Origin of the sequence: Shewanella sp. LC6, assembly GCF_006385735.2 — a bacterium.
Taxonomy (GTDB): domain Bacteria; phylum Pseudomonadota; class Gammaproteobacteria; order Enterobacterales; family Shewanellaceae; genus Shewanella; species Shewanella xiamenensis.
Genome location: NZ_CP043902.1, coordinates 1 through 57671, shown reverse-complemented (window position 1 = coordinate 57671; position 57671 = coordinate 1). Strand labels below are relative to the sequence as shown.

General features: G+C 49.0%; 47 protein-coding genes, 3 tRNA genes and 3 rRNA genes (1 of these 53 running past the window's edge). 28 read left to right on the top strand and 25 right to left on the bottom strand.

Annotated features, from left to right (window positions below):
• The 12 genes from csm6 (FJD32_RS00265) to FJD32_RS00210 all read left to right on the top strand — a co-directional run.
• Positions 1-942 carry the 3' portion of a CRISPR-associated ring nuclease Csm6 gene (csm6, locus tag FJD32_RS00265; RefSeq protein WP_181159884.1) on the top strand. It extends 249 nt beyond the left edge of the window, so the window shows 942 of its 1191 coding nt (coding positions 250-1191); the start codon falls outside the window, past its left edge; the stop codon is at positions 940-942.
• Between the two features lie 194 nt (positions 943-1136).
• Positions 1137-2312: a type III-B CRISPR module RAMP protein Cmr1 gene (cmr1, locus tag FJD32_RS00260; RefSeq protein ID WP_140907675.1), complete on the top strand. Its 1176-nt coding sequence runs from the start codon at positions 1137-1139 to the stop codon at positions 2310-2312.
• The gene (gene cas10 / locus FJD32_RS00255) at positions 2309-4291 is read left to right on the top strand and encodes a type III-B CRISPR-associated protein Cas10/Cmr2 (RefSeq protein WP_140907676.1); all 1983 of its coding nucleotides are present in this window, start codon (positions 2309-2311) and stop codon (positions 4289-4291) included. The genes cmr1 and cas10 overlap by 4 nt, the downstream gene beginning before the upstream one ends.
• Positions 4285-5418, top strand: a complete 1134-nt coding sequence (locus tag FJD32_RS00250) for a type III-B CRISPR module-associated Cmr3 family protein (protein ID WP_122040768.1) — start codon at positions 4285-4287, stop codon at positions 5416-5418. The genes cas10 and FJD32_RS00250 overlap by 7 nt, the downstream gene beginning before the upstream one ends.
• A 3-nt stretch (positions 5419-5421) precedes the next feature.
• Positions 5422-6312, top strand: coding sequence for a type III-B CRISPR module RAMP protein Cmr4 (gene cmr4, locus FJD32_RS00245; protein ID WP_088586291.1), 891 nt, complete (start codon positions 5422-5424; stop codon positions 6310-6312).
• A 2-nt stretch (positions 6313-6314) separates the two neighbouring features.
• Positions 6315-6713 carry a type III-B CRISPR module-associated protein Cmr5 gene (gene cmr5 / locus FJD32_RS00240; protein ID WP_088586292.1) on the top strand — a complete coding sequence of 133 codons (399 nt, stop codon included), beginning with the start codon at positions 6315-6317 and terminating at the stop codon, positions 6711-6713.
• Positions 6714-6716: 3 nt separating this feature from the next.
• Positions 6717-7892, top strand: coding sequence for a type III-B CRISPR module RAMP protein Cmr6 (gene cmr6, locus FJD32_RS00235; RefSeq protein ID WP_088586293.1), 1176 nt, complete (start codon positions 6717-6719; stop codon positions 7890-7892).
• Positions 7893-7960: 68 nt separating this feature from the next.
• The gene (gene cas6, locus FJD32_RS00230) at positions 7961-8812 is read left to right on the top strand and encodes a CRISPR system precrRNA processing endoribonuclease RAMP protein Cas6 (RefSeq protein ID WP_181159885.1); all 852 of its coding nucleotides are present in this window, start codon (positions 7961-7963) and stop codon (positions 8810-8812) included.
• Positions 8813-8888: 76 nt separating this feature from the next.
• Positions 8889-10112: a DUF1887 family CARF protein gene (locus FJD32_RS00225; RefSeq protein WP_181159886.1), complete on the top strand. Its 1224-nt coding sequence runs from the start codon at positions 8889-8891 to the stop codon at positions 10110-10112.
• An 11-nt stretch (positions 10113-10123) separates the two neighbouring features.
• Entirely contained in the window at positions 10124-10414 is a 291-nt protein-coding gene (csx16, locus tag FJD32_RS00220; protein ID WP_140907679.1) for a CRISPR-associated protein Csx16, read from the top strand.
• Between the two features lie 26 nt (positions 10415-10440).
• Entirely contained in the window at positions 10441-11751 is a 1311-nt protein-coding gene (csm6, locus tag FJD32_RS00215) for a CRISPR-associated ring nuclease Csm6 (RefSeq protein ID WP_140907680.1), read from the top strand.
• A 202-nt stretch (positions 11752-11953) separates the two neighbouring features.
• Positions 11954-12448 (top strand): hypothetical protein, encoded by a 495-nt coding sequence (locus FJD32_RS00210; protein WP_088586297.1) that lies wholly within the window; start codon positions 11954-11956, stop codon positions 12446-12448.
• Positions 12449-12816: 368 nt separating this feature from the next.
• Here the strand turns inward: FJD32_RS00210 and FJD32_RS00205 are convergent.
• From FJD32_RS00205 to FJD32_RS00180, 6 genes are all read right to left on the bottom strand, one after another.
• Positions 12817-12893, bottom strand: a tRNA-Asp gene (locus FJD32_RS00205).
• A 30-nt stretch (positions 12894-12923) separates the two neighbouring features.
• Positions 12924-13039: ribosomal RNA gene (gene rrf / locus FJD32_RS00200) — 5S ribosomal RNA — on the bottom strand.
• A 221-nt stretch (positions 13040-13260) separates the two neighbouring features.
• Positions 13261-16153, bottom strand: a 23S ribosomal RNA gene (locus FJD32_RS00195).
• Positions 16154-16435: 282 nt separating this feature from the next.
• Positions 16436-16511: transfer RNA gene (locus tag FJD32_RS00190), tRNA-Ala, on the bottom strand.
• 137 nt (positions 16512-16648) lie between these two features.
• Positions 16649-16725 (bottom strand) — tRNA-Ile (locus tag FJD32_RS00185).
• A gap of 70 nt (positions 16726-16795) precedes the next feature.
• Positions 16796-18338 (bottom strand): 16S ribosomal RNA (locus tag FJD32_RS00180).
• The 16S, 23S and 5S rRNA genes sit together here with 3 tRNA genes alongside, the layout of an rRNA operon.
• A gap of 554 nt (positions 18339-18892) precedes the next feature.
• On the opposite strand from FJD32_RS00180, the gene FJD32_RS00175 reads away from it, so the two are divergent.
• Positions 18893-19441 carry a gamma carbonic anhydrase family protein gene (locus tag FJD32_RS00175; protein WP_055647940.1) on the top strand — a complete coding sequence of 183 codons (549 nt, stop codon included), beginning with the start codon at positions 18893-18895 and terminating at the stop codon, positions 19439-19441.
• Between the two features lie 56 nt (positions 19442-19497).
• Here the strand turns inward: FJD32_RS00175 and FJD32_RS00170 are convergent, their stop codons facing one another.
• A complete protein-coding gene (locus tag FJD32_RS00170; RefSeq protein ID WP_037413524.1) occupies positions 19498-19773 on the bottom strand; it encodes a DUF1488 domain-containing protein in 276 nt (91 codons plus the stop codon).
• A gap of 20 nt (positions 19774-19793) precedes the next feature.
• A complete protein-coding gene (gene aroE, locus FJD32_RS00165) occupies positions 19794-20672 on the bottom strand; it encodes a shikimate dehydrogenase (RefSeq protein WP_055647939.1) in 879 nt (292 codons plus the stop codon).
• A gap of 171 nt (positions 20673-20843) precedes the next feature.
• Between aroE and FJD32_RS00160 the strand changes: the two genes are divergently transcribed.
• Complete coding sequence (locus FJD32_RS00160) at positions 20844-21281, top strand: group II truncated hemoglobin (protein ID WP_037413521.1); 438 nt, start codon at positions 20844-20846, stop codon at positions 21279-21281.
• 31 nt (positions 21282-21312) lie between these two features.
• Here the strand turns inward: FJD32_RS00160 and hemF are convergent, their stop codons facing one another.
• The 6 genes from hemF to FJD32_RS00130 all read right to left on the bottom strand — a co-directional run bounded on the left by hemF (position 21313) and on the right by FJD32_RS00130 (position 26356).
• Positions 21313-22221 carry an oxygen-dependent coproporphyrinogen oxidase gene (hemF, locus tag FJD32_RS00155; RefSeq protein WP_037429386.1) on the bottom strand — a complete coding sequence of 303 codons (909 nt, stop codon included), beginning with the start codon at positions 22219-22221 and terminating at the stop codon, positions 21313-21315.
• Positions 22222-22249: 28 nt separating this feature from the next.
• A complete protein-coding gene (locus tag FJD32_RS00150; RefSeq protein ID WP_037413519.1) occupies positions 22250-22816 on the bottom strand; it encodes an L-threonylcarbamoyladenylate synthase in 567 nt (188 codons plus the stop codon).
• 131 nt (positions 22817-22947) lie between these two features.
• Positions 22948-23511, bottom strand: a complete 564-nt coding sequence (locus FJD32_RS00145) for a topoisomerase DNA-binding C4 zinc finger domain-containing protein (RefSeq protein WP_037429392.1) — start codon at positions 23509-23511, stop codon at positions 22948-22950.
• A gap of 123 nt (positions 23512-23634) precedes the next feature.
• Positions 23635-24111 carry a DUF494 family protein gene (locus FJD32_RS00140; protein ID WP_011070451.1) on the bottom strand — a complete coding sequence of 159 codons (477 nt, stop codon included), beginning with the start codon at positions 24109-24111 and terminating at the stop codon, positions 23635-23637.
• Positions 24112-24113: 2 nt separating this feature from the next.
• On the bottom strand, positions 24114-25130 hold the full coding sequence (dprA, locus tag FJD32_RS00135; protein ID WP_055647938.1) for a DNA-processing protein DprA: 1017 nt from the start codon (positions 25128-25130) through the stop codon (positions 24114-24116).
• Positions 25131-25213: 83 nt separating this feature from the next.
• A complete protein-coding gene (locus FJD32_RS00130; RefSeq protein ID WP_037429380.1) occupies positions 25214-26356 on the bottom strand; it encodes a LysM domain-containing protein in 1143 nt (380 codons plus the stop codon).
• A gap of 125 nt (positions 26357-26481) precedes the next feature.
• On the opposite strand from FJD32_RS00130, the gene def reads away from it, so the two are divergent.
• The 5 genes from def to FJD32_RS00105 are packed head-to-tail and all read left to right on the top strand — an operon-like array spanning position 26482 to position 32128.
• A complete protein-coding gene (def, locus tag FJD32_RS00125) occupies positions 26482-26988 on the top strand; it encodes a peptide deformylase (protein WP_037429378.1) in 507 nt (168 codons plus the stop codon).
• 15 nt (positions 26989-27003) lie between these two features.
• A complete protein-coding gene (gene fmt / locus FJD32_RS00120) occupies positions 27004-27960 on the top strand; it encodes a methionyl-tRNA formyltransferase (protein ID WP_140907437.1) in 957 nt (318 codons plus the stop codon).
• 2 nt (positions 27961-27962) lie between these two features.
• A complete protein-coding gene (rsmB, locus tag FJD32_RS00115; RefSeq protein WP_140907436.1) occupies positions 27963-29249 on the top strand; it encodes a 16S rRNA (cytosine(967)-C(5))-methyltransferase RsmB in 1287 nt (428 codons plus the stop codon).
• A 15-nt stretch (positions 29250-29264) separates the two neighbouring features.
• The gene (trkA, locus tag FJD32_RS00110; protein WP_037429374.1) at positions 29265-30674 is read left to right on the top strand and encodes a Trk system potassium transporter TrkA; all 1410 of its coding nucleotides are present in this window, start codon (positions 29265-29267) and stop codon (positions 30672-30674) included.
• Between the two features lie 11 nt (positions 30675-30685).
• Positions 30686-32128 (top strand): TrkH family potassium uptake protein, encoded by a 1443-nt coding sequence (locus FJD32_RS00105; RefSeq protein WP_037413506.1) that lies wholly within the window; start codon positions 30686-30688, stop codon positions 32126-32128.
• Between the two features lie 46 nt (positions 32129-32174).
• On the opposite strand, the gene hemG (FJD32_RS00100) is transcribed toward FJD32_RS00105, so the two are convergent.
• The gene (gene hemG, locus FJD32_RS00100) at positions 32175-32729 is read right to left on the bottom strand and encodes a menaquinone-dependent protoporphyrinogen IX dehydrogenase (protein ID WP_140907435.1); all 555 of its coding nucleotides are present in this window, start codon (positions 32727-32729) and stop codon (positions 32175-32177) included.
• Between the two features lie 198 nt (positions 32730-32927).
• On the opposite strand from hemG (FJD32_RS00100), the gene FJD32_RS00095 reads away from it, so the two are divergent.
• Positions 32928-33236, top strand: a complete 309-nt coding sequence (locus FJD32_RS00095) for a metalloregulator ArsR/SmtB family transcription factor (protein ID WP_011715321.1) — start codon at positions 32928-32930, stop codon at positions 33234-33236.
• 59 nt (positions 33237-33295) lie between these two features.
• Here FJD32_RS00095 and hemG (FJD32_RS00090) read toward each other — a convergent pair whose 3' ends face one another.
• The 4 genes from hemG (FJD32_RS00090) to pepQ all read right to left on the bottom strand — a co-directional run bounded on the left by hemG (FJD32_RS00090) (position 33296) and on the right by pepQ (position 37306).
• Complete coding sequence (gene hemG, locus FJD32_RS00090; RefSeq protein WP_140907434.1) at positions 33296-33820, bottom strand: menaquinone-dependent protoporphyrinogen IX dehydrogenase; 525 nt, start codon at positions 33818-33820, stop codon at positions 33296-33298.
• 1 nt (position 33821) lies between these two features.
• Complete coding sequence (locus tag FJD32_RS00085; RefSeq protein WP_037429372.1) at positions 33822-35279, bottom strand: TrkH family potassium uptake protein; 1458 nt, start codon at positions 35277-35279, stop codon at positions 33822-33824.
• A 77-nt stretch (positions 35280-35356) separates the two neighbouring features.
• Positions 35357-35971 (bottom strand): YigZ family protein, encoded by a 615-nt coding sequence (locus FJD32_RS00080; RefSeq protein ID WP_037429370.1) that lies wholly within the window; start codon positions 35969-35971, stop codon positions 35357-35359.
• Between the two features lie 15 nt (positions 35972-35986).
• A complete protein-coding gene (gene pepQ / locus FJD32_RS00075; RefSeq protein WP_023266033.1) occupies positions 35987-37306 on the bottom strand; it encodes a Xaa-Pro dipeptidase in 1320 nt (439 codons plus the stop codon).
• Between the two features lie 442 nt (positions 37307-37748).
• Between pepQ and fadB the strand changes: the two genes are divergently transcribed.
• From fadB to FJD32_RS00050, 5 genes are all read left to right on the top strand, one after another.
• The gene (gene fadB / locus FJD32_RS00070; RefSeq protein ID WP_140907433.1) at positions 37749-39899 is read left to right on the top strand and encodes a fatty acid oxidation complex subunit alpha FadB; all 2151 of its coding nucleotides are present in this window, start codon (positions 37749-37751) and stop codon (positions 39897-39899) included.
• Positions 39900-39921: 22 nt separating this feature from the next.
• Positions 39922-41085 carry an acetyl-CoA C-acyltransferase FadA gene (fadA, locus tag FJD32_RS00065; protein WP_037429364.1) on the top strand — a complete coding sequence of 388 codons (1164 nt, stop codon included), beginning with the start codon at positions 39922-39924 and terminating at the stop codon, positions 41083-41085.
• A 391-nt stretch (positions 41086-41476) separates the two neighbouring features.
• Complete coding sequence (tusA, locus tag FJD32_RS00060) at positions 41477-41722, top strand: sulfurtransferase TusA (RefSeq protein WP_140907432.1); 246 nt, start codon at positions 41477-41479, stop codon at positions 41720-41722.
• Between the two features lie 35 nt (positions 41723-41757).
• Entirely contained in the window at positions 41758-42195 is a 438-nt protein-coding gene (locus FJD32_RS00055) for an MOSC domain-containing protein (protein ID WP_047538196.1), read from the top strand.
• A 196-nt stretch (positions 42196-42391) separates the two neighbouring features.
• Positions 42392-45580 (top strand): amidohydrolase family protein, encoded by a 3189-nt coding sequence (locus tag FJD32_RS00050; protein ID WP_140907431.1) that lies wholly within the window; start codon positions 42392-42394, stop codon positions 45578-45580.
• A gap of 85 nt (positions 45581-45665) precedes the next feature.
• Here the strand turns inward: FJD32_RS00050 and FJD32_RS00045 are convergent, their stop codons facing one another.
• A complete protein-coding gene (locus FJD32_RS00045) occupies positions 45666-46241 on the bottom strand; it encodes a DNA-3-methyladenine glycosylase I (protein WP_140907430.1) in 576 nt (191 codons plus the stop codon).
• A gap of 118 nt (positions 46242-46359) precedes the next feature.
• Here FJD32_RS00045 and glyQ point away from each other — a divergent pair, with 118 nt between their 5' ends.
• Together glyQ and glyS are read left to right on the top strand one after the other, a co-directional pair.
• Complete coding sequence (gene glyQ, locus FJD32_RS00040; protein WP_011070431.1) at positions 46360-47265, top strand: glycine--tRNA ligase subunit alpha; 906 nt, start codon at positions 46360-46362, stop codon at positions 47263-47265.
• 9 nt (positions 47266-47274) lie between these two features.
• Positions 47275-49341 carry a glycine--tRNA ligase subunit beta gene (gene glyS / locus FJD32_RS00035; RefSeq protein ID WP_069453877.1) on the top strand — a complete coding sequence of 689 codons (2067 nt, stop codon included), beginning with the start codon at positions 47275-47277 and terminating at the stop codon, positions 49339-49341.
• A 62-nt stretch (positions 49342-49403) separates the two neighbouring features.
• On the opposite strand, the gene FJD32_RS00030 is transcribed toward glyS, so the two are convergent.
• Positions 49404-50447, bottom strand: coding sequence for an HDOD domain-containing protein (locus tag FJD32_RS00030; RefSeq protein WP_069453878.1), 1044 nt, complete (start codon positions 50445-50447; stop codon positions 49404-49406).
• 292 nt (positions 50448-50739) lie between these two features.
• Between FJD32_RS00030 and FJD32_RS00025 the strand changes: the two genes are divergently transcribed.
• Entirely contained in the window at positions 50740-51402 is a 663-nt protein-coding gene (locus FJD32_RS00025; protein WP_069453879.1) for a glutathione S-transferase family protein, read from the top strand.
• Positions 51403-51489: 87 nt separating this feature from the next.
• Here FJD32_RS00025 and gyrB read toward each other — a convergent pair whose 3' ends face one another.
• The 4 genes from gyrB to dnaA all read right to left on the bottom strand — a co-directional run bounded on the left by gyrB (position 51490) and on the right by dnaA (position 57671).
• Complete coding sequence (gene gyrB / locus FJD32_RS00020; protein ID WP_037413473.1) at positions 51490-53907, bottom strand: DNA topoisomerase (ATP-hydrolyzing) subunit B; 2418 nt, start codon at positions 53905-53907, stop codon at positions 51490-51492.
• Positions 53908-53923: 16 nt separating this feature from the next.
• Entirely contained in the window at positions 53924-55006 is a 1083-nt protein-coding gene (recF, locus tag FJD32_RS00015; RefSeq protein WP_140907429.1) for a DNA replication/repair protein RecF, read from the bottom strand.
• Positions 55007-55167: 161 nt separating this feature from the next.
• Positions 55168-56268: a DNA polymerase III subunit beta gene (gene dnaN, locus FJD32_RS00010; RefSeq protein ID WP_140907428.1), complete on the bottom strand. Its 1101-nt coding sequence runs from the start codon at positions 56266-56268 to the stop codon at positions 55168-55170.
• Between the two features lie 20 nt (positions 56269-56288).
• Entirely contained in the window at positions 56289-57671 is a 1383-nt protein-coding gene (dnaA, locus tag FJD32_RS00005; RefSeq protein ID WP_037413464.1) for a chromosomal replication initiator protein DnaA, read from the bottom strand.

Below are 57671 nucleotides of genomic sequence, written 5' to 3'. Positions count from 1 at the left end.
GGCGCAGAGGATAAGCCAGTAGATGATGCTCGCACCGAAGAAGATCAAACTGCTTTAGCGGATTTTATTACTCGCCATGTTGCACAATTTACCTCAGATACCCACACCCGTGTGCATGCCTCAATTGCCGGAGGACGAAAAACCATGACCTTTTTCTTAGGTTATGCCATGACGGTATTTGGGCGAGATTTTGACCGTTTAAGCCATGTACTGGTATCTGAGCAATTTGAAAGCCTAGCGGATTTCTATTACCCCAGCCGCAACAGTCACCTTATAACCAATCGCAATGGTGAGTATTTGGATACCGCCAACGCCGAAATCATGCTGGCTGAAATCCCGTTTGTTAGTCAGCGCAGTATGTTAGGCGAAGCCAACATTCGTCATTTTGCCAGCCTAGGTTACAGTGAACTCGTTAGGCAAATCCGTCTTGCTAATCGTCCAAACGATATCAAACTGCACTTTGAATTTGATGTCACAGCACCTTCAGTCATGGTTAATGATCTCAGACTCGATTTTAGTAAACATCGTTTAGAGTTTGCTTTTTACGCCATGTTCGCGCGTCCGAGGGACGAGTATGAAGATCCAATTGAACGCCCAAGTGATGCAACCAATATTACACTCGTGACTAAAGCACTGTCCTATGAACTGACGCTGTTGATGCGACCGAATGCTGATGCACATAAAGAAGAACCGAAATTTTGGGAAGAGATGGAAGATCTAGCCGTGATTGATAGCCGCACTAGAATTGCCATTTTAGAAAATCCACACACTATTGGTATCACTGAAAAACAATTCGATGCCAGAAAAAACAGCCTATACAAGTTCCTCAAGCAACATGTTCCCCAAGCTTTGGCAGATATTCTAATGCCGAGTAGTTCAGGAAAAAGCAAACAATATCGAATGAACTTACCCCCTGAACAAATTAGTTTTTCAGTGGGTTAAATGGCGACGACTTAATTAGCCTTGCTCTGACATGATTTAAGCCCTGATTTCACCTTGAAGCCAAGATCATTAAGGCAATATACGTTTACCGAAGTAGTTAATCACTGATGATGAGATCTCTATGGAAGAGATGCTGCATCTAGTTTTAGCCCCACATATAGGTGGGATAGTCATTTGCTCGAGGAGGTGAGCTCGTGATCCAGACTCTTGTTGCAGAACTGCAGGTATCTGCCCCACTTATCATGTCGGGGCACACTTCATTGGAGAAGGGCGACTCCATAAGACCCAGCGCCATCAAGGGCGCGCTGCGTTTCTGGTGGCGCGCCTTACAGTGGCCACGGCTTCGCGAGAGCCATACCAGTGACCAGAATGCGCTCAAAGCGCTACATCAAGCTGAAGCTGACCTCTTTGGCGCAGCTGCTGGAGAGAGCGGCAAGCAGTCGAAAGTGCTGCTACGGATCGACGCCAAACAGCGGCTCGATGCACAGGCTTTTTCCAAGGGGCAAGATCTCTCCAAATCCCATCCCGGGGCCGTCTATCTGATGGGCCAGGGGCAACATCAACGCAATAACGGTAGCCTGTGCGCTGGATTGCAGTCCTCAGCGCCCATGTCACTACGTCTTAGCTGGCGCGCCGACACGCTTAAGGATGACGAGCAGGATGGGCTGGTTCGGGCTGTGATGGCATTGGGGCTGCTCGGTAGCGTCGGTGCCCGTGCCCGCAAGGGGTTCGGCTCACTCTCCCTGCAGACACTCACCTTGAACAAACAGCCTTTGCCGGTTCCCGCTAATCTGGCCGAGTTGCGCCACTGGTTAGCTGATTTACCCCGAGGCACCACCGATGAATTGCCCCCCTTTACCGCCTTCGGGCCCACCAGTCGCAGCTGGGTGCTCGGGCTGAAACCTGCCCGCGAGCCGCTAGCGCTGCTCAATGAATACGGGCTGCAGATGATGCGTTACCGTCTCTCCGACAAGAGCGCATTCGCCGGCGGTCAACAGGGACGAGGGCTGTTCAAGGGGGATAGCCGTTCTCTGCGCGCCGTTACCGAAGGTGGACGACCGGATAAAGCGCCGCAGCGCGCCGTGTTTGGCCTCCCCAACAACGTCTTTTTTATCGACAACAAACAGACCGTTGAGGTCAACCCCGGTCAGCACGAACGACGCGCCTCCCCGCTGCTGGCGCATCTTCATCGCTTTCCAAACGGCGACCAAGTCATGCTGGCAACCCTGCTACCTGCACAATTTTTGCCCGAGGGTGAAGAACTTGGCATCAAGCATAAAGGGAAGACCCACTCCCTCCCCTTTTCCCCCGCCTGGTTGGTAGTCGAGGATTTTATTAAACAATGTGGCGGTGAGGAGTTGACTCGATGAACCAGAGCCATTTTCATTTCACACTAGGTCCGGTACAGGCCTTTGTGGCACAAGCCCGCCGCACCCGCGATTTCTGGGCGGGCTCCTTTCTGCTAAGCTGGCTCTCTTCGGTGGCCATCAAGTCCGTTGAGGCACAGCAAGGGGAGATCGCCTTCCCTAAACCACAGCCCGAGTACATGGCCTGGCTGGTCGGTGAGGGTCATGGCGAGGCCCCCAAACAAGGGACCATTCCCAACCGCTTCAAAGCACTCAGTGCCAGAGTTGAACACCACTTTGACCCCATGATTGTCTGCAGCAGCGTGCAACAAGCCTGGCAAGGTCTGGCCGAACGGGTGTGGCAGGGGGACTTCGCCCCGCTCGAAGCACAGCTGGGTGAGGAACGCCTAGCCGCCACCCGCGCTATCTGGGATCGCCAGGTCCAAGGGTTCTGGGAACTCAACTGGGTGCTCAGTCAGGATGCAACTGTCAGTAACTTGCTGGATCGCCGCAAGAACTGGCGCAGCCACCTGCCACCCGCCGAACCTGGGGTTAAATGCATGCTGATGGAGGGATGGCAGGAGCTTTCAGGCCTTGCCACACCAAACCGGCAGGGGCTCACGCTGTTTTGGGAGACGGTGCGTCATGGCCCCGCTGCAGAGCTGATGGTAGATATTCGCGAAGGGGAGGCGCTCTGCGCCCTAGCCTATATCAAGCGCCGTTTTGCCCGCTACTTTGCTGAGCTACAGTTGCAAATGCCCGGTGAGTGGACCTTGCACGGCTGGCCCCTGCCCAGCAGCGTCCCCAGTCTGGCCCATATTGCCGCCAGCCGCTGGCTGGAGAAGATGGTCAAACGGGCCAACAGCTCGGGGCATCGTGATCTTTTGACATCTTTTTTGCAGGATCTGGCGTCAGCTCGGCTCGATATCGCTAACGAACGTGAGTCGGCCCTGCCAGGTATAAGGAATAAGGCAAGTGAAGCAGGATTGGATGATGTAGCCACTCTGGATGGCACCCTCTGGTTTGCCACCCAGTTGGTTCAAGAGAGGGACGAAAGCCTACGTCTGCGCCAACGCCATCAAGCTGATAAGGCGCTGCAGTCACTCAACCATCTACAGAAGTGTCCCTCAATCGGCACTCCACACCCCTTCTATGCCGTATTGCTGATGGATGGCGACAGCCTCGGCAGTCAGATGAGTGATCCTGCCAAGCAGGCAGGTATCAGTGCAGCCCTCAACCGCTTTACCGAACTGGCACCGCACATTGTCGAACGCCATAACGGTTTTCTGGTCTACGCCGGAGGAGATGATGTGCTGGCCCTGCTCGGAGTCAGCGATGCCATGGCCTGTGCAGCCGACCTCAGGCAGTGCTATGGCGACTGCTTTGCCCTGCAGAATCGCCAACGCCAGAGCCACATCGTCAGCACCCTCTCTGGTGCTATCAATATCGGTCATATCAAATGGCCACTGCGGGCCTTGCTGTTTGATGCGCATCACCTGCTCGATGATATCGCCAAAGAGACGACGGGGCGCGATGCCCTGGCCATCCGAGTCTGGAAACATGACAAGCCACACCTTTGCTGGAGCCAGCCTTGGGACGTTTTACTGGGAGAACAGGGAAACCGGCTGGAATGGCTGCTCGGTCACTTCGCCCAAGGAGTCACCAGCAACAGCTTCCTGTTCAAGCTACAGAAACTCATCCAAGAACTGCGTCTCGACCAGCCCCACGGCTTTGGCGAGAAAGCGCTCGCCAACCTGCTCTGGGCCGAGTATCGCCAGAGCCTCGGCACCGCGCCCAAAGAGCAAGCACTCGATCAACACTGGTTTGAAGAGCTGGTGAGCCTGAGCACTCCCCACGTCAGAATGTTGGAAAATCAGCAGGCAATCATGACGCCACGCAAGGTACTCACCCCAGATGCAGCCCTGCTGCTACGCTTCCTGCACGAGGCCTATCTGGCTGCCGATCATACTGCAGTGCAATCTGCTTTGGAGCAAATATGCTGACACTCGCCTTTCACCCAGTAGATACTTGGTTTTTCCGTGAATCACGTCCGATGGATAGCCAAGGCGGCACTACTCTTGGCAACCAGTTCCCCCCTTCGGCGGCCACTCTAATGGGAGCCCTGCGCACCCGTCTTGGCGATATTCTGGAGGCCGACTGGGAAGATCTCACCAGCCTGCCCGTCTGGTGGGGGGATGCTGACCAGTGGGGAACACTCAAACTTGAAGGTCCCTGGCTGAGACTGGATGGGGAGGACTATCTACCCTGCCCCGCCCACCTGTTACGCGGCAAGGAGAATGACGCTAGTTATGTCATGCTGCAGCCTGGTGATGTTGTAAACTGCGATCTGGGCAAAGTCCGCCTGCCGGCTCTACCCGAAGGTGCCCCACCCGGCGTCAAGACGCTGGAAGATCACTGGTTGCCGCAAACTACATTGGCCTGCGTGCTGACAGGACAACTGCCTCCGGCCAATACAAAGGTGGTTTCAACTGCAGAGTTACTGGCCGATGAGTATCGACTTGGGATCGCCATCGATAACAGCAAGCGTGCCGTGGTAGAAGGCCAGCTTTATCAAACTCGCCACCAACGCCCCCGCCGGGAACTGGCCGTGATGGTCACTCTGCATGGCCTCCCCACCGAACAGGAGCAGGCATTGCAACGTGATCTGGCTAGCCAGCCGCTGCTACGCCTCGGCGGTGAAGGCCGCATGGCCGAGGTGCGAGTGGTCGATAGGCCAGCTGTTACGGCGCAGGGAATGCCCCCAAAACAGGCTAAGTTACTGGCCATGACCCTAGCACCGATTCCAGTTACCCCGCAGCAGTGGCCACTGCCTGGGTTTAACAAACACAAGCTGCAAGGGCTGGATTGCTGGCACGGTGAACTGGCAGGTTATCCGCTGTCGCTGATCACTATGGTCTGTGGCAAGGTGAAGCGCCAAGGTGGATGGGATCTGACCCGCCACCAGCCACGCCCGGTACACAATCAGCTTCCGGCAGGCACACTATTTTTCTTTAACGATGCACCCCTGCCCGGCGAGACACACATGCTGACACTCGATATCGCAGGCCAGCGAATTCCGTTGGCTCTGGGCTGGTGGCAAGACAATCAAACCAATTCTCACAAGGAGTGACCGATGAACTCATCTCTTCTGCTCGGGCTGCATGCCCACACATGGATCCATGCCGGTAGCGGCGAAAAAGATGGAGTGGTTGACCTCCCCATCCAGCGTGAGGCCCATACCGGCTGGCCGGTGATCTTTGGCTCATCACTGAAAGGGGCAATGCGCAGCCAGATTAGCCGTACCAAGGGGGCTCAGGCCGAACTGAGCCTGGTAACGCTATTTGGACCCGACTCACTGCACGCCGGCGCGACCAGTGACAAGATCCACGCCGGTGCGCTGCTGGTATCTGATGCCAGGCTACTCTGGCTGCCGGTTCGCTCTCTCACCAGCCACACCCGCTATGTCACCTGTCCAGCCCTGCTGTGCCGCCTGTTGGCTGACTTGAAACGAGCAGGTCAGCCACAATCCCTTGCTGTCCCCAAGGTAGGAGAGTTAGAGGCCCTAATCGCCGGAGATCAGACGGGGCGCATCTATCTGGAGGAGTATGCCTTCACTGCCAGCGCAGAAAGTACGCTCACCCCTTGGGGGGCGCTGCTCGCCCGCTTCTGCGATCTCAATGCCGAGCAAATACTCAACCAGCTAACCCTGATCCACGATGATCAGTTTGCCCATCTCTGCCAGGCAGCCATTCCCGTTCACCCTCACATTGCTATCGACTATGAGACCAAGAGCGTGCGTGATGGTGCGCTCTGGTATGAAGAGGCACTACCACCCGACACTCTCTTCTACTCCCTGTTGCTGCTGACTGATGCACGAGACGGCTCGGGCCTTGGCGCCGCTGCACTGAAAAATCAGGCAACGCAGACCCTGCTGGGCAATGCCCCCTACCTGCAAGTAGGCGGAAACGAAAGCACAGGCATGGGCTGGCTGCAACTAACCCAGTTTGAGCACAGGGAGGCGTAACCATGGCACAACTCATCTCTCAACAACGAGCAGCCTTTGCTCTGCGCCATATGGAGCAAGCGCTGCGCCATACGCCGGAGAAGCAGCGTCAGATCCGTACCGTCGCCAACAGCATACCGGCCCAGATCCAGCGTACTGGTCTCGGCCAGACCCTGGCCTTTGCCCTGAGTAAACAGGGCAAGAGTGATGGTGCAGGCTGGACTTACCTCTATGAGTTGCTGCAAGAGTGGCTCTGCCAGGAGCAGCAGATCTACCGCGGCGGGACCCTGATGGCGAGCCTATGTCAGGGTGACATAAGGCATTATCAACAGGCCCAGGCCGAAGCCCTCGCCCTGCTGGTGTGGGTGCGTAAGTTTGCCCGCGCCATGCTGGAATCCTCAGCCAGCAAAGAGAGGGGATAAGGGATGGCAGAATACCTGCAACGCGTGCCACTCTATCAGAGCGGTTTTCATACCAAAGAGCATATCGATCTCTGGGGTCATGATGCCAACAAGGGGCTGCTCTTCGACCGGTTTTTTGGCGGCTATGAAACGGGTTGGAAAGTAGACAAGCTGCAACGGGACAAGGTCAAACTGACCCACCCCCTCGACTGGCTGACGGGCCGCTGTGGCAATGCCGCAGCGCTTGAGTCCGCCAAAAATCGGCAGCTGGCCCTGATCTCGACGCTCAATGGTAAGGCGATCAGCTGCAAGCTCGACTGGAACATGGTCACTGGTACTGGCGAAGCCCATCCGCTGGAGAACGGCTTTCGTTGGCATCACACCCTAGGGGTGCCCTATCTACCTGCCTCATCCATCAAAGGGATGCTGCGAGCCTGGCTCACCACCTGGGCCAGCGATATTTTCTCGAAGGAAGAGATTACAGACCTCTTTGGCAGTGACCGAGAGCAAAGTGAGGCGCATTACATGGGCACGCTGATTTTTTTCGATGCCCTGCCGCTTGCCCCCACTACCCTGACGCTGGATGTAATGACCCCCCATGCGGGAGACTGGTATGAGAAAGGTGCCAGTCAGCCCGGGAAACCCGATACGGTCCCTGCGGATTGGCAAAGCCCGGTTCCCATCACCTTTCTCGCCGTTAAAGAGGCCACCTTCCTGTTCACGCTGGCCGCGCGAAACGATGCAAGCCAATCGCAACTCGGCAAAGTAATGGAACAACTCGATGACGCCCTGACCACGCTCGGTATCGGCGCCAAAACGGCGCTGGGTTACGGGGTGATGACAAAACTCGAGGCCACACAACCACAAAGTGGCGAACGGTTGTTGGGGGCGTTGCAAGAGCAGCGCCGCCAGCAACAGGCCGATCGCAAACGTCAACTTGAACGGGCTAGCATGAGCCCCAACCAGTTGAACGTGGCCGATCTTGCCGAGCGCCTCAGTGCCAGAGCGGACAAACAGTTCAAAGAGGGGTTTAACAACGAGATTGCAGATCTGGTCAATACCGCCTTGCGTGATAGTTGGTCAATCGATGAGCGACTCGCGCTGGCCACAGTGATCGAACAGAGTAGCGTCTGGACCCAGATCAGCAAAAAAGAGAAGGCCCGTGAACGTAAAGCTCTGCTGGCACAGCTCAAGGAGTGACCATGTCGCTGGAGACCCTATTTTCCCTATGCCGCAAGATAGACCTCATATGTCTGGAATGTCGGGTCATGATGGATGCCGCGGGATCGCTGGATGAGCAGGCTGGCAACCTGCTGCATGGCAGTCTAGGCTGGGCGATGAAAGAGGCTGCCCCACGTTTATGGCAGGATGCCTATGGGCCGCTGGAGCATGGGGCTGTCCGCCCCCTCTCGCTACATCCACCACATACAAGGAACCAATGGCAACAAGGAGAGTCCCTCACCTTTGGTCTCACCCTGTTTAACACTCTGGCCAGGGACGTTGAGGGCATCAAGTCATCACTGCAAAGGATGGGAGAGCGAGGCTGGGGACAACGACGCATAGGCTTTACTCTGCAGGAGCTCACTCAGCGCACACCACTCGGCACAAGGCTGATCTGGAGCCGGCAAGCCCCCGACCACCTGTTAGCTCCGCTAACAACCACCCTTGAGGAAGCCATATTGGCCGCAGCAGCACTGTGCAGCGAGGCCACACCTGCACTAGTACAACTACACGCCCGTACCCGTCTACATATCAAAGAGGCGGGTAATCCGGTGACCACAGCACCATCAGCCTTGTTGCTCGGCCGCACACTCTGCCGTCGCTTGCTGGCTCTAGTCGGTCCCCACAGCGAACATGAGCGTCAAGCGGTACAAAGCTATCTTAACGGGCTGGAGCAGATAACTCTGTGCTGGGATCACACCCAGAGCGCCCCTCTGACACGGTATTCAGCGCGACAGCGACAACACCACAGCATAGAGGGGCTGCGCGGGCGTTGGGCCTATCAAGGCGATATCCAGCGGTTGCTCCCTTGGTTGGCTTTGGGAGAGTGGATCCAGCTTGGCAACAAGACCAGCTTCGGTTATGGCGCCATCGAATGGCAGCTGGCGTGTCGCCCCTGAATCCCACCAATTGGCCAGAGTCAGAGAGAGCATTCTGTGACGCATAATGGCAATCATTCAAACTCAAGGAGTTCGTATGCAAACAATACATATAAATCTGGTCTCCGATCAGTTGCTGCCAAATCTGATCCCGACCTTTGCCGATAAAGAATGTCAGGGAGTCGTGCTAGTGCTGGGTGACAACACCCAGCGCGAAAAGGCCGAAACACTAAAACATCTCTACAATGGGCGTGGAATGCCCATTCTCTGGACCAGTGAAGGCAGCAGTAGCCATCGCCCGGCACAACTGCAAGAGCAAGCACAGGCACTTATCCACTGGCTGGAGACCCATCATGGCAACGCACGCTGGATACTGAACGCCACCTGTGGCACCAAACCGATGGCGCTGGTGTTTGCCAACGCCTTCAACCGCTTTAACAGTGAGCATCCAGAGAGCGCCAGCGGCGGCATTCACCGTGCTCTTATCTTCTACGTCGATAGCCAGAACCTTGAGATCCCTTTACTCAACGACGGGGTCGATTACGCCCTGAAGTGGGAGCCAGTGCTCTCTATGGACGAGATGCTAGCCGCCAACGGTTTTGAACGACAAACTTGGATAGGCAAACACAATGATGACGAGATCCAGGCTCGCGCCGAGCTGACCCGTTATCTGGGCAAACAATTTCAACGGGAATGCCGCTACTTTATTGGCCCTTTGCAAGGCGCCGCTCACAAGGCGGTGGATCTGCACGACTACCGAGCTGAACTGGATAAAACCCCCAATAAAGATGCTGAAGCACTCTGCTTAAGATTGCAGCAAGAGGGCTTGTTACTGTGGTCTGCAGCTCACAACAAATTACTGCAATTTACCAGCGAAGACGCTTGCCGCTATCTAGCCGGTCGCTGGCTCGAGGAGCTGACCTACCTCACCGCACAGGAATGCGGCTTTAGCGAGGTGGCCATGAGTGTCGAAGGTGAATGGCAGACCGAAGCGCTCCGGCAACAGAGTGTTCGCGGTAAAAACAACGAATTCGATGTGCTAATCTGTCACAACAACCAGCTGCTCACCATCGAATGCAAGGCCAAGAACTGGGGACCACACCAGCAGGGAGAGAACACCAATCAGGATGTGATACTCAAGCTCGAGAGCCTAGGACGCAAACTGGGGGGACTGTTTGGCGAGCGCCTGCTGATCAGCGCCCGCCCCTTGCCGGACGAGATGGTACAGCGAGCAAAGGATAACCGTATCGAAATCTGCGACAGGGCGGATGGCCAGGCAATCCACACCACCTTGCAGAGCTACTTCAACAAGATGCAATAAGCTGGGGCCTCATGAACTACCTTGTCAGCCGTCATCCCGGCGCCATCGCATGGTGCCAACGCCAGTCGCTGGCCATCGATGCCATCTTGCCCCACCTCGATCCGGCACTTATCTGTGCTGGCGATCGGGTGATCGGAACCCTGCCGCTCCCCATGGTGGCAGAGGTACAGCGACGTGGTGCTCGCTATCTCCATCTCTCGGTGTCCGTTCCCTCCGAGCTGCGGGGTCAGGAACTAAGCGCAGACCAACTAGATAAACTGGGTGCCTCGTTGACCGAATACCAAGTCCACGCACTGCTTTGAATTTCACGACTCATTAAGGAATCTCTATGGAATACATGCTACTGGCTGTTTCAGGCATGAGCCCACAAATCATCACTGAGACCCTCTATGGTATTTACCGCAAGGATCCAACCAAATATCCCTCACGCATCGAGGTGATTACAACTGGCGAGGGGCGCGAGCGGCTGGTCAAAAATCTGTTGGGTGATGACAATCCGCTGACCCGACTGCAACAGGACTACCAACTGCCACCGCTTATTTTTACCTTGGCCGACATCAAGGTGCCTTACAGTGACGATGGTCTCCCCCTCGAGGATGTACGCAGCGAGCGCGAGCAGGAGATCATTACCGACTTCATCACCCGTCATGTTCGCACCCTCACCGCCGATCCGGATCTGGCAATTCACGCCTCGCTGGCCGGTGGCCGCAAAACTATGGGCTTTGCTCTGGGCTATGCCATGAGCCTTTTTGGTCGCCCGCAAGATTGCCTGAGCCATGTGCTGGTAAGCGAACCTTATGAGCGGGTGCCCGATTTTTACTACCCGACGCCGATCCCAGTCTGGCGTGCGGATGCAAAAAAAGAGGGACAACATGACCTGAGTCAGGCCGAAGTGACCCTGGCAACCATCCCCTTGGTGCTGATGCGGGAGGAGATGCCAACCGACCTGATCCACCGTGATGAACTCAGCTACACCCAGACGGTGGAACGCATCAACCGGGCTAATGCTCTTACCTTTGAGTGCGCCAGTGTCACCCTCGACTTTGACCATATGAGTCTCTGGTGTAATGACATAGAAATCCCCCTGAAACCGGACTGCTTTGCCTTCTATAGCTGGCTGGCACAAGATAGCAAAGAAAACCCAGGCGAAGGGATCGATGCACCACGTGAAGGGATGACAGAGCGGGAGCTTGACGGGCGGCTGGCGGCCTTCTTCCGAGCAGCAATCCATCCTTCGATCAAGATTGATGTGAAGGGTTCACTCGGGGATCTCTTTGAAGAGGCCACGGATGCAGTCTCTCGCATGAACCAACGAGAAGAGGAGCATTTTAATGCTGCCGGTATTCCCAGTGACAAGCGGATATATCGTAATCGATGGTTGCTGCAAGACAATGGCACTACCCAGTTTTTGTACGCAAAACATTCATCTCAGGATCTTGCGACTTTGCTCAAGAACCATAAAAACCTCTGGGTACGGCTGCACAAGGATACAAATGAAGCCCTGACCCATGCGTTGGGACTCCGCCTGGCCCGCTATTACCAAATAGTCACAGTCAGCAGCATCAAAGAAGAGGGCCAACGTACATCCTACGAGTTTAAAGGGCTCAAGTTATTACCTCATCAAATCCACTTTAAGTGAAAAGTGAGCATCGATTAGTTCTGGCTCATAGCTTTAATGACTGCCAATATTGCTTACTGTTATTACATTGGATATGTCGTAATTGAATTCGAATATAAGTAATTTTAGGAAAGTCTCAAATGAAGCAACCAATTGGTCAAAAATTCAAAAATAGAGAATAACATTAGTATTGCTCCTGTAACTTTTGATACTCAGGAGCTCAATGAAAACAATAACCATCACCGACAAACAACGGATGCAACAATATCTTGCACAGGTTTGGGATTTGCTCGAAAAAAGTTATGCTGATGTTAGTGGTGGACTCCACTATAACGAGCCTGCAGAGCTATTAATCGATACCCAACGTTGGCGGCTGGTTCTATACAGAGGACATTTAATAGCTTTGACTTTATTCAAGGCAAAACGTGGCTGGAAATTAGTTGCAATGGCTACTTGCCGTCAACATGGCAAACGTGCTCGTCATGCTCTGCAACGACTAATTTGTGCAGATCTACCTCGTACTTGGATGGAGCTTTCTGAACGAGCAGAACGTTTCGTTTTATGCCACTGTGGTGGACATAAGTTCTTGATCCACGCTAGTCTGGCATCATCTCTATTGGACAAGCCAGTAGGGCGTTCGACGGAAGATGGTTATCACTACCAACGTACGATAGCTGGGCTACTTAAAACAAAAGTTATTGTTGGTACACCATACTAACTTAAGTATTCTGTAGTAGATGCCAGTAGCAATAACGTCTTCCCCTGACACAATAGTCTTTATATACCTATGTTAAGACTTTACTCGAACCAAGTTAGATACTTTCCTATACTCTGCACAAATTTTTAGGGTTAAAAAAGTAAGTCACTTTAGCTAGCATTAAGAATTTTCAACTCTAAATAGTAAAATCGAAATCGGCTGATACATCATTTAATCTACAAAGATTAAGAAAATGACCCTCGGTTAAACGTAAGTCTAAGTCACGAAATGGTCACATGTTGGTCACGGTCACGAAGGGAGGAATGGGATTGTACACGGATTAAAATCAAAAAGCCCATGCTAATTAATAGCATGGGCTTCATGAATGTTGGCGGAGCGGACGGGACTCGAACCCGCGACCCCCGGCGTGACAGGCCGGTATTCTAACCAACTGAACTACCGCTCCAACTCTGTCTGGTCATAGACCAAATTAGGCGCTTGGCGATGACCTACTCTCACATGGGGAGACCCCACACTACCATCGGCGCGATTGCGTTTCACTTCTGAGTTCGGGATGGGATCAGGTGGGACCACAATGCTATTGTCACCAAGCAAATTCTTACTGGTTAATTCTACGTCTGACGGCATTGTCTCCTCACTCCAGTACTCATGTACTACCGTACACTCCGCCCTTCGCTCGTCACGGCTTTGTCTGCCGTACAATTACCTGCGTAATTAACCTTTATTTGTTAATTTAGAAAGCTGTATTGAGTATCACTTCTTAAGTGTTTCTATTCGTCTAAGTGCTACTTAGTAAAACCCATCTGGGTTGTATGGTTAAGCCTCTCGAGTCATTAGTATCAGTTAGCTCAACGCCTCACAACGCTTACACACCTGACCTATCAACGTCCTAGTCTCGAACGGCTCTTTAGTGGACTTATAGTCCAAGGGATGACTCATCTTGGGGCTCGCTTCCCGCTTAGATGCTTTCAGCGGTTATCGATTCCGAACATAGCTACCGGGCAATGCCATTGGCATGACAACCCGAACACCAGCGGTTCGTTCACTCCGGTCCTCTCGTACTAGGAGCAACTCCCCTCAATCATCCAACGCCCACGGCAGATAGGGACCGAACTGTCTCACGACGTTCTGAACCCAGCTCGCGTACCACTTTAAATGGCGAACAGCCATACCCTTGGGACCGACTTCAGCCCCAGGATGTGATGAGCCGACATCGAGGTGCCAAACACCGCCGTCGATATGAACTCTTGGGCGGTATCAGCCTGTTATCCCCGGAGTACCTTTTATCCGTTGAGCGATGGCCCTTCCATTCAGAACCACCGGATCACTATGACCTACTTTCGTACCTGCTCGACGTGTCTGTCTCGCAGTTAAGCTGGCTTATGCCATTGCACTAACCGTACGATGTCCGACCGTACTTAGCCAACCTTCGTGCTCCTCCGTTACTCTTTGGGAGGAGACCGCCCCAGTCAAACTACCCACCAGGCACTGTCCTTACCCCAGATAATGGGGCCAAGTTAGAACATCAACACTACAAGGGTGGTATTTCAAGGATGACTCCATCAGAACTAGCGTTCCAACTTCATAGTCTCCCACCTATCCTACACATGTAGGGTCAATGTTCAGTGCCAAGCTATAGTAAAGGTTCACGGGGTCTTTCCGTCTAGCCGCGGGTATACGGCATCTTCACCGCAATTTCAACTTCACTGAGTCTCGGCTGGAGACAGCGTGGCCATCATTACGCCATTCGTGCAGGTCGGAACTTACCCGACAAGGAATTTCGCTACCTTAGGACCGTTATAGTTACGGCCGCCGTTTACCGGGGCTTCGATCATGAGCTTCTCTTGCGATAACCCAATCAATTAACCTTCCGGCACCGGGCAGGCGTCACACCGTATACTTCCTCTTGCGAGTTTGCACAGTGCTGTGTTTTTGATAAACAGTTGCAGCCACCTGGTATCTGCGACTCCCGTCAGCTTAGAGAGCAAGTCTCATCACCAACAAGAGCGTACCTTCTCCCGAAGTTACGGTACCATTTTGCCTAGTTCCTTCAGCCGAGTTCTCTCAAGCGCCTTGGTATTCTCTACCCGACCACCTGTGTCGGTTTGGGGTACGATTCCCGCTAACCTGAAGCTTAGAAGATTTTCCTGGAAGCATGGCATCAACTACTTCATCCCCTTGGGGACTCGTCATCAGCTCTCAGTGTATAGTGACCCGGATTTGCCTAAGTCACCCACCTACCACCTTAAACGCGGACTACCAACGCCGCGCTAGCCTAGCCTTCTCCGTCTCTCCATCGCAGTTAGCGGAAGTACAGAAATATTAATCTGTTTCCCATCGATTACGCCTTTCGGCCTCACCTTAGGGGTCGACTCACCCTGCCCCGATTAACGTTGGACAGGAACCCTTGGTCTTTCGGCGAGGGGGTTTTTCACCCCCTTTATCGTTACTCATGTCAGCATTCGCACTTCTGATACCTCCAGTGTGGGTTACCCCTTCACCTTCAACGGCTTACAGAACGCTCCTCTACCGCGCAACTCTAATGAATTGCACCCGTAGCTTCGGTGGTATGTTTAGCCCCGTTACATCTTCCGCGCAGGCCGACTCGACTAGTGAGCTATTACGCTTTCTTTAAATGATGGCTGCTTCTAAGCCAACATCCTAGCTGTCTAAGCCTTCCCACATCGTTTCCCACTTAACATACACTTTGGGACCTTAGCTGACGGTCTGGGTTGTTTCCCTTTTGACGACGGACGTTAGCACCCGCCGTCTGTCTCCCGAGTAGTACTCATTGGTATTCGGAGTTTGCAAAGGGTTGGTAAGTCGGGATGACCCCCTAGCCTTAACAGTGCTCTACCCCCAATGGTATTCGCTCGAGGCGCTACCTAAATAGCTTTCGAGGAGAACCAGATATCTCCCGGTTTGATTGGCCTTTCACCCCCAGCCACAAGTCATCCGCTAATTTTTCAACATTAGTCGGTTCGGTCCTCCAGTTGATGTTACTCAACCTTCAACCTGCCCATGGCTAGATCACCGGGTTTCGGGTCTACGCCTTGCAACTAAACGCGCAGTTAACACTCGGTTTCCCTACGGCTCCGCTATTCGCTTAACCTCGCTACAAAACGTAAGTCGCTGACCCATTATACAAAAGGTACGCAGTCACGGTCTCAAGAACCGCTCCCACTGCTTGTACGTATACGGTTTCAGGTTCTATTTCACTCCCCTCACAGGGGTTCTTTTCGCCTTTCCCTCACGGTACTGGTTCACTATCGGTCAGTCAGGAGTATTTAGCCTTGGAGGATGGTCCCCCCATATTCAAACAGGATATCACGTGTCCCGCCTTACTCGTTTTCATCAAAGGTTAGTTTTCGTGTACGGGGCTATCACCCTGTGCCGCTGGACTTTCCAGACCATTCCACTAACACCCCTCTGACTTAAGGGCTAATCCCCGTTCGCTCGCCGCTACTAGGGGAATCTCGGTTGATTTCTTTTCCTAAGGGTACTTAGATGTTTCAGTTCCCCTCGTTTGCCTCATGTAGCTATGTATTCACCACATGATGACCGCTTATGCGGCCGGGTTCCCCCATTCGGACATCGTTAGCTCAAATGCTTGTTACTAGCTCGCCAACGCTTTTCGCAAGTTACTACGTCCTTCATCGCCTCTGACTGCCAAGGCATCCACCGTATACGCTTAGTCGCTTAACCATACAACCCAAATAGGTTTCACTTACGTGAGCCACTTGAATTGTTGCGACCAGCTGGTTTTACTTGTCTCATCTTCGACCAAGAAGATGGACTCGCCTTAGACTTGAATATTCAAGACACTTAACAAGTGTTTTAAGAACTCAATTTTTTTCGTATTAACACAACGACAGACATCATTGTATTAATTACTATCAGCTTTCCAAATTGTTAAAGAGCGGGCTTAAAAAAGCCAAAGATAATGTTTTAGTTTATCTTTGGCATCTCTAACCATAATGCAGTAAATGGTGGAGCTATGCGGGATCGAACCGCAGACCTCCTGCGTGCAAGGCAGGCGCTCTCCCAGCTGAGCTATAGCCCCATTTACATGCAGTGCGAGTAAATAAGATGTTCCAAACCTCTTAAAGGATTGGTTTGCCAATCATTTCTTATCAAAGCGGACAGTGGCGACGTTTAGTTCACTAAACGAGTCACTTTCCAACGCTGAGAAGGAAGGATTGGTGGGTCAGAGTGGACTTGAACCACCGACCTCACCCTTATCAGGGGTGCGCTCTAACCAGCTGAGCTACAGACCCATCTTTTACTCTATCTTCTATCAAGCAAATCTGTGTGAACACTCAACAAACATCGAGTTAGTCGTATAGGTAAGGAGGTGATCCAGCCCCAGGTTCCCCTAGGGCTACCTTGTTACGACTTCACCCCAGTCATGAACCACAAAGTGGTGAGCGCCCCCCCGAAGGTTAAGCTACCCACTTCTTTTGCAGCCCACTCCCATGGTGTGACGGGCGGTGTGTACAAGGCCCGGGAACGTATTCACCGTGGCATTCTGATCCACGATTACTAGCGATTCCGACTTCATGGAGTCGAGTTGCAGACTCCAATCCGGACTACGACGAGCTTTGTGAGATTAGCTCCACCTCGCGGCTTTGCAACCCTCTGTACTCGCCATTGTAGCACGTGTGTAGCCCTACTCGTAAGGGCCATGATGACTTGACGTCGTCCCCACCTTCCTCCGGTTTATCACCGGCAGTCTCCCTAGAGTTCCCACCATTACGTGTTGGCAAATAAGGATAGGGGTTGCGCTCGTTGCGGGACTTAACCCAACATTTCACAACACGAGCTGACGACAGCCATGCAGCACCTGTCTCACAGTTCCCGAAGGCACAACCGCATCTCTGCAGTCTTCTGTGGATGTCAAGAGTAGGTAAGGTTCTTCGCGTTGCATCGAATTAAACCACATGCTCCACCGCTTGTGCGGGCCCCCGTCAATTCATTTGAGTTTTAACCTTGCGGCCGTACTCCCCAGGCGGTCTACTTAATGCGTTAGCTTGAGAGCCCAGTGTTCAAGACACCAAACTCCGAGTAGACATCGTTTACGGCGTGGACTACCAGGGTATCTAATCCTGTTTGCTCCCCACGCTTTCGTGCATGAGCGTCAGTCTTTGTCCAGGGGGCCGCCTTCGCCACCGGTATTCCTCCAGATCTCTACGCATTTCACCGCTACACCTGGAATTCTACCCCCCTCTACAAGACTCTAGTTCGCCAGTTCGAAATGCTATTCCTAGGTTGAGCCCAGGGCTTTCACATCTCGCTTAACAAACCGCCTGCGCACGCTTTACGCCCAGTAATTCCGATTAACGCTCGGACCCTCCGTATTACCGCGGCTGCTGGCACGGAGTTAGCCGGTCCTTCTTCTGTAGGTAACGTCACAGATGAGCCGTATTAAGACTCACCCTTTCCTCCCTACTGAAAGTGCTTTACAACCCGAAGGCCTTCTTCACACACGCGGCATGGCTGCATCAGGGTTTCCCCCATTGTGCAATATTCCCCACTGCTGCCTCCCGTAGGAGTCTGGGCCGTGTCTCAGTCCCAGTGTGGCTGATCATCCTCTCAGAACAGCTAGGGATCGTCGCCTTGGTGAGCCATTACCTCACCAACTAGCTAATCCCACCTAGGTTCATCCAATCGCGAGAGGCCCGAAGGTCCCCCTCTTTCCCCCGTAGGGCGTATGCGGTATTAGCAGTCGTTTCCAACTGTTATCCCCCTCGACTGGGCAGATCCCTAGGCATTACTCACCCGTCCGCCGCTCGCCACCTCAGGAGTAAACTCCCTTGTGCTGCCGCTCGACTTGCATGTGTTAGGCCTGCCGCCAGCGTTCAATCTGAGCCATGATCAAACTCTTCAATTAAAAGTTTTGTGTTTAACTCGCGTTAAACGACTCAATGAATTCTACTGTTTTGATTCGCTTTGCTCCCTAAGAAGCATCGCGTTTCAATTCATACATTACTGTATGTACATATTGCTATGAACACTCATTCATTGATTTAATTCTTTGATTACTCGCCAAACGGCAGAGTAATTTCGATTAACTCAACACCTGTGAGTGTCCACACAGATTTCTTGTTTAGATTGTTAAAGAGCATTTGACCTCATCGCTTGCGTTACCGCTCACTGGGTCAGGGCTGCGTATTTTACGCATTTCCCTTATCGCGTCAAGGCGTTTTTACAAACTTCTTGAGGCTTTCGAATCAACTGCACAATTTGCATTCGATTCGCACTGTAACCGCGTTGGCTTTCGCTGTCTGCCGTGTCAGTGGATGCGCATTATAGGCAGCGAAACTTTTTGTGCAACCCCTAATTTTAAGATAATTGGCATTTTTGCACTGTTCGTTGGATATTTGACCTGACCTGTCAGTTTTTAACCTTTATAATGCTAAAAACCACTCAATTAGGGACTTTTTTATGTCTGGGCCACTCAGAACTTACCAAGGAATTCATCCACAACTCGGCGATAATGTGTATGTGGACCAAGCTTCAGTGCTCGTTGGCGACATTGCTTTAGATACCGACGCGAGTATTTGGCCTATGGTGGCCGCTCGTGGTGATGTCAATCATATTCGAATTGGTAAACGCTCCAATGTACAGGATGGCAGCATATTGCACGTGACCCGCAAATCCGCTTCTCGTCCTGAAGGCCATCCACTGATCATTGGTGATGATGTGACGATTGGGCATAAGGCGATGCTGCATGGCTGCAAGGTGGGCAATCGTGTTTTAGTAGGAATGGGGGCCATTATCCTCGACGGTGCCATATTAGAAGATGATGTGATTTTAGGTGCGGGTTCGTTAGTACCACCAGGTAAAGTGCTGCAGAGCGGCTACTTATATGTCGGCAGCCCTGCGAAACAGGCGCGACCGTTAACCGAAGCGGAATTGAAGTTTTTACCCGAATCCGCAGATAACTATGTGCGCTTGAAAAACGAATACTTGGCAGAACCTCAGCCAGAGTAGTGTTTCTATTAAATCGTGATGGCAGTGTTTAAGCTGCCATCTTGTTCATTTTGCTCTTAGCCTAAGTGCACTGCGCCAAATTCATCAAACTCTTCTGCTTCAATTAAGGCTTCTGCCATTTCTTCAGCATCAAATCGTACCGCATCAAATAGCGCTAACATGGCGGCCGCTTCATCGATATTAGGCTGGGGCGAAAAGTCATTTAACTGCGCCAACTTCTGTGCGCTGATATAACACTTAATATTCATTCCCTGCTGCTGGGCAATAAAGCAAATATGCTTTTGGGTTTCATCCCAATGTTGCAGATCGGGGAATAAAATACTCTGATTCATTTTATCTTCCTCTTGAGCCTCTATTGCGCGTCGGCCTGTAGTTTGTCCCTGAGCAATTTAAGCACTCCTGAGGTATCTGGCTCGACGCCACGCCAGAGCGCAAAACTCTTTGCCGCCTGACCGACAAGCATACCCAGTCCATCAATCACTTGCGCAGCGCCCTGTTGCACAGCCCATTGATTAAATGCCGTTGGTTTTGCGCCATACATCATATCGTAGCAAGCCGTCTTGCTGCCGATAATGGACTGTGGCAGTGGCGGTAGCTCTCCCGCTAGACTCGCTGAGGTCGAGTTAATCACTAAATCGAACTCCCCCGACAACTCTGGCATCGGCATCGACAGGAGTGTATCGCGGTAACGCCCTTGTTGTACTTGGCTAAAAATCTCTACTAAGGCCTGCGCCTTACTTTGAGTGCGGTTAGTGATGACGAGTTGACCCACTTCAGCCTTAAGCAATGGCAAAATACAGCCGCGCGCCGCGCCGCCGGCCCCCACCAAGAGTACCCGCTTATGCTGCAAACTGCCGAGATGGCGAATAAGATCGGCCACCAGCCCCAAACCATCGGTGTTATCACCATAAATTGTGCCATCGGCCAACAAACTTAAGGTATTGACCGCCCCCGCCAGTGTCGCTTCGGCGCTTAAGCGATCGCAGAGGGCAAAGGCTTGCTCTTTAAAAGGCACTGTCACATTCGCGCCCTTTCCTCCCGCCTGAAAAAATGCTCGTAAACTCGCCTCAAAACCATCAATGGGTGCCAGAATCGCTTCATAACTCAGGGACTGCTGCGTAAGGGCCGCAAACTGTCCATGGATAAAGGGTGATTTACTGTGACCTATCGGATTGCCAAACACGGCATATCGATCAAGTACTGGCGTAGTTACTGAGGGCATATTTGTCATCTGCGGGATTCTATTGGCTGTGAATGGCATGCAGTCTAGCGCGCTTTTAGGCGGTAGCACAGCCTAGTGGCGAGCCTAAGTTGTTGTACCTAACTTTAGCCTTCGGTTTCACAGTGACATTCAGGCTATAATGCGCGCATCGAAATTGTAGACAGCAATGCAGTTAGACCTATGAACTGGCTTAAAAAGATTTTTAGTAAACACACAAGCGTGTCGGATGACAGGGATCCGAATCAGTCTAATGCCTATGATTTAATTGGTGGCGACAAAGTGATCCGCGCGATTGCCAATAGTTTCTATCAGAAAATGGCAAGCTCAGCAGAAACACAAGCCTTATTCGCGATTCACCGTGCGCCGATTGCAGAGTCGGAACAAAAGCTCTATGAATTCTTAAGTGGCTGGCTAGGCGGTCCGCAGTTATATCAGCAAAAGTATGGTCATCCCGCATTACGCGCTCGGCATATGCCCTTCGCAGTAGATGAGACAATGCGGGATCAATGGCTATTTTGCATGAAGTTTGCCATTGAAAAACACATAAAAAAGCCAGAGCATCGCGCCGCTATCTATGAGGCGATTTCAACTCTGGCTGATCATATGCGTAATCAGTAAAGTACTGATTACGCGACTCGTGTTAGCGTGCTTATACCCAATCTCGAGGTTTGAGGTAGTTATCGTAAAGATCTGCCTCTGGGCTGCCCGCCTCTGGCGTATAAGCATATTGCCAACGTACCAATGGCGGCATTGACATCAAAATAGACTCTGTGCGACCACCGGTTTGCAGGCCGAACAAAGTGCCTCTGTCGTATACCAGATTGAACTCAACATAACGGCCGCGACGATATAACTGGAACTCACGCTCACGCTCACCATAGGGAGTCTCTTTACGACGCTCAACAATCGGCGCATATGCAGTTAAGAAGCCGTTGCCCACCGCCTGCATAAAATCGAAACTCTTATCGAAGCCTGTTTGGTTTAAGTCATCAAAGAACAGACCGCCCACACCGCGGGTTTCATTACGATGTGGCAGGAAGAAATACTCATCACACCACTTCTTATACTTAGGATAAACATCGTCACCAAAAGGCTGGCATAGATTTTTAGCACTTTGATGCCACTCGCGCACATCTTCTTCGAAAGGATAGTAAGGCGTTAAATCGAAACCACCACCAAACCACCAGACAGGATCCGCGCCGTCTTTATGGGCAATAAAGAAACGCACATTAGCATGGGTGGTTGGAATGTAAGGATTTCTTGGATGAATCACTAAGGAGACACCCATGGCCTCAAAGCTGCGACCCGCCAGTTCAGGGCGATGAGCCGTTGCCGATGCGGGCATCGCAGCCCCTGTCACATGGGAAAAGTTAACCCCGGCTTGCTCAAATACCGCACCTTGGGTTAAGACCCGACTGGTGCCGCCACCGCCTTCGGTGCGCGTCCATGAATCGGCTGCAAAGCTTGCTTGCCCATCCAACTGCTCAAGACCCGCACAAATTCGATGTTGTAGATCGAGTAAAAATGCTTTTACCACTGTCGCATCTGGCACACTCATAGCTTTTATCCTTATTTTTATTAATTAGTTACTGTCCGTTGCGCAAAATCTTGCCACTTCGAGCATCAACAATGGTGGACGGCTGACGCTGCTGACCTAATTGGCCTAGCACTAAGGCATCTATTTTGCCTTCAAAAGCGTTGAGAATGTCATCATCACTAAGTGCGGGATCTTCGCCGGCTAAGTTGGCACTGGTTGAGACGAGTGGTTTACCCAAGGCTTGGCACAAAGCCCGCACACCTTCATGGGCGGAGACGCGCACGGCGATAGAATCAAATTCACCGGATAAATAACGCGAGACATGCGGTTTAATCGGCATCACAAAGGTAAAAGGCCCTGGCCATTTAGAAAAGGCAAACTCAAGCTGCTCGGCGCTCAACTGTGATTCATCAACATAGTCTAATAACTGGGAAAACTCGCTCGCCACTAAGATAAGGCCCTTCTGCCAAGGACGTTGTTTTACGGCGAGTAATTTTTGAATGGCAGTATCATTATCTGGGTCACAGCCTAAACCATAGACGGCTTCAGTGGGATAAGCGATAACGCCACCGTTTAACACTACGTCTTTAATGTCAGAGGGGTGCAGCTGTAACATCTTAGGATTACCTTATGGATTTAATCGTTTTTCCAAACAAATTTTGGCATCTTGGCTACCCCATCCATGGTTGGACAGGGATTATACCTAAGGCGGTTTAAGCGGCCAAACTTTTAGAGAGATCGATCACACTAAAGCGCTCGTTTGTATTTACAGCTTTTTTGCGGGCATTCTAAACGCATTCCCGCCGCACCTTTACGCTCGACTAAAATCCCAAAGCCACAACTCGGGCAGCTTTCGCAAACGGGTGGATAATTGACGATAAACTTACATTTGGGATACGCGCTACAGGCATAAAAACTCTTACCAAAACGGCTGGTTCGATGCTCAAGTTTACCCGTTTTACATTCAGGACAGGCCACCTCAGGTTTATCGCTCTCCTGATCAGGTCTTTCAATATGAGTACAATTGGGATATTGGGTACAGCCGATAAAAATGCCAAAACGCCCCGATTTAACAGCCAACTCATGGCCGCATGCGGGACATTTAGAACCTTCAATCACTTGGGTTTCAATCGATTCGTGCTGCACTAAAGGACGAGTATATTCACAGGTTGGGTAATTATTACAGCCGATAAAACTCCCATGCTTACTGTGTTTTACCGACAACTCGCTGCCACATTCGGGGCATAACTCGTATTCTTTTTCCAGTGCATGCTCATGGGCACTAAATAGTTGTTCATCGATCTTAGACATAATCATTTACCACTAGTCATTGCGGCTAATCCGCAGATAACTCACCGCACAGGTCTCAACAAACATATGGCATCAAAAAAGGAGGGCTAGCCTCCTTTCTCATTATTTATCACGTCGCAACACTTAAGAATGTAGCCGGCCTTCTTCAGGCTGCTCAAAAATTAAATCTTCCATTTGCTCATAGGCAGACTCATGGCCGGGCGCATTAAACAGCACCATCAGAATAACCCACTTAAGATCTTCGAGGATCAAGGCAGGCTCATCAAGCTCCATGACTCTGTCGATCACCATCTCACGGGTTTCGACATTAAGCACTTTAACTTGCTCTAAAAATAGCAGGAATCCACGGCACTCCACATCCAGCTTTTCCATTTCGTCTTTGGTGTAAATCCGAAACGAATGCTGATCATGATTACACAGGTAAGGCTTATCCCCTTCCTGTAACTCTGCCAGACGCTCCAACCAAGTTAAGGCTTTTAAAATCTCCGACTGATGAAAACCAGCGCGAGTGAGTTCCTTGGTTAACTCGTCTTCATCAACTAGTAGTTCGACTTCACTGTGAACATAGTTTTCAAATAGATACATGAGGATATCAAACATGGCTAGCTCCTCTTTACTCTGACGTAACCACCGGGTACTGCAACAACCCAACCTTGCAACTCAAGTTCAAGCATTTGTTCTAACACCAGATCTATCGTTTTCCCACTATGTTCAACTACAGCATCAATTGTTGTAGTTTCATAACCTACACTAGCTAACAGCGATGAAAATGGCAAATCACAAATCTCACCTTGCTGTATATGGTGGCTGGAGTAGAGTTCTTCAAGATGAAAGGCTGTCAAACTTGCCAGCTCTTCCACTATATCGGCCGCGCTTTCCACAAGTTTTGCCCCATCACGTAATAAATCGTGACAGCCTTGGTGAAATCCTCCTAGGATGGAGCCAGGCACGGCAAACACCTCACGCCCTTGCTCCATAGCCAACCTTGCGGTGATGAGTGAACCACTTTTGCGACAGGCTTCAACCACCAGCGTCCCTAAAGAAAGACCGCTAATGATGCGATTTCGTTTCGGGAAATTGCCCGCAAAAGGCCCTACATCTGGCCAAAACTCGCTTATTATACAGCCTTGGCGCTGAATATCCTCATAAAGCTGCTTATGTCGGCGCGGATAAGTAATATCAATCCCAGTTCCCAGCACGGCAAGCGTTCTTCCACCATGATCAACACAAGCTTTATGCGCCGCACCATCAATCCCCATCGCCATGCCGCTACAGATACTAAATCCAAGCGCCGACATCTCTCGAGCCAATTGATAAGCCACCTGTAACCCACCAGGAGATGCATTACGGCTGCCCACAACAGCAAGAGATGGAATCGCTAGCGCCTCGACGCAGCCCTTAACAAACAAAACGCAGGGTGGATCAGTTAATTGTTTTAGCAACGGAGGATAAAGCGGATCGGAAAAACAGACTAAATGATGATGTGCCGCCTGTTGTTGCCACTCTAAAGCAGCATCGACTTTTTGATAGTCAATAACCAAGCTGTGGAGCTGATTGTCAGACAAAGGGAGCGAGTGTTTCTCATGCTCGAGCCTTTGCCTGAGGTCGTCCACATCCATGTGCGTTAATAATTGTTGTGTCCGAGCGGGTCCGAGCCCAGATACCGCACTAACAATTAACCAATCAACCAAGTTTTCAGAGATTATTGACCTCTAAAGGCTAAGGAATCTGGGGCGATTAATTTATCATCGACCCGCACAGAACGCTCCGTCGATACAATCAATCCTAAACTTGCTTTATCAAACACTTTGAATACTAATAACTTACCATTGTAAACATCAGGCATTTTGAGTGCCCTGTCGGATGAAAGTGACGCAACCACATTGTCATAGGCTGTCCGTTCCATCGAGGGCACAGGTTGGCCATCGTTATTAATCACGATTTCTTCGCCATCGCGATAAATGGAGAATACCTCGCCAGGCTCAATACCGTCCTGCGTACCTTTATCAAGATAGACAACATTGAGTTTACCGGCTTCGCGCATTTTCGACTCGATGGCCAATATGGTCGCTGGCGTCTTAAGTTCTGCGGGTTTTGGCGTAAAGTAAGCTGACATTAACGCTTCATCCTCCATCGGCAACACCCTAAAGCCCGCTTTGGTTTCACGGAAATTGCTCAGAATTTTTACCTTAGACACTTTGCCAGACTCAATGACTTGGCCCGTGGATGCCAGAATCGCTTCCTGTCCTAGCGCCTCGCCCGTTTCTTTATTAAAGAATTCTCGGCCACGCTCATAGACTCCTAACTTTTGATGCAAAGGTAATTCGCTATTGATATAAATCACATCACCAACAATATGATGGCGCGACGGGCTTTCACCGCCGAGTACCATAGGTTGCATGCCTAGCCAGCTAGCATCAACCACACGGTTTTGAACGAGATAGTTTTGGATTAATGCCAAATCAACCGCAGGAACCGCATTGCTCTTGGCAATTACGCGTCCCTCTGGAGTTTTGCGAATATGGGGTTTTGCTTCACTGGCTCCAATACTCGCACTCGCGCCATTAAGCACTAATCTGGGTTGACCATCGATAAAGACTAAGGTGAGTTGATCACCGGGATAAATTAAATGAGGATTGGCTATTTGAGGGTTAACATCCCATAAACGTGGCCACTTCCACGGATCATTTAGAAAGGTTGCAGAAATATCCCACAGGGTATCGCCCTTCTTTACCACATATGACTCTGGATACCCTGCTTTCAACGTGAGAGTGTCAGCGTAAACCAATGTGCAATGAAAGGTCATTAACGCAAGTAAAATTAGCCGTTTCATGGTGCGGTCCATGTTGTTTAGCTCTTAAATCGAGCTTTTACTGTTATTGATAGGCACTAAAGATTAAAATTAACCCATTAGCCTCAGTCAGTATAACCAACTGATTGAGATTTGACAGACTTGTTAAGAGTTTAAGTATGGCACTATTAAAAGTTTTACGCTTTCCCGATGAAAGATTGCGAACTCAAGCACAACCTATCACAGAGTTTACTGCTGAGTTGCAAACTCAAATCGATGATATGTTCGAAACCATGTACCAAGAAAAAGGGATTGGTTTGGCCGCAACCCAGGTTGATTATCATAAACAACTGATCGTCATGGATTTACAAGACGAGGTTGAACGTCCTAAAGTCTTTATCAATCCCGAGATTATTGCCAGTAGCGGTGATTTCTGTAACGAAGAAGGTTGTCTGTCTGTCCCTGGTATCTATGCCAAGGTTGACCGCGCCGAATTTGTTACCGTTAAAGCACTGGATAGACACGGTAATGAATTCACCGTTGAAGCCGATGACCTATTTGCGATTTGCATTCAGCATGAAATGGATCACCTGAAAGGTAAGTTATTTGTCGACTACCTGTCGCCATTGAAGCGCCAACGGATCAAACAGAAACTTGAAAAAGCGGCCAAACAAGACGCCAAATAAGCATTAGGATCAGATTTGAAACCACTCAATATCATCTTCGCCGGAACACCGGATTTTGCCGCTCGCCATTTACAGGCGCTGATTAACTCACACCACAATGTGATTGCTGCTTACACACAGCCTGATAGACCCGCAGGGCGCGGTAAAAAACTCACCGCCAGCCCAGTGAAAGAGCTCGCGCTCGCCCACAATATTCCCGTTTATCAACCTGGTTCGCTACGCAAAGAACCCGCGCAGCAACAACTGGCCGCCCTTAATGCCGATATTATGGTGGTGGTTGCCTACGGTTTGATCCTGCCTAAAGTCGTGCTTAATACGCCGCGTTTAGGCTGTATCAATGTTCACGGTTCAATTCTGCCTCGTTGGCGCGGTGCGGCGCCGATTCAACGCGCATTGTGGGCAGGTGATAAAGAAACCGGCGTGACGATTATGCAGATGGATGTCGGCCTAGATACGGGTGATATGCTACTAAAAACCTACTTGCCTATTGAAGATGACGATACTTCGGCAAGTCTTTACGAGAAGTTAGCCCAGCAAGGACCTGATGCGCTACTGCAAGCTCTCGAGGGTTTAGCCAACGGCACCTTAGCCGCTGAAAAGCAAGATGAAGCCTTAGCTAACTACGCCGAAAAACTCAGTAAAGAAGAAGCGAGGTTAGATTGGACTAAATCCGCGACCCAATTATGGCAAGAGGTTCGCGCCTTCAATCCTTGGCCAGTGAGCTACTTTGAGCACCAAGGCAATACTATCAAGGTGTGGCAGACCCAAGTCAGCACCACCAGCAGCAATGCCGCACCCGGCACTATTATCAGCGCCAGTAAAAAAGGCATTGAAGTCGCCACCGGTGATGGTGTGATAACCCTACTCAGCATGCAATTACCCGGCAAGAAACCCCTCAGCGTTGCAGATATTCTCAATGCCCGCGGCGAGTGGTTTACCCCAAATACTCGTCTCAATAACGAGGCGCTATAATGATGAACTTGCGAGCACTGGCGGCCAAAGCCATCTTCGACGTATTAGAAAAAGGCGTGTCACTTTCAGTTGCCCTGCCAGAACAGCAAAGGCATCTTGCTAGTGGTAAAGATAAAGCCCTGCTCGCCGAGCTCTGCTACGGCGTAATGCGTACTTTGCCACAGATAGAAAAACGCGTTGCCGAATGTTTGGCCAATCCCCTCAAAGGTAAGCAAAGGATCATCCACCAGCTATTGATTGTTGGCTGTTACCAGCTTTACTTCACCCGCATACCAAGCCATGCGGCCATATCCGAAACCGCAGAGGCCTGCCGTCAGTTAAAGTTTGAGGGAATGGTAAAGGTCGTTAATGGGGTGCTGCGTAATATTCAGCGCCAATTAACGCCTCTGAGCACTGAATCTGAAACCTTAAGCTACAACACGCCGGGCTGGTTAATTAAGCGCTTAAAAGCCGCTTATCCTGACAACTGGCAAGAGATAATCCAGCAAAGCCATGAGCGTCCACCTATGTGGCTACGTAACAATCGCCGCTCCCAAAGCCGCGACGAATATCTTGCTGCCCTGAGTGAACTAGAAATAGAAGCCAGTGCGGGCCTCAGTGATGATGCAATCCTGCTTGCCCATCCCAAGGATGTGGCGACATTACCACGCTTCCACGAAGGTGCGGCATCAGTGCAAGATGGCGCAGCCCAATGGGCCGCGACCTTACTGGCTCCGCAAGCGAATGAACTGGTTCTTGATGCCTGTGCGGCTCCGGGCGGTAAAAGCTGCCATTTACTCGAACTTGAACCTAGCATCCAACTGGTTGCCGTCGATTTCGATGCCAAACGTCTCGAGCGCGTGCAACAGAACCTTGACCGTTTATCATTAAAAGCGGAAGTTATTCATGGCGATGCGGCCAATATCGACTCATGGTGGCAGGGTGAACAATTTGATCGTATCTTACTCGACGCACCTTGCTCAGCGACGGGCGTTATCCGCCGCCATCCCGATATCAAATGGTTACGCAAAAACCATGACATCGAAGAACTGGCAGAGCTGCAAAGACAAATTCTCGATCACTGCTGGAAGTGGCTCAAGCCCGGTGGCACACTCCTGTATGCAACTTGCTCTATTTTGCCGCAGGAAAATCGAGACCAAATTAGTGCATTTTTAGCCAGAACCGCAGATGCTAAGCTAGACACACTTGCCCAGCAGGCTTCAAGCCAAGATATAGGTTGGCAAATCACGCCGGGACAACACAACATGGATGGGTTTTATTACGCCCGTTTATTGAAAGCGACCCATTAGGAAGTAAGCAAGGCCATGAAAATTATCATATTAGGTGCGGGTCAAGTTGGGGGAACCTTGGCCGAAAATTTGGTGGGTGAAAACAACGATATCACCATCGTCGATAGCGACAAATCCAGATTACGCGCCCTGCAGGATAAATATGACCTTCGCGTCGTGGCGGGCCATGGTGCCCACCCCGATGTGCTCAAAGAGGCTGGCGCCGAAGATGCCGACATGCTGATTGCTGTGACGAACAGCGATGAATGTAACATGGTCGCCTGCCAAATGGCCTACAGCCTATTTGGTACACCGACTAAAATCGCCCGTATTCGCTCCGAACCTTATCTGGCGATGCGCGATAAATTATTTATCGACAGTGAGACCAAAAATAGCGATGGGCGTCCTCGCGGCGGTTTTGTGATCGATGAACTTATCGCACCTGAGCAGTTAGTGACCGCTTACATTCAACGTTTGGTTGAATATCCCGGTGCGCTGCAAGTGCTCGAATTTGCCGAAGGCCGCTTAAGTTTGGTTGCAGTTCGCGCCTATTACGGCGGCCCTTTAGTCGGTAATGCCTTGGCCGCGCTTCGCGAGCATATGCCAAATATTGATACCCGGGTGGCGGCAATTTTCCGCCAAGGTCGCCCTATCATGCCCCGCGGTACGACTATTATCGAAGCCGATGACGAAGTATTTTTCGTGGCCGACAGTCGCCATATCCGCGCGGTGATGAGTGAGATGCAAAAGCTGGATAACTCCTACCGCAATATCATGATTGCCGGCGGTGGTAACATAGGCTTAGGCCTGGCTAAACGCCTCGAGCGCACCCATTCAGTCAAATTGATTGAACACAAGTTCGAACGCGCAGAGTCTCTATCCGAACAACTTGAAAACACCACAGTATTTTGTGGTGACGCCTCAGATCAAGAGTTACTGCTCGAAGAACATATCGACCAAACCGATGTGTTTATTGCCGTCACTAACGATGATGAAGCCAATATCATGTCCGCCCTGCTAGCCAAGCGCATGGGGGCGAAAAAGGTGATGGTGCTGATCCAGCGCGAAGCCTATGTGGATATTGTGCAAGAAGCTAATATCGATATCGCGATTTCACCCCAGCAGGCGACGATTTCAGCCTTACTGACCCATATCCGCCAAGGCGATATCTGTAACGTGTATTCCTTACGCCGCGGCGCCGCCGAAGCGATTGAAGCCATTGCCCATGGCGACTCCAGCACCTCTAAAGTTGTTGGCAAGGCGATTGGCGATATCAAGCTGCCGCCGGGAACCACCATTGGCGCCATTGTGCGGAATGAGGAAGTGTTGATGGCTCATGATAAAACAGTGATTGAGCAAGGGGATCACGTGATTTTGTTTTTGGTAAACAAAAAATTTATCGGCGAAGTCGAAAAGCTGTTCCAACCTAGCGCCTTCTTCTTTTAAGTCATCATCCTATGCTGAACTTTAGACCGTTATTGTTTATTTTAGGGCTGTTTTTATCGATGTTAACAGCCTTTATGTTAGCGCCCTTACTTCTTGCCGCATTCAACGGCGAGGAGACCGTTGGCTCTTTCATGTTATCGGCTTTAGTCACTGGGATTTGCGCCAGCCTGTGTTTGCATAACGGCCAAAGTAAGGCTATTAACCTCAATATTCGAGATATGTTTCTGCTCACCAGCCTAACTTGGCTGATCGTGAGTCTGTTTGCCGCCATGCCTTTTACGCTTTACCACGGTATAGGTTATACGGATGCCTTCTTCGAGACCATGTCCGGTATTACCACCACAGGTTCAACCGTGCTCTCAGGGTTAGATACGATGGATCACAGTATCTTAATCTGGCGCTCGTTATTGCAATGGCTCGGTGGCATTGGCTTTATCGTGATGGCGGTTGCGATTCTGCCCTTCTTAAACGTTGGTGGTATGCGGCTGTTCCGCACTGAGTCATCGGATTGGAGTGACAAGGCTGTTCCTCGTACCCAAAGCATGGCTAAGCATTTATTCTTTATCTATATTTTACTGACTATTATCTGCTGTATTGCCTACCATGTTGCAGGCATGACGTGGTTTCAAGCCATCAACCATGCGATGACCACACTGTCGACGGGAGGCTATTCAACCTCAGATAATTCGATGGCGGCGTTTTCCAATTCTGCCCATTGGGTTGGTGTTGTTTTTATGGCGGCGGGAGGTTTACCCCTGCTGATGTTTGTGCAGATGATCCAACAGCGCGATTTAAGCGTTTGGAATGATGCCCAAGTCAAAGGCTTCTTATTTTTTCTGACCTTTGTTTCTTGCTTTATTGGTGTTTGGTTATGGCAAACCCGCGATATCGCCTTGATTGATGCATTACGATTATCCAGCTTTAACGTCGTATCTGTTGTGACCACCACGGGCTATGGTTTAACCGACTATGGCACGTGGGGCGCATTTGCTAATATCGCTTTTCTGTTCTTAATGTTTGTCGGTAGCTGCTCTGGCTCGACCTCTGGCGGGATCAAAATCTTCCGCTTTCAAATTGCTGGCGCCATTATGCGCGAACAGTTAAAGCAGCAATGTCATCCCAATGGGATATTTAGAGAGCGCTATAATAACCGCCTGATCAGTGAGGATATTGTGCGCTCGCTGATCACCTTTGTGCTGCTATTTATGTTTGTGATTGTTGGGCTTTCGGTGATTTTGGTGTTGACAGGGCTCGACCCCATGACCAGTTTTACTGGCGCAATTACCGCAGTCACCAACGTTGGCCCAGGACTTGGGCCGATTATTGGCCCAGCGGGTAACTTCTCGACACTGCCCGATCTGGCTAAGTGGGCGCTTGCATTAGGTATGTTGCTAGGACGCTTAGAGATTTTAACTGTGGCCGTACTATTCCATCCCAGTTTTTGGAAATACTAGTCGTATCAGTCATCAACTAAAAATGCGCTCACAGAGCGCATTTTTATTAGGCGGGCTCAGCAACCTTGGCCAAAGTCAGCAAATGGTCGGCATAGACCTTCACATCTTCCCAGTCGGTATAATCGATCACCGCCTTAGGATCCGTTGGCCCTTTGGTGATTTTCATAATCAATTGGATCATTAATCTGTCGTACCAAGGCCACGAAGGGTAATCCACCTTACCAGCAATAATCTTCAAATCGGCGGGAGTCCAAGGTGATAAGGTTATGAATTTTTGCAGGTATTTATTGTTCTCTGGAATACGTTTTTCAGGATTACGCGCCACCACATTGACGCAGAAAAAACTGTTTGGCAACGCACTCAACGCTTGCGAATGTTGTTCAATAAACTGGAATACGCTTTTGTCATAGGTACCATAGAGTACGCAAGCCCCCAAAGCCACCAGTTGATAATCGGGCCAGTTAATCCTTGTTGCAGCCGCACTATTGATGTCGACTAAGTCAACCTCAGCACCACGCAGAGTCAATTGCTGCGCGATTGCATTCGCAATCTTGGCCGTGTGGCCACCACGGGTAAAATAAAGCACCAAAATGCGTGTCATGGGGTATTCCCGTTCCGTTAAAGTGTGGCACCATTGTGGCAATCATCTGTTAAATAAACCCCTGATAGGATCACAAATCAGCGTTGTCTCATATTCTGAAATGCAAAAATTGAGATCTGAATTGCCGAGCAGTATGATTGCGTATAGAAACATGTTCAATTAGAATTATCTAATCAAAAGCGATCAAGTGAGTACCTTATGCAAAATGATATAGATGTAAATGCAATGGTAACTAATGCGGAAAGTGCGGCTAAATGGCTTAAAGCTATAGCGAATCCTTATCGCTTAATGATTCTGTGCCTTTTACTGGATAAAGAGCTGAGCGTGACGGAACTGAATGCGACAGTTCCTTTAAGCCAATCGGCACTATCACAGCATTTAGCAGTATTGCGAGCCGAAGACTTAGTCGATACCCGTAAGAGCTCCCAGATTGTGTATTACAAGCTTAAGAATGAACAAGTCACCCAAGTGATTTCCATTCTACATAGTCGTTACTGCGCGGTATAAATCGTTAAACGACGCCATGCAGTCATAAAGCCCTAGCTGAGACTAGGGCTTTATCATTTTTACAGCTTGCTAAAGTGTGACCCAAAAGCTTCGACTTTACCCCAGTCGGTAAACTCGAAGCAGCCCTTCAGGTCAGTGGGCCCCTTAGTCATCCACATGATAAAGCGGATCATGGTGCGGTCGAATAAACCATATTTAGGATAATCAATCTTGCCGGCAAAAACTGCCAATTGCTGTGGTTGCCACAGCGATAATTTAAGGAACTTTTGCATGTAAGGATTGGTTTCTGGCGTGTTCTTTAATGGCTTACGCGCCACCACATTTACAGTGAAAAAACCGTTAATTTTTGCACTTAACACCGCGTGGTTGCGATTTACAAACTGATATAGCTCAGGTCTATGTTTACCATAACGAATACTCGCACCAATCAGCACTTTATCGAAATCGACAAGACTTAAGGCCTCGGCCTGTTCTAAGGTGACTAACGACACCTGCTCACCCGCTTGTTCGGCAAGCGTTTTGATTTTTCGGCAAATTTCCAGTGTTTGGCCATCGATTGTCGAATAGATTATTAATGTCTGCATATCAATCCTTCCAGAAAGTTGGCGTGAACAAAATCAACAAGGTAAAGACTTCGAGGCGACCAAATAACATGGCCACCACCAGCACCCATTTGGCGCCATCACCGATACTGGCATAGTTACTCGCCACTTCCCCAAGCCCTGGGCCAAGGTTATTTAAACAGGCAGCGGTGGCACTAAAGGCCGTAATATCGTCCAGCCCCATGGCCATTAGCGCCAACATACACAGTACGAAAACTAAAGCGTAGGCAGAGAAAAATCCCCATACTGCATCGACGACACGATCTGGTAACGCCTTGGAGCCAATACGAATTGAGAACATCGCCTTAGGGTGAACCAAGCGCTTAAGTTCACGAGAACCTTGCAACAGCAGCAGGATAACTCGGATCACCTTTATCCCGCCCGCAGTTGAACCACCACACCCACCGATAAAGCTTGAGAAGATCAACAGAATCGGCAGGAAAAGCGGCCACATATGGAAACTTTCAGTACCAAAGCCAGCAGTTGTCGCCACCGAAACCGCTTGGAATAAGGCGTGATCTAAGGTTTCTTCTGGCGAGTCATAAATCCCTGAGTGATAAAGGGTTAAGAAGCAAATCGCCGTCAGCACCAACTGAATTGCCACCAGCATCTTGAACTCAGTGTCTCGAAAATAGACTCTAAAATTGATCCCGCGGCGCGAAAATGCCGCAAAGTGCACGCTAAAGTTCACTGCAGAGACTATCAAAAAGAATACGCAAATCAGATTGATTACAGGGCTGTTAAAGTATCCCATACTGGCATCGTGGGTCGAAAAGCCCCCGATGGCGATGGTCGAAAACGAGTGACACACGGCATCGAATACGCTCATCCCCGCCAGCCAATAGGCGCCAGCACAGGTGATGGTTAGCAGTAGATAGATGTACCATAACGCCTTAGCCGTTTCGGCAATCCTCGGCGTCATCTTACTGTCCTTCACAGGCCCTGGAATCTCGGCGCGATACAGCTGCATGCCCCCAACTCCAAGCACAGGCAGAATCGCCACAGCTAGAACAATGATCCCCATACCGCCGAGCCATTGCAGCATATGTCGATAAAACAGAATGGCCTTAGGTAAGGAGTCCAGTCCGACAATAACGGTGGCTCCTGTGGTAGTTAGTGCGGAGAATGATTCGAAGAAACTATCGGTCCAGCTGAGATCGGGTTGGCTTGAGAAGATAAAGGGTAAGGCACCGATGGAGCCAAGCACTGTCCAGAACAAAACTACGATCAGGAAACCCTCGCGAGTTCGTAATTCCTCTTTGCAGCGACGATTAGGATACCAGAGCCAAAAACCGATAAATAAGCTAACAAAAAATGCCTGAATAAACGCAGTACCACCGCCATCGTTATACCAAATGGCGATTAAGGCTGGCGGCAGCATAGTGATGGAGAACAGGCCGATTAGCAGGCCTATGATTCTTATTATGGTTTTGTATTGCATTCCGCGTGTTCAATTATTCCATTGGCTGCAAAGGTATTTTCAGCATTTTGCATATTTTGGCATAATTTACGCAGGCATCACAGCTCAAACTCTGCTCGCAGGCTACCCTGACTCAACGTTGCCAGTGATTCATTCAATATACCCTGTTGCTGTTTGCCTATTTCAAAATGGATATCAACGGCTTCGGCAAATTGCTTATCGATGATCACCGCTTCTAACTGTTGTAATAAATGTTCGACATCCCTTAATTGGGTGTAATCACAATGCAGTTTGGCTGGATAACGTAATTGCTTCAATCGCGTCGGCAATTGCCCTAAACCTTGGCGTAATCCCGAAGTATAGGCACGCACTAAACCGCCCACACCTAACTTAGTACCGCCATAGAAACGCACCACCACGGCACCGACTTCACCGAGATTCGCGCCTTGTAATACTGCGAGCATTGGACGACCAGCGCTGCCCGCTGGCTCACCATCGTCACTCGAACCGATGGCAATGCTGTCGTTGGGCGCTCCAGCAATAAAGGCATAGCAGTAATGGCTGGCGCCGGGATAATCTCGCTTTATGTCAGTAAGTACTAACTTCAGCTGTTCTAAACTTGTGCAATGAAATAGAAAAGAGATAAAGCGGCTATGCTTTATCTCTTCTTCTATCTGCACATTTTCACTCGGTATCAGATAACTTTCGAGCACTCGCTCTCCCTAAAATCACGCTAAGCCCAGTTCGCGGGTCATATTTTCGTTTCGATCCTGATGCACAATCACATTATCTTCGATACGAATGCCGCCAAAAGGTCGCAGCTCATCAACGGTGCGCCAATTGATCTGCTGACCACGGCTATCTTGTTTTAGCTCATTGAGTAAAGTGTCGATAATGTATAATCCTGGCTCCATCGTAAGCACTTGGTTTGGTGCCAAAATGCGGGTGCAACGCAGGAACGGATGAGCCTCAGGGGCCGGAATATGGGTACCACGCTCATCGAAGGCAAAACCTCCCACATCATGCACTTGCAAGCCTAGCATATGGCCGAGTCCGTGGGGAAAGAAGGCGCTGGTAATGCCTTGGTCGACTAAGCCTTGGGCATCGCCCGTGGCTAGCTCAAAATCCAACAGCATTTGCGCGACTTTGCCATGGGTCGCCAAATGTAAATCGGGATAACGCACACCCGGGCGCATCATATCGATCAGCTCGAGCTGCGCCTTGTTCATGGCAGTGATCAATTCGTCAAAGCGATTCTTCTCAAACGCATAGGTACGAGTGATATCCGACGCATAACCAAAATAACTAGCACCCGCATCGATTAAAAAAGATAAACGTCGCGCCGGATTTTGATGCTCGAGTGCGGTGTAATGCAAAATCGCCGCATTTTGGTTTAAGGCAATGATATTACCGTAGGGCACTTCGTTCTCGCCCTGTCCCACGGCAGATAAATACTGCTGCTGAATTTCAAACTCGCTGGCACCGTTATAGAAGGCATTTTTAGCCGCTAAATGCCCTTGCACCGCAATCTGGTTCGCTCGGCGCATACATTCGAGTTCATATTCGGTTTTAGTGGTACGGTGAAAATGCAGATAGCTCATCACAGAGTCAGGATTGCGACTGGTGAAACCCAGCACCTCAGCCACATCTAAATGCTCACCCAAATAAGCCCAGTTAGCGATATCGCTAGGCAATAGTTCGGCAACCTTATCGGCCTTAGTGAGTAATTTGATCTCAAAATGCTCGGTCCAGAACATCTCCGGCACGTCAGACACCTTATGCCAAAAATCCACAGGGCGATAAAAAATCAGTTGCGGCTTATCGCGACCATTCACCACTAACCAACAGTTAGGGTTATCCAACACAGGTAACCAAGCCTTGAAATGGGGATTGGCTTTAAAAGGATAATTAATGTCGTCCAAAAACATTCGATGTGGCTGACCCGAGTGGATCACTAAACCTGATAATGCTTCACGCGATACAATTTCAGCAACTCGACGATTAAGCTCGGCGATGTGGGCATGATAGTGATGAGCCAAGTGATCCATGTTTCATATCCTGTAATGAACGATAGTTAATAAAAAAACCGCAAATCTGACTAAGCCATATAGGCTCAGTGTTTTCCTCTACTTACGCCCTCATTTCGCACGGGGTAGCAAATTCTCGATTTAAGCCTATGCTTTTGATTATAAAAATAAAATTACCCAACTAGCCAGCGAGTAATACCGCTAAAGTACAAATTCCCACTACGTACTCTTTCGCGTAATCTGGCACTTCTACACTTTGTGCAGTGTATCACAAAGCTGAAAATTCACTCTAGCCGACAAGAAATTAAACAGTCGTTTAAATTGGGTGTTGTAATTTATCGAATTTCGAAGCACACTGGCACACAACTGGTCAAATGATGGCCGAAGCTGCTGTGAGATAGAGAGTCGTACTAACACCAAAAAATAATGGTGGGTATCACTTTAATGCAAAAGGAAGCAAGCAATGATCTACCAAAGTCCTACAATTCAGGTTGAGTTACTCGAGGATAATATTGCCAAGCTGTGCTTTAACGCACCCGGTTCGGTGAACAAATTCGACAGAGAAACACTCGCCTCACTCGATGCCGCATTAGACAGCATTAAACAACAATCAAACATTCAGGCATTAGTGCTGACCTCAGGTAAAGATACCTTTATCGTAGGCGCAGACATTACTGAATTTTTAGGCTTATTCGCACAAGATGATTCAGTACTGCTCTCTTGGGTTGAACAGGCCAATGCCGTATTCAATAAACTTGAAGATTTACCTTTCCCAACCGCTTCAGCGATTAAAGGTTTTGCCCTAGGCGGCGGTTGTGAAACCATTCTGGCAACGGATTTCCGTATTGCTGACACCACAGCCAAAATCGGTCTACCCGAAACCAAGCTAGGCATCATCCCAGGCTTTGGTGGCACAGTGCGTTTACCACGTGTGATTGGTGCTGACAACGCCCTTGAGTGGATCACCACGGGTAAAGACCAAAGCGGCGAAGATGCATTAAAAGTCGGTGCGGTTGATGCCGTTGTCGCTCCAGAAGCCTTGGAAGCTGCGGCGATTCAAATGCTAAAAGATGCAGTAGCAGAAAAACTTGATTGGCAAGCGCGTCGCCAACGCAAATTATCGCCACTGACACTGCCTAAACTCGAAGCCATGATGTCTTTCACGACCGCTAAAGGCATGGTTTTCTCTGTCGCAGGCAAACATTACCCTGCACCAATGGCAGCGGTAAACGTAGTTGAACAAGCATCGACCAAAGGCCGCGCCGAAGCACTACAAATTGAACATCAAGCGTTTATCAAGTTAGCGAAAACCGATGTAGCCAAAGCACTAATCGGTATCTTCCTTAATGATCAATTCGTTAAAGGCAAAGCGAAGAAAGCGGGCAAACTCGCTAAAGATGTGAAAAGCGCAGCCGTATTAGGTGCTGGCATTATGGGTGGCGGTATCGCTTACCAAAGCGCCAGCAAAGGCACGCCAATCGTGATGAAGGATATCGCTCAACCTGCATTAGATTTAGGTTTAGGCGAAGCCGCCAAACTGTTATCTGCGCAAGTTGCTCGTGGCCGCTCTACCCCAGAAAAAATGGCTAAAGTGCTGAACAACATCACCCCAGCATTAGACTATGCCCCAGTGAAACATGCTGACGTGGTTGTCGAAGCCGTCGTTGAGCATCCAAAAGTGAAAGCACAAGTACTGGCTGAAGTTGAGCAATACGTCAGTGAAGATGCGATTATCGCCTCTAACACTTCAACCATTTCAATCAACCTGCTCGCGAAGAGCATGAAGAAGCCAGAGCGCTTCTGTGGTATGCACTTCTTCAATCCAGTGCACAAAATGCCATTGGTTGAAGTTATCCGTGGCGAGCACAGCTCAGAAGAAACCATCGCATCTGTTGTCGCCTACGCCAGCAAAATGGGTAAAACCCCAATCGTTGTAAATGATTGCCCGGGTTTCTTCGTTAACCGCGTTCTCTTCCCTTACTTTGCTGGCTTTAACGGCCTGCTCGCCGAAGGTGGCGACTTTGCCGCTATCGACAAAGTGATGGAAAAACAATTCGGCTGGCCAATGGGCCCAGCTTATCTGCTAGACGTTGTAGGTTTAGACACTGGCCACCACGCCCAAGCAGTAATGGCCGAAGGCTTCCCCGATCGTATGGGCAAATCCGGCAATGACGCGATTGACGTGATGTTCGAAAACAAACGTCTCGGTCAGAAGAATGGCAAAGGCTTCTACGCTTACTCTGTGGATAGCCGCGGTAAGCCAAAGAAAGACGTCGACCCAACCAGCTACGAGCTGCTAAAGGCTGCCTTTGGTGAACAAAAAGCATTCGATGCGGATGAAATCATCGCCCGCACAATGATCCCAATGATTATCGAAACCGTTCGCTGTTTAGAAGAAGGCATTGTGGCATCACCTGCCGAAGCAGATATGGGCTTAGTCTACGGTTTAGGCTTCCCACCATTCCGTGGTGGTGTATTCCGTTACTTAGATACTATGGGCGTAGCGAACTTTGTCGCCTTAGCAGACAAATACGCTCACTTAGGTGGTTTGTATCAAGTCACCGACGCCATGCGTGCCCTTGCAGCCAACAACGGTAGCTACTACCAAGCCTAATTAGCGGGAAAGGAATTTAATTATGAAACAAGCTGTTATCGTAGATTGCATTCGTACTCCTATGGGCCGTTCTAAGGCTGGGGTGTTCCGTAATGTACGTGCAGAAACACTCTCTGCCGAATTAATGAAAGGTCTATTACTGCGTAACCCGCAATTAGATCCCAATACGATTGAAGACGTTATTTGGGGCTGCGTGCAGCAAACCCTAGAGCAAGGCTTCAACATTGCCCGTAATGCATCATTGCTGGCAGGTATCCCGAAAACGGCTGGCGCCGTGACAGTCAACCGCCTATGTGGTTCTTCAATGGAAGCCATCCACCAAGCAGCACGTGCCATTATGACCGGCATGGGCGACACCTTTATCATCGGTGGAGTTGAGCATATGGGCCACGTGCCGATGAACCACGGTGTGGACTTCCACCCAGGTTTAGCTAATAACGTCGCCAAAGCCTCCGGCATGATGGGCTTAACCGCTGAGATGTTAGGTAAGCTTCACGGTATTACCCGTGAGCAGCAGGATGCCTTTGCCGTACGTTCACACCAACGCGCTTACGCTGCCACAGTTGAAGGCCGTTTTGCCAAGGAAATCTATGGCATTGAAGGCCATGATGCTAACGGTGCACTGATTAAAGTACTGCACGACGAAGTGATTCGCCCTGAAACGACCATGGAATCGTTAGCAGCACTGCGCCCGGTATTCGATCCTGCAAACGGTACTGTGACTGCGGGAACATCATCAGCCTTATCCGACGGCGCTTCGGCCATGTTGATAATGGAAGAATCTAAAGCGCGCGCACTTGGCTTACCAATCCGTGCTCGCATTCGCTCTATGGCGGTTGCAGGTTGTGACGCAGCTATTATGGGTTACGGCCCAGTGCCAGCCACACAAAAAGCACTGGCTCGCGCAGGCATTACCGTTGCCGACTTAGATGTGATTGAACTTAACGAAGCCTTTGCTGCTCAGTCTTTACCTTGTGTGAAAGATTTAGGTTTAGCAGATGTGGTTGATGACAAAATCAACCTCAACGGCGGCGCAATTGCACTAGGTCACCCACTGGGTTGTTCTGGCGCGCGTATTTCAACGACGCTGATCAACCTGATGGAACACAAAGATGCGACCTTAGGTTTAGCCACTATGTGTATCGGTTTAGGCCAAGGTATTGCAACCGTTTTCGAACGCGTTTAATCCTTAACGATTCTCCCTTCAAAGCCGGACTCAGTTCCGGCTTTTTTATGCAGCTTTAAAATCATTGTGAAATAATGCCACGCTAAAACGTCGATGATAAAGTTGCTAAGCCAAAAACGCTTAAAGTTAGATTATCTCGATTTTATAGCAGCTATAAAAGTCCCGTATTTTTTATGATGAAGAGTTCCCTTTCTCAAGCATTTGAGAAAGATTAGGGATCACGAAATAACATTGTTCCACGTGAAACATCTCACTAATCCCGACTCTCGGATAAATAAAATGGAGTAAAACCAATTACCCGTTGCATCACAAAATCAGGCCGCCAACTTGGTTTATCCAAACCACTGGAGTAACATTAGCCAATTCTGTTTAACCGTTCAGTCGAGGTCATATGAACGACGTTTTCTCAACCGCACAACACAAACTGGATGCTCTTGGTTTGCGCTGCCCAGAACCAGTAATGATGGTGCGTAAAACGGTAAGACAAATGGCTCAAGGAGAAACACTGCTTATCATCGCGGATGATCCTGCTACTACCCGTGATATTCCCAGTTTTTGTGAGTTTATGGATCACACACTGATCGCCAGTGAAACTGGCCAAACACCCTATCAATATTTGATTAAAAAGGGACTCTAAGTCCCAACATCGACATTAGGATAAGGACATCAAACATGCCGAAACTAGTTGCTATCGCCTATAAAACGATTAAACGCGGACCAATGAATGAGGTGCTGTGCGCGAATGTCACCCAGCACAGCGGTATTGAAAAAGATGTATTTGGTCGCCCAGGCAAAAGGCAAGTCACAGTACTCTCGCTCCAGCAGTGGCAAATAGCGTGTCAAAGTATAGGTGCAAATTTACCTTGGACGACTCGCCGCGCCAATCTTTTAGTCGATGGATTAACTTTTAGTCCTGCCGATGTGGGTAAACAGTTGCACATTGGGGATCTCTGCCTCGAAGTCACAGGAGAAACTGATCCCTGTAAAAAGATGGACCAAGCTCATGCCGGCTTAGAGTCAGCACTAACACCTGATTGGCGAGGCGGTGTCACTTGCCGTGTTATCAATGATGCCATGATCCACATCGGCGATCCCGTCACATTAAACTAATCATCACTTCCTGGAGAGTAAGCTGCATTACTCTCCCACAGTTTCTCCGCCTCAGCTGCTGCCCCTCGGTCATTAATTGAAACAGTATTTCCGTTTTCCTTACAGGGTATTTGTGCGATAACTTAGCGTAGCATTAACAAATATTTATCCAACCTGATAACAATCAAGCCCTAGAATAACGATAACAGGACATAACATGTTGAAACCTAAGCTGACACCGCTTTATATCGCCCTGATGCTTGGCCTTAACTCCCACGCTGTACAGGCAGCAGATGCCCAAAAAACGAGTTGGGACGTCAATGCGCCAGCCAGTGCCCCGCTAGAAAAAGTGGCAATAGATGTAACCGAAGGCACTTGGATGAACATCAGTGTCAGTCCAGACGGCAAACATTTAGTATTCGATTTACTCGGTGATATTTATCAAATCCCAGTCACGGGTGGCGAAGCTAAACAATTAGCTCAAGGCATAGCCTGGCAAATGCAGCCCGTTTATAGCCCTGATGGTAAACACATCGCCTTTACCTCGGATGCGGATGGTGGTGACAATATTTGGATTATGGATGCCGATGGCAGCAATCCACGCACCGTCACATCAGAAACTTTTCGCTTACTCAACAGCCCAGCGTGGAGCCCTGATTCGCAATATTTAGTGGGTCGTAAACATTTTACCGCCAGTCGTAGTTTAGGTGCCGGCGAAGTCTGGCTCTACCATGTAGCAGGTGGCGAAGGTGTAAAACTCACCGAACGCCCAAATGATGAGAAAGACTTAGGTGAACCCGCCTATTCACCCGATGGTCGCTATATCTATTTCAGTCAAGATGACACCCCAGGAAAAACCTTCCATTATTCCAAAGACTCAGTAAACGGCATCTATAAAATCAAGCGTTACGATACTAAAACAGGTGATATCGAAATTCTGATCGAAGGGACTGGCGGAGCCATTCGCCCAACCCCAAGCCCTGATGGCACCAAACTGGCCTACATCAAGCGTGATGATTTCCAATCATCCTTATATTTGCTTGATTTGAAATCCGGTGAAACCACTAAACTGTTCGGTGATTTAGACCGCGATATGCAAGAGACTTGGGCAATCCATGGTGTTTACCCGACGATGGCATGGACTCCAGACAACAAAGACATCTTCTTCTGGGCTAAGGGCAAAATTAACCGCCTCAACGTTGCTAATAAAACGGTCACCGATATTCCATTTTCTGTAAAAACCCAATTAGACGTTCAGCCTTCAGTACGCTTTAAACAAGATATTGATAAAGATGTATTCGATGTAAAAATGCTGCGAATGGCACAAGTTTCACCGGATGGCAGTAAGGTCGCCTTCGAAGCATTGGGTAAAATCTGGTTGAAGACACTTCCCGATGGCAAGATGTCGCGCTTAACCGAGTTAGATAACAATATCGAAGAACTCTATCCCCAGTGGTCGCGTGATGGCAAAAATATTGTCTTCACAACTTGGAATGACCAAGACCAAGGCACAGTACAAGTGATCAGCGCTAAAGGTGGCAAAGCGAAACAACTTACCACTGAGCCAGGAAAATACGTCGAGCCCACCTTTTCTCCCGATGGCGAACTTGTGGTGTATCGTAAAACCCAAGGCGGCCATCTCACACCTCGAACTTGGTCGCAGGAACCAGGTCTGTACAAGGTCGATTTAAAAACCAAACAAAATAAGAAAATCTCCGCAGAAGGCTATCAAGCACAATTCGGAGCCTCAGCCGATCGCATATTTTTTATGAATAGTGGTGAAGATGACACACCGCAGCTTGCCTCTATTAACTTGGATGGGTTTGATAAGCGCGTTCACTACAGCAGTAAACATGCAACCGAATTTAGAGTCTCACCCGACGGTAAACAGCTCGCCTTTGCCGAGCGCTTTAAAGTTTGGGTGACGCCCTTTGCTAAACATGGTGAAACCGTTGAAATCGGCCCTAACGCCAGCAATCTTCCCGTCACTCAGTTAAGTGTGCGAGCCGGCGAAAGTATCAGTTGGAATAGCAAGAGTAATCAACTCTATTGGACTCTTGGCCCAGAACTGTACCAAGCCAATGTTGATTCACAGTATCTCAAAAAGGACGTGCAAGCTAAGCCAAGCATTATCAACTTAGGCTTTACTGAAAAAGCTGATGTTCCACGTGGAACAGTCGCCTTTGTCGGCGGTAAAGTGATCACCATGGAAAATGACCAAGTCATCGATAAGGGTGTAGTGATCGTCAAAGACAATCATATTGTTGCTGTTGGCGACGCTAACACGGCAATTCCAAAGGATGCACAAGTTATCGATATAAGCGGCAAATCCATTATGCCAGGTTTGTTTGACGCTCACGCCCATGGCGCCCAGGCCGATGATGAAATCGTGCCCCAACAAAACTGGGCACTCTACTCTGGATTATCCCTAGGCGTGACGACCATCCATGATCCATCGAACGATACCACTGAAATCTTTGCCGCTTCTGAGCAACAAAAAGCTGGTAATATCGTTGGCCCGCGGATTTTCTCCACTGGAACAATTCTCTACGGCGCAAATGCACCCGGATACACCTCGCATATCGACTCACTCGATGATGCAAAATTCCATTTAGAGCGACTCAAAAAAGTTGGTGCCTTTAGCGTTAAGAGCTACAACCAACCGCGTCGCAATCAAAGACAACAGGTTATCGCTGCAGCTCGTGAACTCGAAATGATGGTCGTGCCAGAGGGTGGCAGCTTACTGCAACATAACCTGACCATGGTTGCCGATGGTCATACCACCGTAGAACACTCGTTACCCGTGGCAAATATTTATAACGATATTAAACAGTTCTGGGGCCAAACTAAGGTCGGTTACACTCCAACCTTGGTCGTCGCCTACGGCGGTATTTCGGGTGAAAACTATTGGTATGATAAGACCGATGTGTGGGCCCATCCACGTTTGTCTATGTATGTGCCAAGCGATATTTTGCAGGCTCGCTCTATGCGTCGCCCCCATGCACCAGACGGTCACTACAATCATTTTAACGTTGCTAAAGTGGCGAATGAGTTTAATAAATTAGGCATTCATCCAAATATTGGCGCCCACGGTCAACGTGAGGGTTTAGCCGCCCATTGGGAAATGTGGATGTTCGCCCAAGGCGGCATGAGCAATATGGATGTACTCAAAACTGCGACCATTAACCCAGCCACCACCTTCGGCCTAGAGCATCAACTTGGCTCGATAAAGACAGGTAAGCTTGCAGATTTAATCGTTATTGATGGCGATCCATTAGCGGATATTCGCGTCACAGATAAAGTCACTTATACTATGGTCAATGGTAAGTTGTTTGATGCTGAGTCGATGAACCAACTCAATGGCAGCAAACAACAGCGTAAGCCTTTCTTCTTCGAGAAAATCTAATCTCAACAAGGTGAAATAACAAAAGGCATGTTCCACGTGGAACATGCCTTTTTATTTTGGATTTTTAGCTCAATAAAATAAGTACTTATTTGCCGCCACAGCAAGCATCATAGGCGATGCAATCAACTAGATGATCGTTCACCATTCCCACAGCCTGCATAAAAGCATAACAAATCGTTGGGCCAACAAAGTTAAAGTCGAGTTTTTTTAACGCCTTGGACATTGCCTCAGACTCAGGTGTTTGCACAGGCACCTGCGACATGGAAGTAAACTGATTAACCTTAGGCTTACCACCAACAAAGCTCCACAGAAATTCAGAAAAATCTTTGCCATCCGCAGTGTAGGCTAAATAGCCTTTTGCATTACGAATAATCGAATGGATCTTAAGGCGATTACGCACAATACCTGGATTGTTCATCAACTCTTCAACCTTAGCGTCGTCGAAAGTGGCAATTACTGTCGGCTCAAAATCCGCAAAAGCTTGTTCGTAGTTTTGCTGCTTCTTTAAGATAGTAATCCAAGACAACCCTGCTTGTTGGCCATCTAAACAGAGCTTGGCAAACAACTCCTTCGAATCATAAACTGGGCGTCCCCACACTTTATCGTGGTACTCACGATACAAGGGATCATCGCTGACCCAATTACAGCGGATTTCTTCCATGGCCTATCTACCTTAACGTTTTAACGAAGAAGGTAAAAAATAACCTACATAAGCAGAGATCTACAAGGTATAATCGAAACCATTTTCTATTCAAGCTGACGGCAGTAGACAAGTAGACATGACGACGAAACACGACGTAAAAACATTTCAGGGTTTCATTCTAACCCTACAGGAATATTGGGCGCAGCAAGGCTGTGCAATCGTTCAACCTCTAGATATGGAAGTCGGTGCGGGTACATTCCACCCACAAACTTTCCTACGCTCTTTAGGGCCTGAGCCAATGAGCAGTGCCTATGTGCAGCCATCGCGCCGCCCTACCGACGGCCGTTACGGTGAAAACCCAAACCGTCTGCAGCACTACTACCAATTCCAAGTCGTGTTAAAACCGTCACCGGATAATATCCAAGAACTCTATTTAGGTTCTCTGCAAGCTCTTGGTATTGATACACAAATCCATGATATCCGTTTTGTGGAAGACAACTGGGAATCACCAACGCTAGGCGCTTGGGGTCTGGGTTGGGAAGTCTGGTTAAACGGCATGGAAGTGACTCAGTTTACTTACTTCCAACAAGTCGGCGGCTTAGAGTGTAGCCCTGTCACAGGTGAAATCACATACGGTTTAGAGCGTCTCGCCATGTATATCCAAGGTGTGGATAGCGTTTACGACCTAGTATGGACCGATGGCCCCATGGGTCGCATCACCTACGGCGATGTGTTCCACCAAAACGAAGTTGAGCAATCGACCTATAACTTTGAACACGCAGACGTCGACTTTATGTTTGCCCTGTTCGATCAATGCGAAAAAATGTGTCAGCACTTATTGTCGCTTGAAAAACCATTACCTCTGCCAGCCTATGAGCAAGTGATGAAAGCCTCGCACGCCTTCAACCTGCTCGATGCACGCCACGCCATTTCAGTGACTGAACGTCAGCGTTATATCCTGCGCGTTCGTACAATGGCTAAAGCCGTTGCTGAATCCTATTATCAGGCACGCGAAGCGCTTGGCTTCCCAATGTGTAAGTAGAGGTAACACATGAATTTTGAAAACTTACTCATCGAGTTAGGCACTGAAGAACTGCCACCAAAGGCGCTGCGTAAACTGGCTGAGTCTTTCTTAGCAAACTTCACCGAAGAATTAACCAAAGCCGATTTAGCTTTTAAATCAGCTGTTTGGTACGCTGCGCCCCGTCGTCTCGCCATTAATGTGACAGAACTAGCGCTTGCTCAAGCGGACAAAATCGTTGAAAAACGCGGCCCAGCTGTCAGCTCAGCTTTCGATGCCGAAGGTAAACCAACCAAAGCCGCAGAAGGTTGGGCACGTGGTAACGGTATCACTGTTGACCAAGCTGAGCGTTTGGTGACCGACAAAGGCGAATGGCTGGTTTATAACGCCAAAGTAGAAGGCGTTGAAACTAAGAGCTTAATTGCTGCTATGGCACAACGTGCGCTGGATAAGCTACCCATTCCTAAGCCAATGCGCTGGGGAAGCAGCAAGACACAATTTATTCGCCCGGTTCACACCGCTACCATGCTGTTAGGCAGTGAGTTAATCGAAGGTGAATTGCTCGGCATTAAATCGGCACGTAATGTTCGTGGTCACCGCTTTATGGGTACAGGCTTCGAGCTTGACCATGCAGACAACTACCTGACGCTGCTGAAAGAAAAAGGTAAAGTCATCGCCGACTACGAAAGCCGTAAAGCCTTAATCAAAGCCGATGCCGAAAAAGCGGCCGCTAAGATTGGTGGCACCGCCGATATAGAAGACGACCTGCTGGAAGAAGTCACCTCTTTAGTTGAATGGCCAGTCGTATTAACCGCAAGCTTTGAAGAGAAGTTCTTGAACGTGCCTTCAGAAGCCTTGGTTTATACGATGAAGGGCGATCAGAAATACTTCCCAGTATTCGATGATGCCGGTAAGTTACTGCCAAACTTCATCTTTGTCGCGAACATCGAATCAAAAGATCCGGCGCAAATCATTGCTGGTAATGAGAAAGTGGTTCGTCCACGCTTGGCTGATGCTGAGTTTTTCTTTAATACCGATAAGAAGCACACGCTGGAATCACGTTTGCCAAGCCTTGAGACTGTGTTGTTCCAGCAACAGCTCGGCACCTTAAAAGACAAAGTGACTCGTATCTCTGCCCTAGCCGCCTTTATTGCCGAGCAAACTGGCGCTAACGCCGTTGATGCAGCGCGCGCTGGTTTATTGTCTAAAACAGACTTAATGACCAATATGGTGATGGAGTTTACCGATACGCAAGGCACTATGGGCATGCATTACGCCCGCCTAGACGGTGAAACTGAAGCCGTAGCCTTAGCCATGGAAGAGCAATACAAGCCAAAATTCTCTGGCGATACGGTTCCGACGGCAGCGGTATCTTGCGCAGTCGCTTTAGCGGATAAACTCGATACCTTAGTCGGTATCTTCGGTATTGGTCAGGCACCTAAGGGCGCAGCTGACCCATTTGCTCTACGCCGCGCCGCCATTGGTGTGCTACGCATTATCGTTGAGAACAAGCTGCCACTAGACTTAGTGACCCTAATTGCTAAGGCTCAGGAACTCCATGGAACCAACTTAAGCAACGCGAATGCAAGCGATGAAGTGCTTGAGTTCTTAATGGCACGTTTCCGTGCTTGGTACCAAGATAAAGGTATCGATGTTGATGTGATCCTCGCCGTATTAGCACGTCGCCCAACTCGCCCAGCTGACTTTGATAGCCGTATCAATGCGGTATCACACTTCAGAAGCTTAGAAGCCTCTAGCGCTCTGGCAGCGGCGAATAAGCGTGTATCTAACATTCTGGCGAAAGTAGAAGGCAAACTACCGACTGCGATTAATTCAGCTCTGTTAGCCGAAGCAGCAGAGCAAGCGTTAGCTGCAAAACTTGCTGAACTTCAGCCTCTGCTTGCTCCACTGTTTGCTAATGCGGATTACCAACAGGCATTAACGCTGCTGGCGAGCTTACGTGAAAGTGTTGACCAGTTCTTCGAAGACGTGATGGTAATGGCCGATGACGAAGCCCTGAAAAACAACCGTTTAGCCCTGCTAAATAATCTACGTGAGCAATTCTTACATGTAGCGGATATTTCTCTACTCCAGTAAGTCACACGTTAGGTACCAATAAAAAACGCGCTGATAGCGCGTTTTTTATTGGCTGCAATTTATTAAAATTGCTGGAGTTTTTCATGCAACGCCTCAAATTGAACTTGATCGAGTCCAACCAAGGCTAACAAGTTGCTCTGCATGTCAGCAGGCAATTTACCCGCTTGCTGCAGCATCGAAATCTCACTGATGATATTTGCGCGCCAAACCACTGCGGCAATCCCCTCATGCGGCCGGGTATGTACGTGGGCAAGTTTATCCAGTTCAGCTTCAAAAATACTGGGTAACTGCCAATATCTTGCTAATAACGCACTTAAGGTAAGTGATTTGGCCGTCATCACTTGTCGGAATAACCAAGAATTTGGCTGCTCACCAGGCTCTGCTTGCACAAAAGCATCAAGCAACATTTTGAAGATGGCGAGCTTACCCACATCATGCAGTAATCCTAATAGGAATGCGGTATCCCTATCTTCTTCACTCAGTTCGCTAGTTAAAAAGGCCACCTGCATTGAATGACGCCAAATCTCAGCGCCAAAGCGCCGAAAATAAATGGGTTTAATATCTAGCATCTCACGCACTAGGCAGCTAGTCACAAAGCAACGTAACTGTTCACGGCCAAGTTGTACTAAAGCTTGCTGCAAGCTAGTCACTTCCCGCTCACCACGCTTAAAGGCCGGTGAGTTACACAGCTTAAGCACTTCGACGCTCAGTAAGGGATCTTGCTCGATTAACGCCAACAAGTCTTTAGTATCAAACTGTGGATCAGCTAACTTACGGTCTAGCTCCAATACCTTAGAGGGAAGCTTAAGCACCTTTTCTGCGATCACTTGTGGCGATGCTAAGGCGAGCTCTATTTCAGCCATTACTCGCCGTTCAAGGTTATTAGCAACGCCACCAGCATCTTTGGTTCTGGCGGGGAATAACAAACTATAAAACAGCGCCGCTAAGTCAATACTCATCGAAGTATCACATTGCTCTTCTACAAGTTTTTTAGGTGACGCTGTCGTTATAGGTTTGCTGAGATCGGTCTGACTAAAGCTTTTAGGTCGCTCAAGTGTTGCTTGTTCACGGATATTAAAAATTTTGTTGAATATGGATTTAATCAAAATATTCCAACCTATGAAAGCTGTGTTTACTGAGCCAGTATTACATTATCCGTCCATTGTAATTGATATGCTAGAGCAGCCACTATCAGTATTATGTGCAGCTTGAGTATATGTTGCCAAACTTAAGATAAGGTTACCAAGTCGAATTGTTTCACGTGAAACCATAGTCCAATTTAGCTTGATAGCGTGAGCAATTTGAATAGCTGAATATGAGCATGCAACAACTCAACGGCTCGGAGAAAAACAAACATAATGTATAGTGATTAGCACGACTCAAAATTGGAAGGCGCTTATGAAACTCTATATCGGCAATAAAAACTACTCTAGCTGGTCGCTCCGAGCTTGGTTAATGGCTGCGAAATCAGGCGTTAAGTTCGATGAAGTGCTATTACAACTCGATACCGATAGCTTCTACCAGCAACTCCAATCCATTTCGCCAACGCTCAAAGTACCAACACTGGTCGATGGTGACATTACCGTTTGGGATTCACTGTCGATTTGTGAATATATCAATGATTGTTATCTTTCAGGCGCTGCATGGCCACAAGAGCCAAAACAAAAAGCCAAGGCTCGCTCCCTCGCCTGTGAAATGCATTCAGGCTTTCATGCCCTGCGAAATGCCCTGCCTATGAATATCCGTGCCCGTCGATATGTCGAGCTTAACCCCGCTGTTCAGCAAGATATTGCTCGGATCGACAGCATTTGGTCTCAGCAAATGACTGAGTTTACCCCATCCAAAAATCAGGGCACTTGGTTATTTGGCGAGTGGTCAATCGCCGATATGATGTTTGCACCAGTGGTAATGCGCTTCTTTACCTATGAGATTGAAGTCTCGCAAGCGAGCCGAGCGTATATGGAATTTATTGTGAGCCAGCCAGAAATGCAGGCTTGGATAACTGCCGCAAAAGCGGAGACTGAAATTGTCGAAGCTGATGAGGCAGGTGTTGATAGGTAATTTTTTGCAAAAGAAAAGGGAAAGCTAAGCTTTCCCTTTTTTATCAATCACTTTAGTCTGTAAAAAACGATATTAAACGTCTAGATATTAAACGTCTAAGTTAGCCACGTTCAGCGCGTTGGCTTCAATAAACTCACGACGCGGTTCTACTTGATCGCCCATCAAGCAAGTAAACAATTGGTCTGCGCCGACGGCGTCATCAATGGTCACTTGCAGCATACGCCGTGATTCAGGATCCATTGTGGTTTCCCACAATTGCTCAGGGTTCATCTCACCCAATCCTTTATAACGTTGGATATATAAACCACGTTTAGCTTCTGAAATCGTCCAATCTAGTGCTTCAATGAAGCTGCCGACTTCTTTCACTCGGTCACCACGTTGCACATAACCACCGGCTTCAATCAAGCCTTCTAGGGCTGCACCTAACTTAGCAATACGTTGATAATCCATTGATTGGAAGAAGTCATAGCTAAATAGGTAATGCGTGTCGATACCATGTTTACGAATGGTGATCTTTGGCAGATACACTTTACGCTCAGGATCGAGTACAGGCTCACCAGAATACAGCACGCCGCTATTTTCTAATTCCACCAACTCATGGATAAAGGCGTCTATCCATTCCTTCATCTTAGCTTCATCGGCCAACATCTCATTGCTGATCATTGGGTGGTAAAGCATCCGATTAGTGATATGCGTTGGATAACGTTGCTCTAAACGGGCAACAATCGCCTCTACTTCGCGGTATTGCGTCACTAAACGCTCTAATGGCTCACCCGACATACCTGGCGCACCTTGAGATGGATAAATGCTGGTGCCATCTAGTGCTTGAGTGGTCAAATACTGAGTCAGTGCCGCTTCGTCTTTCAGATATTGTTCTTGCTTACCTTTCTTCACTTTGAATAAAGGTGGTTGAGCAATATACACATAACCACGTTCAATCAGTTCAGGCATTTGGCGGAAGAAGAAGGTCAACAGCAAGGTACGAATGTGCGAGCCGTCGACGTCAGCATCCGTCATGATGATGATGTTGTGGTAGCGAGTCTTATCTGGGTTGTATTCATCACGACCAATACCACAGCCAAGTGCGGTGATTAGTGTGGCAACCTCTTGAGAAGACAGCATTTTATCGAAACGAGCTTTCTCAACGTTTAAGATTTTACCTTTCAGTGGCAGAATCGCTTGATTCTTACGATTACGTCCCTGCTTAGCGCTACCGCCAGCAGAGTCCCCTTCCACTATGTAGATTTCTGAAAGACCAGGATCTTTCTCTTGGCAATCCGCCAGCTTACCAGGCAAACCACCTAAATCGAGCGCGCCTTTACGACGGGTCATTTCACGGGCTTTACGCGCCGCTTCACGGGCACGAGCCGCATCAACAATCTTACCAACGATTAGCTTAGCATCGGCTGGGTTTTCAAGCAGATAGTCGTTTAGCTTTTCACCCATGGTTTGTTCAACCGCGGCTTTCACTTCGCTAGACACTAGCTTGTCTTTGGTTTGCGAGCTGAACTTAGGATCGGGCACTTTAACCGAGATAACAGCCGTTAAACCTTCGCGGGCGTCATCGCCAGTCGCGTTGGTTTTGCCTTTCTTGTTATAACCTTCGTTTTCCATGTAGTTGTTGAGGTTACGTGTCAACGCACTACGGAAACCAGCTAAGTGAGTACCACCGTCACGCTGCGGGATGTTGTTGGTAAAACAGAATATGTTTTCTTGGTAACCATCGTTCCACTGCATCGCCACTTCAACGGTAATGCCGTCGTCACGCTCCTGCATAAAGTGGAATACATCTTTGTTTACCGGCGTTTTATTACGGTTCAAGTAATCAACGAATGCGCTGATACCGCCTTCGTATTTAAAGAATTCGTTTTTATTATCACGCTCGTCGACTAAGCGAATCCCCACACCAGAGTTAAGGAACGATAATTCTCGCACCCGTTTAGCCAGGATTTCAAAGTGAAACTCAACATCACTGAAAGTTTGCTCACTTGGCCAGAAACGGATTTCGGTACCCGTTTTAGTTGCATCACCAATCTCTTTGATTGGCGCATCAGGTACACCATGGGTGTAAAACTGCTCGTGGACTTTACCATCGCGGCGAATGGTTAATTGCAGCTTTTTAGAAAGCGCGTTGACCACCGACACACCCACACCGTGCAGACCACCTGACACTTTATAGGAGTTATCGTCGAACTTACCACCAGCATGCAGTACCGTCATGATAACTTCTGCGGCCGATACACCTTCTTCTTCATGGATAGAGACCGGAATACCACGGCCATCATCCTTAACAGAAACCGAACCATCCACATGGATAGTAATTGTGATATCAGTACAATGGCCCGCTAAGGCTTCATCGATAGAGTTATCGACTACTTCGAACACCATATGATGTAGACCCGTACCGTCGTCGGTGTCACCAATATACATCCCAGGTCTCTTACGTACTGCATCAAGGCCCTTAAGGACCTTAATACTCGAAGAATCGTAACTATTCTCTGACATATTATTCTCTCAATGGTTATTCAATTACCGTTACACGTCCGTGTTCCACATGGAACATCCTACTGGGAGGCGTGTGTAACGAATCGACTATTGCTGCTGGCTCAATGGCGGTCACAAACACTTGTGCACCAGTGTCCACTAGCTGTTTCAGCAATAGCTGCCTATGCTGTGCATCCAACTCGGATGGAAGATCATCCACAAGATAAATACTGTGTTTATCTATTTGTTGTTTGAGCAACTTTCCCTGTGCAATACGCAGTGCACAGACTAATAATTTCAATTGGCCACGGGACAGGGCATCCTGCGCCGGCAAAGTGCCTACACGAAGTCTTAAGTCAGCTTTATGGGGACCGCTGACGGTATGACCCGTAGCCAAATCTCTGGGATATTGTGATTCGAGAAGTTGTGCAAAATCCGTTTTGCTATCCCAGCCGCGGGTAAATGAAACCTTAACATTCACCTGCGGTAAAAACTCCTCGATTATACCCTTAAGTAGCTCATTTAACGAGTCTACATAACGGTTTCGTATTTCGGTGACCTGCTCGGTATAACGGACAAACTCCCGATCCCAATATTGGATTTGATCATAGGGAGAATTATTTCTAAGCAATTGATTTCGTTGTTTAAGAACCCTCCTCACATTCACCCACGCCGTATAAAACTGTGGGTCAGAATGAAAGGCGCCCCAATCAATAAATTGCCTGCGGGATTTTGGACCTTCAAACAATAACGAAAAGCTTTCCGGCGTGATGACTTGTATGGGCAAGGTTTCAGCTAAAGTCGATAGCCGTTTGACCTTTTCGCCGTCAATTTTGACTTCGGTTTCGCCACTGCGAAAACGCCGCAGACCGATTTTACTGTCGCCGCGGGGTAAATTTAAGGTCGCAAACAGGGTTAGTTTGTCTTGGTCGTTATTGATGACTCGTTGAGATAAGTGGCTGCGAAACGAACGCCCCATCCCGAGAAAGTAAATCGCCTCAAGAATACTGGTTTTGCCACTGCCATTTTGACCATAGATCAGATTAATCCCTTCACTCGGGCTCAGTTGCGCCAATTGAATATTGCGAAAAGAATCAATATTAAGACGGATAAGGCTCATGCGTTACTCATCAAACCGCATCGACGGCTCAGGCCAAGACTCAGGACTGTTATCATACCGCAATTCATATCCATTAGAGTTAATAAGGCAACAAGAGATAAGGTTTGAAGACATATACGCCGCTAAAAAGCGGCGTATGGCACTGCGTAGAAATAGGATGACTATAAGCGCATTGGCATAACCACATACATGGAATCTTCTTCCAAGTGGTTTTCCAATAAAGCACTCGAGTTCCCATCAATTAAGGTAATACGCACATCATCGGACTTAAGGTTGTTGAGCACGTCCAATAAGTAACTGACGTTGAAACCAATTTCGAGTGGCTGATTGTTGTAATCCACATCGATGATTTCTTCCGCTTCTTCTTGCTCTGGGTTATTAGCGGTGATTTTCAGTAATCCCGCTTCTAACTGAATGCGTACACCACGAAACTTCTCATTCGATAAAATAGAAGCGCGCGTTAAAGCTTGCTTGAAGTGGTTACGGCTGGCGATAACGATTTTATCACCGCCCTTAGGTAACACGCGGCGATAATCGGGGAAGCGACCATCGACTAATTTGCTGGTAAAGACTGTGGTGCTGGTGGTCGCGCGAATCGCGTTATCGCCAATGGCAATCGCGATATCTAAATCATCGGCTTCCAACAAACGCGCCATTTCCATCACGCCTTTACGGGGCACGATGACTTGTTTTTCAGGTAATTGTGCATCTATGGTTCTGTGACTTAAGGCTAAGCGATGACCGTCGGTAGCAATGGCGCGCAGCACATTACCTTCGGTTTCGAGCAATAAACCATTCAGATAGTAACGAACGTCTTGGTTCGCCATCGAAAACTGGGTCGCATCAATCAACGACTTCAGCACGCCTTGCTTAAGGGTGAATTCGATTTCCGTCTGAAAGGCTTCCACATTGGGGTATTCTTCTGCGGGCAGGGTTGCCAGCGAGAAACGGCTACGACCAGAGCGTAACAACCATTTGTTATCTTGCTGCTCGACCTTAAGCTCGCTTTGCTCAGGCAAAGATTTAACGATATCTAACAGCTTCTTAGCAGGAACTGTAGTTCGACCTTCTTCGATATCACCATGAATAACCGCCTGACCGACTAACTCAACTTCAAGGTCAGTACCTGTTAATTTGAGTGAGTGACCACTAACTTCTACAAGGAGATTTGCCAAAATAGGCAAGTTATGGCGTCTTTCTACCGCACCACAAACCAATTGAAGCGGCTTTAATAGGGCGTCCCTATCAATTGAAAATTTCATAGTGTCCAAATTCCTTGATTTTAAGAAGATAAGGTTCTAATCAAGTTAGCATAATCTTCTTTAATGTCGTGACTCTCTTCCCGTAGCTGAGCAATCTTACGACAGGCATGTAACACTGTGGTGTGATCTCGACCACCAAAGGCATCACCAATTTCCGGCAAGCTCTGGTTAGTTAATTCTTTGGATAACGCCATGGCCACTTGTCTTGGGCGCGCAACACTGCGCGAACGACGCTTAGACAACATATCAGCCATCTTGATTTTGTAGTATTCAGCTACGGTTTTCTGAATGTTGTCTATAGTGACTAATTTTTCCTGCAGTGCCAAGAGGTCACGTAGTGCTTCACGCACAAAATCAATCGTTATTGGGCGACCAGTAAAGTTAGCGTTGGCGATCACACGGTTTAACGCCCCTTCTAACTCGCGTACGTTTGAACGTAAGCGCTTAGCAATAAAAAAGGCCACTTCATCGGGCAGGTTAATGCCGCTCTCTTGGGCTTTACGCATCAAAATCGCCACGCGAGTTTCAAGCTCTGGCGGTTCAATTGCAACTGTTAAGCCCCAACCAAAGCGGGATTTTAATCTGTCCTCTACCCCGTCGATCTCTTTTGGATAACGATCCGATGTCAGGATGATCTGATGGTTACCTTCAAGCAGTGCGTTAAAGGTATGGAAAAATTCTTCTTGGGATCGGTCTTTATTGGCAAAAAATTGAATATCGTCGATAAACAGTGCATCGACACTACGGTAATAGCGTTTGAATTCTTCGATCGCATTGTTTTGCAGCGCTTTGACCATGTCTTGCACAAAACGCTCAGAATGCATATAAACCACTTTAGCATTGGGATTATTTTTAATGATCCCGTTACCGACAGCGTGCAACAAGTGAGTCTTACCTAGACCAGTTCCACCATATAAGAATAGTGGGTTATATGCACCGCCTGGATTTTCAGCTACTTGCAATGCAGCCGCTTTACCAAGTTGGTTTGACTTACCCTCAACGAAGTTATCGAATTGATAAGTTGGATTGATATTGCTGCGATGGTTAGTGTTAGTCACAGGCTCGGTGGTATTAAATGATGTACCAACAGAAGCCTTAGTTTGGGGATTGGGTACGCGCACTGCTGCGACGGGCGCAGGTTCTGGCTTTTTCGCGGACGGACGACTACCGATATCGAAGCGTAGCTTAGGCGCATCATTACCCATTTGCTCAGTAAAAAACTGATTAATGATATTGATGTACTTATCCCTAACCCAATCGAGCACGAAGCGGTTAGGCGCATATAACACTAAAGTATCTCCATCCATTTCGGCTTGTAACGGTCTGATCCACATACTGAACTGCTGAGCAGAAAGCTCATCTTGCAGTCTTCCGATACATTGTTGCCAAAGTGAAACCGCCAC

Bases quoted from the DNA above. Each gene is read 5' to 3' on its own strand.
- cmr5 (WP_088586292.1), top strand. From the start codon at position 6,315: ATGGCACAACTCATCTCTCAACAACGAGCAGCCTTTGCTCTGCGCCAT.
- FJD32_RS00175 (WP_055647940.1), top strand. From the start codon at position 18,893: ATGTCTGGGCCACTCAGAACTTACCAAGGAATTCATCCACAACTCGGC.
- glyQ (WP_011070431.1), top strand. From the start codon at position 46,360: ATGACGACGAAACACGACGTAAAAACATTTCAGGGTTTCATTCTAACC.
- FJD32_RS00250 (WP_122040768.1), top strand. From the start codon at position 4,285: ATGCTGACACTCGCCTTTCACCCAGTAGATACTTGGTTTTTCCGTGAA.
- dnaN (WP_140907428.1), bottom strand. From the start codon at position 56,268: ATGAAATTTTCAATTGATAGGGACGCCCTATTAAAGCCGCTTCAATTG.
- dprA (WP_055647938.1), bottom strand. From the start codon at position 25,130: ATGGATGTGGACGACCTCAGGCAAAGGCTCGAGCATGAGAAACACTCG.
- FJD32_RS00210 (WP_088586297.1), top strand. From the start codon at position 11,954: ATGAAAACAATAACCATCACCGACAAACAACGGATGCAACAATATCTT.
- FJD32_RS00085 (WP_037429372.1), bottom strand. From the start codon at position 35,279: ATGCAATACAAAACCATAATAAGAATCATAGGCCTGCTAATCGGCCTG.
- hemF (WP_037429386.1), bottom strand. From the start codon at position 22,221: ATGAGTGTGCCAGATGCGACAGTGGTAAAAGCATTTTTACTCGATCTA.
- csm6 (WP_140907680.1), top strand. From the start codon at position 10,441: ATGGAATACATGCTACTGGCTGTTTCAGGCATGAGCCCACAAATCATC.
- FJD32_RS00225 (WP_181159886.1), top strand. From the start codon at position 8,889: ATGCAAACAATACATATAAATCTGGTCTCCGATCAGTTGCTGCCAAAT.
- FJD32_RS00095 (WP_011715321.1), top strand. From the start codon at position 32,928: ATGCAAAATGATATAGATGTAAATGCAATGGTAACTAATGCGGAAAGT.
- FJD32_RS00145 (WP_037429392.1), bottom strand. From the start codon at position 23,511: ATGTCTAAGATCGATGAACAACTATTTAGTGCCCATGAGCATGCACTG.
- FJD32_RS00130 (WP_037429380.1), bottom strand. From the start codon at position 26,356: ATGGACCGCACCATGAAACGGCTAATTTTACTTGCGTTAATGACCTTT.
- hemG (WP_140907435.1), bottom strand. From the start codon at position 32,729: ATGACACGCATTTTGGTGCTTTATTTTACCCGTGGTGGCCACACGGCC.
- fadA (WP_037429364.1), top strand. From the start codon at position 39,922: ATGAAACAAGCTGTTATCGTAGATTGCATTCGTACTCCTATGGGCCGT.
- FJD32_RS00140 (WP_011070451.1), bottom strand. From the start codon at position 24,111: ATGTTTGATATCCTCATGTATCTATTTGAAAACTATGTTCACAGTGAA.
- fadB (WP_140907433.1), top strand. From the start codon at position 37,749: ATGATCTACCAAAGTCCTACAATTCAGGTTGAGTTACTCGAGGATAAT.
- cmr6 (WP_088586293.1), top strand. From the start codon at position 6,717: ATGGCAGAATACCTGCAACGCGTGCCACTCTATCAGAGCGGTTTTCAT.
- FJD32_RS00050 (WP_140907431.1), top strand. From the start codon at position 42,392: ATGTTGAAACCTAAGCTGACACCGCTTTATATCGCCCTGATGCTTGGC.
- hemG (WP_140907434.1), bottom strand. From the start codon at position 33,820: ATGCAGACATTAATAATCTATTCGACAATCGATGGCCAAACACTGGAA.
- FJD32_RS00160 (WP_037413521.1), top strand. From the start codon at position 20,844: ATGAACTGGCTTAAAAAGATTTTTAGTAAACACACAAGCGTGTCGGAT.
- tusA (WP_140907432.1), top strand. From the start codon at position 41,477: ATGAACGACGTTTTCTCAACCGCACAACACAAACTGGATGCTCTTGGT.
- pepQ (WP_023266033.1), bottom strand. From the start codon at position 37,306: ATGGATCACTTGGCTCATCACTATCATGCCCACATCGCCGAGCTTAAT.
- glyS (WP_069453877.1), top strand. From the start codon at position 47,275: ATGAATTTTGAAAACTTACTCATCGAGTTAGGCACTGAAGAACTGCCA.
- cas10 (WP_140907676.1), top strand. From the start codon at position 2,309: ATGAACCAGAGCCATTTTCATTTCACACTAGGTCCGGTACAGGCCTTT.
- def (WP_037429378.1), top strand. From the start codon at position 26,482: ATGGCACTATTAAAAGTTTTACGCTTTCCCGATGAAAGATTGCGAACT.
- cas6 (WP_181159885.1), top strand. From the start codon at position 7,961: ATGATGGATGCCGCGGGATCGCTGGATGAGCAGGCTGGCAACCTGCTG.
- recF (WP_140907429.1), bottom strand. From the start codon at position 55,006: ATGAGCCTTATCCGTCTTAATATTGATTCTTTTCGCAATATTCAATTG.
- trkA (WP_037429374.1), top strand. From the start codon at position 29,265: ATGAAAATTATCATATTAGGTGCGGGTCAAGTTGGGGGAACCTTGGCC.
- FJD32_RS00025 (WP_069453879.1), top strand. From the start codon at position 50,740: ATGAAACTCTATATCGGCAATAAAAACTACTCTAGCTGGTCGCTCCGA.
- rsmB (WP_140907436.1), top strand. From the start codon at position 27,963: ATGAACTTGCGAGCACTGGCGGCCAAAGCCATCTTCGACGTATTAGAA.
- FJD32_RS00105 (WP_037413506.1), top strand. From the start codon at position 30,686: ATGCTGAACTTTAGACCGTTATTGTTTATTTTAGGGCTGTTTTTATCG.
- FJD32_RS00170 (WP_037413524.1), bottom strand. From the start codon at position 19,773: ATGAATCAGAGTATTTTATTCCCCGATCTGCAACATTGGGATGAAACC.
- cmr4 (WP_088586291.1), top strand. From the start codon at position 5,422: ATGAACTCATCTCTTCTGCTCGGGCTGCATGCCCACACATGGATCCAT.
- aroE (WP_055647939.1), bottom strand. From the start codon at position 20,672: ATGACAAATATGCCCTCAGTAACTACGCCAGTACTTGATCGATATGCC.
- csx16 (WP_140907679.1), top strand. From the start codon at position 10,124: ATGAACTACCTTGTCAGCCGTCATCCCGGCGCCATCGCATGGTGCCAA.
- FJD32_RS00150 (WP_037413519.1), bottom strand. From the start codon at position 22,816: ATGTTACAGCTGCACCCCTCTGACATTAAAGACGTAGTGTTAAACGGT.
- FJD32_RS00045 (WP_140907430.1), bottom strand. From the start codon at position 46,241: ATGGAAGAAATCCGCTGTAATTGGGTCAGCGATGATCCCTTGTATCGT.
- FJD32_RS00055 (WP_047538196.1), top strand. From the start codon at position 41,758: ATGCCGAAACTAGTTGCTATCGCCTATAAAACGATTAAACGCGGACCA.
- gyrB (WP_037413473.1), bottom strand. From the start codon at position 53,907: ATGTCAGAGAATAGTTACGATTCTTCGAGTATTAAGGTCCTTAAGGGC.